Origin of the sequence: Jeotgalibacillus sp. ET6, from assembly GCF_029667115.1 — a bacterium.
GTDB lineage: Bacteria > Bacillota > Bacilli > Bacillales > Jeotgalibacillaceae > Jeotgalibacillus.
This window is the reverse complement of the sequence record NZ_JARUIU010000001.1, coordinates 634,387-692,057: the sequence shown is the minus strand read 5'-3', so window position 1 is coordinate 692,057 and position 57,671 is coordinate 634,387. Positions and strand designations below refer to the sequence as shown.

General features: G+C 41.0%; 62 protein-coding genes and 2 riboswitches (2 of these 64 only partly in view). Of the genes, 54 read left to right on the top strand and 8 right to left on the bottom strand.

Going from position 1 to position 57,671, the window contains the following annotated elements; translation table 11 throughout:
- The 5 genes from P6709_RS03520 to P6709_RS03500 form a co-directional block, all read left to right on the top strand.
- Positions 1–849, top strand: partial view of an ROK family glucokinase gene (locus P6709_RS03520; protein ID WP_278239496.1) — the 3' portion only. 117 nt of this gene lie to the left of the window's left edge; 849 of the gene's 966 nt are visible here — the last part of the coding sequence; the start codon falls outside the window, past its left edge; the stop codon is at positions 847–849.
- Positions 850–1,223: 374 nt separating this feature from the next.
- Positions 1,224–3,128: an LTA synthase family protein gene (locus P6709_RS03515; RefSeq protein WP_278239495.1), complete on the top strand. Its 1,905-nt coding sequence runs from the start codon at positions 1,224–1,226 to the stop codon at positions 3,126–3,128.
- Between the two features lie 106 nt (positions 3,129–3,234).
- The gene (locus tag P6709_RS03510; protein ID WP_278239494.1) at positions 3,235–4,428 is read left to right on the top strand and encodes a M14 family metallopeptidase; all 1,194 of its coding nucleotides are present in this window, start codon (positions 3,235–3,237) and stop codon (positions 4,426–4,428) included.
- A gap of 106 nt (positions 4,429–4,534) precedes the next feature.
- The gene (locus tag P6709_RS03505) at positions 4,535–5,635 is read left to right on the top strand and encodes a hypothetical protein (protein ID WP_278239493.1); all 1,101 of its coding nucleotides are present in this window, start codon (positions 4,535–4,537) and stop codon (positions 5,633–5,635) included.
- Entirely contained in the window at positions 5,636–5,953 is a 318-nt protein-coding gene (locus P6709_RS03500) for an MTH1187 family thiamine-binding protein (protein WP_278239492.1), read from the top strand.
- Between the two features lie 69 nt (positions 5,954–6,022).
- Here P6709_RS03500 and P6709_RS03495 read toward each other — a convergent pair whose 3' ends face one another.
- The gene (locus tag P6709_RS03495) at positions 6,023–6,193 is read right to left on the bottom strand and encodes a DUF2759 domain-containing protein (protein ID WP_041059290.1); all 171 of its coding nucleotides are present in this window, start codon (positions 6,191–6,193) and stop codon (positions 6,023–6,025) included.
- Between the two features lie 196 nt (positions 6,194–6,389).
- Here P6709_RS03495 and P6709_RS03490 point away from each other — a divergent pair, with 196 nt between their 5' ends.
- A complete protein-coding gene (locus tag P6709_RS03490) occupies positions 6,390–7,025 on the top strand; it encodes an MBL fold metallo-hydrolase (RefSeq protein ID WP_278239491.1) in 636 nt (211 codons plus the stop codon).
- Between the two features lie 59 nt (positions 7,026–7,084).
- Here the strand turns inward: P6709_RS03490 and P6709_RS03485 are convergent, their stop codons facing one another.
- Positions 7,085–7,327, bottom strand: a complete 243-nt coding sequence (locus P6709_RS03485; protein ID WP_278239490.1) for a DUF2626 domain-containing protein — start codon at positions 7,325–7,327, stop codon at positions 7,085–7,087.
- Positions 7,328–7,685: 358 nt separating this feature from the next.
- Between P6709_RS03485 and P6709_RS03480 the strand changes: the two genes are divergently transcribed.
- From P6709_RS03480 to P6709_RS03440, 9 genes are all read left to right on the top strand, one after another.
- Positions 7,686–8,066 (top strand): Spx/MgsR family RNA polymerase-binding regulatory protein, encoded by a 381-nt coding sequence (locus P6709_RS03480; protein WP_278239489.1) that lies wholly within the window; start codon positions 7,686–7,688, stop codon positions 8,064–8,066.
- 164 nt (positions 8,067–8,230) lie between these two features.
- Positions 8,231–9,289 carry a competence type IV pilus ATPase ComGA gene (gene comGA / locus P6709_RS03475; RefSeq protein WP_278239488.1) on the top strand — a complete coding sequence of 353 codons (1,059 nt, stop codon included), beginning with the start codon at positions 8,231–8,233 and terminating at the stop codon, positions 9,287–9,289.
- Positions 9,261–10,274, top strand: coding sequence for a competence type IV pilus assembly protein ComGB (gene comGB, locus P6709_RS03470; RefSeq protein WP_278239487.1), 1,014 nt, complete (start codon positions 9,261–9,263; stop codon positions 10,272–10,274). The genes comGA and comGB overlap by 29 nt, the downstream gene beginning before the upstream one ends.
- 9 nt (positions 10,275–10,283) lie before the next feature.
- Complete coding sequence (gene comGC / locus P6709_RS03465) at positions 10,284–10,622, top strand: competence type IV pilus major pilin ComGC (RefSeq protein ID WP_278239486.1); 339 nt, start codon at positions 10,284–10,286, stop codon at positions 10,620–10,622.
- Positions 10,606–11,055 carry a competence type IV pilus minor pilin ComGD gene (comGD, locus tag P6709_RS03460; RefSeq protein ID WP_278239485.1) on the top strand — a complete coding sequence of 150 codons (450 nt, stop codon included), beginning with the start codon at positions 10,606–10,608 and terminating at the stop codon, positions 11,053–11,055. The genes comGC and comGD overlap by 17 nt, the downstream gene beginning before the upstream one ends.
- Positions 11,039–11,347, top strand: coding sequence for a hypothetical protein (locus P6709_RS03455; RefSeq protein WP_278239484.1), 309 nt, complete (start codon positions 11,039–11,041; stop codon positions 11,345–11,347). The genes comGD and P6709_RS03455 overlap by 17 nt, the downstream gene beginning before the upstream one ends.
- The gene (gene comGF, locus P6709_RS03450; protein WP_278239483.1) at positions 11,304–11,762 is read left to right on the top strand and encodes a competence type IV pilus minor pilin ComGF; all 459 of its coding nucleotides are present in this window, start codon (positions 11,304–11,306) and stop codon (positions 11,760–11,762) included. The genes P6709_RS03455 and comGF overlap by 44 nt, the downstream gene beginning before the upstream one ends.
- The gene (locus tag P6709_RS03445; RefSeq protein ID WP_278239482.1) at positions 11,722–11,970 is read left to right on the top strand and encodes a hypothetical protein; all 249 of its coding nucleotides are present in this window, start codon (positions 11,722–11,724) and stop codon (positions 11,968–11,970) included. The genes comGF and P6709_RS03445 overlap by 41 nt, the downstream gene beginning before the upstream one ends.
- A 34-nt stretch (positions 11,971–12,004) precedes the next feature.
- Positions 12,005–12,514, top strand: coding sequence for a shikimate kinase (locus tag P6709_RS03440; RefSeq protein WP_278239481.1), 510 nt, complete (start codon positions 12,005–12,007; stop codon positions 12,512–12,514).
- Here the strand turns inward: P6709_RS03440 and P6709_RS03435 are convergent.
- Together P6709_RS03435 and P6709_RS03430 are read right to left on the bottom strand one after the other, a co-directional pair.
- The gene (locus P6709_RS03435; RefSeq protein WP_278239480.1) at positions 12,511–13,272 is read right to left on the bottom strand and encodes a YqhG family protein; all 762 of its coding nucleotides are present in this window, start codon (positions 13,270–13,272) and stop codon (positions 12,511–12,513) included. The two genes, P6709_RS03440 and P6709_RS03435, sit on opposite strands and share 4 nt — an antisense overlap.
- Positions 13,272–14,906, bottom strand: coding sequence for a DEAD/DEAH box helicase (locus tag P6709_RS03430; RefSeq protein ID WP_278239479.1), 1,635 nt, complete (start codon positions 14,904–14,906; stop codon positions 13,272–13,274). The genes P6709_RS03435 and P6709_RS03430 overlap by 1 nt, the downstream gene beginning before the upstream one ends.
- A 210-nt stretch (positions 14,907–15,116) precedes the next feature.
- Positions 15,117–15,208: riboswitch (glycine riboswitch) on the top strand.
- A gap of 3 nt (positions 15,209–15,211) precedes the next feature.
- Positions 15,212–15,288, top strand: a riboswitch (glycine riboswitch).
- A gap of 75 nt (positions 15,289–15,363) precedes the next feature.
- Here P6709_RS03430 and gcvT point away from each other — a divergent pair.
- Genes gcvT through gcvPB form a run of 3 tightly spaced genes read left to right on the top strand, consistent with a single transcriptional unit; the run spans position 15,364 to position 19,297 of the window.
- The gene (gcvT, locus tag P6709_RS03425; RefSeq protein ID WP_278239478.1) at positions 15,364–16,464 is read left to right on the top strand and encodes a glycine cleavage system aminomethyltransferase GcvT; all 1,101 of its coding nucleotides are present in this window, start codon (positions 15,364–15,366) and stop codon (positions 16,462–16,464) included.
- Between the two features lie 21 nt (positions 16,465–16,485).
- A complete protein-coding gene (gcvPA, locus tag P6709_RS03420) occupies positions 16,486–17,829 on the top strand; it encodes an aminomethyl-transferring glycine dehydrogenase subunit GcvPA (RefSeq protein WP_278239477.1) in 1,344 nt (447 codons plus the stop codon).
- Positions 17,822–19,297, top strand: a complete 1,476-nt coding sequence (gene gcvPB / locus P6709_RS03415) for an aminomethyl-transferring glycine dehydrogenase subunit GcvPB (protein ID WP_278239476.1) — start codon at positions 17,822–17,824, stop codon at positions 19,295–19,297. The genes gcvPA and gcvPB overlap by 8 nt, the downstream gene beginning before the upstream one ends.
- Before the next feature lie 125 nt (positions 19,298–19,422).
- Here gcvPB and P6709_RS03410 read toward each other — a convergent pair whose 3' ends face one another.
- The gene (locus P6709_RS03410) at positions 19,423–19,803 is read right to left on the bottom strand and encodes a rhodanese-like domain-containing protein (RefSeq protein WP_278239475.1); all 381 of its coding nucleotides are present in this window, start codon (positions 19,801–19,803) and stop codon (positions 19,423–19,425) included.
- A gap of 156 nt (positions 19,804–19,959) precedes the next feature.
- Here P6709_RS03410 and P6709_RS03405 point away from each other — a divergent pair, with 156 nt between their 5' ends.
- The 3 genes from P6709_RS03405 (at position 19,960) to P6709_RS03395 (ending at position 24,845) form a co-directional block, all read left to right on the top strand.
- On the top strand, positions 19,960–20,790 hold the full coding sequence (locus P6709_RS03405; RefSeq protein WP_278239474.1) for a lipoate--protein ligase family protein: 831 nt from the start codon (positions 19,960–19,962) through the stop codon (positions 20,788–20,790).
- 333 nt (positions 20,791–21,123) lie between these two features.
- Positions 21,124–23,673, top strand: coding sequence for a vitamin B12-dependent ribonucleotide reductase (locus P6709_RS03400; RefSeq protein WP_278239473.1), 2,550 nt, complete (start codon positions 21,124–21,126; stop codon positions 23,671–23,673).
- A 284-nt stretch (positions 23,674–23,957) separates the two neighbouring features.
- Complete coding sequence (locus P6709_RS03395) at positions 23,958–24,845, top strand: patatin-like phospholipase family protein (protein WP_278239472.1); 888 nt, start codon at positions 23,958–23,960, stop codon at positions 24,843–24,845.
- Here the strand turns inward: P6709_RS03395 and P6709_RS03390 are convergent.
- Together P6709_RS03390 and P6709_RS03385 are read right to left on the bottom strand one after the other, a co-directional pair.
- Positions 24,837–25,223: an SA1362 family protein gene (locus tag P6709_RS03390; RefSeq protein ID WP_278239471.1), complete on the bottom strand. Its 387-nt coding sequence runs from the start codon at positions 25,221–25,223 to the stop codon at positions 24,837–24,839. The genes P6709_RS03395 and P6709_RS03390 overlap by 9 nt on opposite strands.
- Positions 25,224–25,262: 39 nt before the next feature.
- Complete coding sequence (locus P6709_RS03385; protein ID WP_278239470.1) at positions 25,263–26,210, bottom strand: DUF1385 domain-containing protein; 948 nt, start codon at positions 26,208–26,210, stop codon at positions 25,263–25,265.
- A 164-nt stretch (positions 26,211–26,374) separates the two neighbouring features.
- Here P6709_RS03385 and P6709_RS03380 point away from each other — a divergent pair, with 164 nt between their 5' ends.
- The 29 genes from P6709_RS03380 to P6709_RS03240 all read left to right on the top strand — a co-directional run bounded on the left by P6709_RS03380 (position 26,375) and on the right by P6709_RS03240 (position 52,967).
- Positions 26,375–26,851, top strand: a complete 477-nt coding sequence (locus P6709_RS03380; protein ID WP_278239469.1) for a YqhR family membrane protein — start codon at positions 26,375–26,377, stop codon at positions 26,849–26,851.
- 64 nt (positions 26,852–26,915) lie between these two features.
- Complete coding sequence (gene aroQ / locus P6709_RS03375; RefSeq protein WP_278239468.1) at positions 26,916–27,365, top strand: type II 3-dehydroquinate dehydratase; 450 nt, start codon at positions 26,916–26,918, stop codon at positions 27,363–27,365.
- Entirely contained in the window at positions 27,362–28,423 is a 1,062-nt protein-coding gene (locus P6709_RS03370) for a M24 family metallopeptidase (RefSeq protein ID WP_278239467.1), read from the top strand. The genes aroQ and P6709_RS03370 overlap by 4 nt, the downstream gene beginning before the upstream one ends.
- A 23-nt stretch (positions 28,424–28,446) precedes the next feature.
- Positions 28,447–29,007 (top strand): elongation factor P, encoded by a 561-nt coding sequence (gene efp / locus P6709_RS03365; protein WP_278239466.1) that lies wholly within the window; start codon positions 28,447–28,449, stop codon positions 29,005–29,007.
- 119 nt (positions 29,008–29,126) lie between these two features.
- Positions 29,127–30,065, top strand: coding sequence for a stage III sporulation protein AA (gene spoIIIAA / locus P6709_RS03360; protein WP_278239465.1), 939 nt, complete (start codon positions 29,127–29,129; stop codon positions 30,063–30,065).
- On the top strand, positions 30,062–30,577 hold the full coding sequence (locus P6709_RS03355; protein ID WP_278239464.1) for a stage III sporulation protein AB: 516 nt from the start codon (positions 30,062–30,064) through the stop codon (positions 30,575–30,577). Before spoIIIAA ends, P6709_RS03355 begins: the two co-directional genes overlap by 4 nt.
- 17 nt (positions 30,578–30,594) lie before the next feature.
- A complete protein-coding gene (gene spoIIIAC / locus P6709_RS03350; protein WP_041059197.1) occupies positions 30,595–30,801 on the top strand; it encodes a stage III sporulation protein AC in 207 nt (68 codons plus the stop codon).
- Between the two features lie 9 nt (positions 30,802–30,810).
- Positions 30,811–31,209, top strand: coding sequence for a stage III sporulation AC/AD family protein (locus P6709_RS03345; protein WP_278239463.1), 399 nt, complete (start codon positions 30,811–30,813; stop codon positions 31,207–31,209).
- Positions 31,210–31,225: 16 nt separating this feature from the next.
- Positions 31,226–32,383 carry a stage III sporulation protein AE gene (gene spoIIIAE, locus P6709_RS03340; protein ID WP_278239462.1) on the top strand — a complete coding sequence of 386 codons (1,158 nt, stop codon included), beginning with the start codon at positions 31,226–31,228 and terminating at the stop codon, positions 32,381–32,383.
- 13 nt (positions 32,384–32,396) lie between these two features.
- On the top strand, positions 32,397–32,930 hold the full coding sequence (locus P6709_RS03335; protein ID WP_278239461.1) for a stage III sporulation protein AF: 534 nt from the start codon (positions 32,397–32,399) through the stop codon (positions 32,928–32,930).
- 4 nt (positions 32,931–32,934) lie between these two features.
- Positions 32,935–33,552, top strand: a complete 618-nt coding sequence (locus P6709_RS03330; protein WP_278239460.1) for a hypothetical protein — start codon at positions 32,935–32,937, stop codon at positions 33,550–33,552.
- A 6-nt stretch (positions 33,553–33,558) separates the two neighbouring features.
- The gene (locus P6709_RS03325; RefSeq protein WP_278239459.1) at positions 33,559–34,110 is read left to right on the top strand and encodes a SpoIIIAH-like family protein; all 552 of its coding nucleotides are present in this window, start codon (positions 33,559–33,561) and stop codon (positions 34,108–34,110) included.
- 1,142 nt (positions 34,111–35,252) lie between these two features.
- The gene (accB, locus tag P6709_RS03320; protein ID WP_278239458.1) at positions 35,253–35,747 is read left to right on the top strand and encodes an acetyl-CoA carboxylase biotin carboxyl carrier protein; all 495 of its coding nucleotides are present in this window, start codon (positions 35,253–35,255) and stop codon (positions 35,745–35,747) included.
- A 16-nt stretch (positions 35,748–35,763) separates the two neighbouring features.
- Positions 35,764–37,122, top strand: coding sequence for an acetyl-CoA carboxylase biotin carboxylase subunit (gene accC / locus P6709_RS03315; protein ID WP_278239457.1), 1,359 nt, complete (start codon positions 35,764–35,766; stop codon positions 37,120–37,122).
- A gap of 17 nt (positions 37,123–37,139) precedes the next feature.
- Positions 37,140–37,556: an Asp23/Gls24 family envelope stress response protein gene (locus tag P6709_RS03310; protein WP_278239456.1), complete on the top strand. Its 417-nt coding sequence runs from the start codon at positions 37,140–37,142 to the stop codon at positions 37,554–37,556.
- A 154-nt stretch (positions 37,557–37,710) separates the two neighbouring features.
- Positions 37,711–38,112: a transcription antitermination factor NusB gene (nusB, locus tag P6709_RS03305; protein WP_278239455.1), complete on the top strand. Its 402-nt coding sequence runs from the start codon at positions 37,711–37,713 to the stop codon at positions 38,110–38,112.
- Between the two features lie 21 nt (positions 38,113–38,133).
- Complete coding sequence (gene folD, locus P6709_RS03300) at positions 38,134–38,985, top strand: bifunctional methylenetetrahydrofolate dehydrogenase/methenyltetrahydrofolate cyclohydrolase FolD (RefSeq protein WP_278239454.1); 852 nt, start codon at positions 38,134–38,136, stop codon at positions 38,983–38,985.
- Between the two features lie 236 nt (positions 38,986–39,221).
- A complete protein-coding gene (gene xseA, locus P6709_RS03295; protein WP_278239453.1) occupies positions 39,222–40,574 on the top strand; it encodes an exodeoxyribonuclease VII large subunit in 1,353 nt (450 codons plus the stop codon).
- Positions 40,571–40,810 (top strand): exodeoxyribonuclease VII small subunit, encoded by a 240-nt coding sequence (locus P6709_RS03290; protein ID WP_278239452.1) that lies wholly within the window; start codon positions 40,571–40,573, stop codon positions 40,808–40,810. The genes xseA and P6709_RS03290 overlap by 4 nt, the downstream gene beginning before the upstream one ends.
- A complete protein-coding gene (locus tag P6709_RS03285; protein ID WP_278239451.1) occupies positions 40,807–41,685 on the top strand; it encodes a polyprenyl synthetase family protein in 879 nt (292 codons plus the stop codon). Before P6709_RS03290 ends, P6709_RS03285 begins: the two co-directional genes overlap by 4 nt.
- Before the next feature lie 668 nt (positions 41,686–42,353).
- Entirely contained in the window at positions 42,354–42,962 is a 609-nt protein-coding gene (locus P6709_RS03280) for a hypothetical protein (RefSeq protein WP_278239450.1), read from the top strand.
- 24 nt (positions 42,963–42,986) lie between these two features.
- On the top strand, positions 42,987–44,879 hold the full coding sequence (dxs, locus tag P6709_RS03275; protein WP_278239449.1) for a 1-deoxy-D-xylulose-5-phosphate synthase: 1,893 nt from the start codon (positions 42,987–42,989) through the stop codon (positions 44,877–44,879).
- A 2-nt stretch (positions 44,880–44,881) separates the two neighbouring features.
- Positions 44,882–45,709: a TlyA family RNA methyltransferase gene (locus P6709_RS03270; RefSeq protein ID WP_278239448.1), complete on the top strand. Its 828-nt coding sequence runs from the start codon at positions 44,882–44,884 to the stop codon at positions 45,707–45,709.
- Between the two features lie 174 nt (positions 45,710–45,883).
- A complete protein-coding gene (gene ahrC / locus P6709_RS03265) occupies positions 45,884–46,333 on the top strand; it encodes a transcriptional regulator AhrC/ArgR (RefSeq protein WP_278239794.1) in 450 nt (149 codons plus the stop codon).
- 19 nt (positions 46,334–46,352) lie between these two features.
- Positions 46,353–48,065 (top strand): DNA repair protein RecN, encoded by a 1,713-nt coding sequence (recN, locus tag P6709_RS03260; protein WP_278239447.1) that lies wholly within the window; start codon positions 46,353–46,355, stop codon positions 48,063–48,065.
- Between the two features lie 172 nt (positions 48,066–48,237).
- Positions 48,238–49,290, top strand: a complete 1,053-nt coding sequence (spoIVB, locus tag P6709_RS03255) for a SpoIVB peptidase (RefSeq protein ID WP_278239446.1) — start codon at positions 48,238–48,240, stop codon at positions 49,288–49,290.
- A 352-nt stretch (positions 49,291–49,642) separates the two neighbouring features.
- The gene (gene spo0A, locus P6709_RS03250; protein ID WP_278239445.1) at positions 49,643–50,431 is read left to right on the top strand and encodes a sporulation transcription factor Spo0A; all 789 of its coding nucleotides are present in this window, start codon (positions 49,643–49,645) and stop codon (positions 50,429–50,431) included.
- A 171-nt stretch (positions 50,432–50,602) separates the two neighbouring features.
- Entirely contained in the window at positions 50,603–52,126 is a 1,524-nt protein-coding gene (locus P6709_RS03245; RefSeq protein WP_278239444.1) for a hypothetical protein, read from the top strand.
- A 100-nt stretch (positions 52,127–52,226) separates the two neighbouring features.
- Entirely contained in the window at positions 52,227–52,967 is a 741-nt protein-coding gene (locus P6709_RS03240; protein WP_278239443.1) for a glycerophosphodiester phosphodiesterase, read from the top strand.
- Positions 52,968–53,133: 166 nt separating this feature from the next.
- Here the strand turns inward: P6709_RS03240 and P6709_RS03235 are convergent, their stop codons facing one another.
- A complete protein-coding gene (locus P6709_RS03235; protein ID WP_278239442.1) occupies positions 53,134–53,370 on the bottom strand; it encodes a DUF2627 domain-containing protein in 237 nt (78 codons plus the stop codon).
- A gap of 130 nt (positions 53,371–53,500) precedes the next feature.
- Here P6709_RS03235 and P6709_RS03230 point away from each other — a divergent pair, with 130 nt between their 5' ends.
- The 4 genes from P6709_RS03230 to buk all read left to right on the top strand — a co-directional run.
- Positions 53,501–55,555 carry a sigma 54-interacting transcriptional regulator gene (locus P6709_RS03230; RefSeq protein WP_278239441.1) on the top strand — a complete coding sequence of 685 codons (2,055 nt, stop codon included), beginning with the start codon at positions 53,501–53,503 and terminating at the stop codon, positions 55,553–55,555.
- A gap of 1 nt (position 55,556) precedes the next feature.
- Entirely contained in the window at positions 55,557–56,462 is a 906-nt protein-coding gene (yqiS, locus tag P6709_RS03225; protein ID WP_278239440.1) for a phosphate butyryltransferase, read from the top strand.
- A 28-nt stretch (positions 56,463–56,490) separates the two neighbouring features.
- Positions 56,491–57,585 carry a branched-chain amino acid dehydrogenase gene (gene bcd, locus P6709_RS03220; protein WP_278239439.1) on the top strand — a complete coding sequence of 365 codons (1,095 nt, stop codon included), beginning with the start codon at positions 56,491–56,493 and terminating at the stop codon, positions 57,583–57,585.
- 64 nt (positions 57,586–57,649) lie between these two features.
- Positions 57,650–57,671, top strand: the 5' portion of a protein-coding gene (gene buk / locus P6709_RS03215; RefSeq protein ID WP_278239438.1) for a butyrate kinase. 1,082 nt of this gene lie beyond the right edge of the window; only the first 22 of its 1,104 coding nucleotides appear in the window; the start codon lies at positions 57,650–57,652; its stop codon lies off the right edge, out of view.

Genomic DNA, 57,671 nt, shown 5'->3' with positions numbered 1-57,671 from the left:
GGAATTCAAATTATTCCTGATATTGCTGCTGCGATAAAAAGCAAGTTAACGGAAAGGGCCATTGACCCTGCAAGCATTCTGGGAATCGGAGTAGGAGCTCCAGGACCTGTCAATATGCAGACTGGAATTTTATATACAGCAGTTAATATTGGCTGGGAAAAACCGGTTGCTTTACGTGATGAGCTTCAAGCCCTGACAGATCTGCCGGTTGTAATTGAAAATGATGCAAATGTGGCAGCGCTTGGAGAAATGTGGAAAGGTGCAGGAGATGGTGCAAGAGACGTGATTTGCGTTACATTAGGGACCGGTGTTGGCGGCGGTGTCATCGTCAATGGCGATATTGCCCATGGAATCAAAGGAGCGGCGGGAGAGATTGGCCATATTACGGCAGTGCCTGTGGATGGCTATTATTGTAACTGCGGTAAATATGGCTGTCTGGAAACGGTAGCATCTGCAACGGGGGTTATTCGTTTAGCAACTGACGAACTTAACCGGAATGATGAGCCATCTGTTTTACGAGATATCCTCCATGAAAATGGACGTCTGACGGCAAAATCAATTTTTGAAGCTGCTCAAAAAGAAGACCGAATTGCATTGAGAATTGTAGAAAAGTTGACTTTTTATCTGGGATTATCTTTAGCAAACCTTGGAAGCGCACTGAATCCTGAAAAAATTGTGATCGGCGGAGGCGTATCTCATGCAGGTGATACCCTGTTAAAGCCTTTAAGAGCCAAGTTTAAAGAATATGCATTTCCCACTGTTGCGGAATCAACGACGATTGAAGTAGCCACATTAGGCAATGATGCAGGCGTTATTGGTGCTGCCTGGCTGATTAAATATAAACACTAAGGCTGATGGTCTTTAAACTTATTCCCAATACTTTCTATAAGAAAACTATATTATAAGTACACGATACGGTATTGATCCAAGCTGCCATTCTTGAAATGGCAGCTTTTTTATGTATAATAAATACTTGTCGCGATGTGCCTGAGATGTGTCCTTTATTAAGGAAATATTAACGATTTTCTTTATAAGTGAAACTTTTAGAGGTTTAGGACGTCTATAAAGGTGGAAATGTAAATATGATCTTAAGGTTGTGTAAAGATTGATTTGCAATTATGAAGAAATAGAGGTATTATAATGACTTACCTGAAGTTATCATCCACATATTTGAAATTAATTGAAGAAAATACTAATTATGTACCGTTTGAGGAGGAAAGAGAATGAACAAAAAATGGTCAATGCCAAAGCTTTCTCTTGTCATTATAGCCATTGCGTTCTTATGGATTAAGACCTATGTGTCTTATTATGCAGCTTTTAGCATTCAAATCGATAACATGATGCAGGCAATAATACTATTTATTAACCCGTTAAGCTTTTTGCTTTTAATTTTTGGTGTAGCTTTATTTATTAAAAAAGAGAAAAATAGAAACATATACGTTATAGCGACTTCAACTATCTTAACACTTATTCTTTTTGCGAATATGGTGTTTTACCGTTTCTTTAACGACTTCATCACACTTCCTGTATTGTTCCAAACAAGCAACTTTGGTGACTTAGGCGGAAGTGCGCTTGAAAATGTTTACTGGACAGATGCCCTGTACTTTGTGGACATTCTGCTGCTTATTGCAATTGTAAAAATGAAGCCCGCTTTTATTGGTTTCAGAGAAACAACCAAGATTAACAGACGAGCTTATTTTCTTGTCGCAATCGCTACATTCTTCTTTAATTTGGGACTTGCTGAAACGGAACGCCCGCAATTGCTTACAAGAACATTTGACAGGGAAATGCTGGTAAAAAATATCGGAACATATAATTATCATTTATATGATATTTATCTGCAGTCCAAGCAGTCCGCACAGAGGGCTCTGGCAGACAGCAGCGAGCTCGTAGATGTGAATAATTATGTTGAAACGAAACAAACCAACTCTGATGATCAATTTCATGGGATTGCAGAAGGAAAGAATTTAATTGTTGTAAAACTGGAGTCTACCCAGAATTTTGTGATCAATAATGAAATGAATGGTGAGACCATTACACCATTTCTGAATTCTTTAACAGAGGATCAGGATACGATTTATATGGACAACTTTTACCACCAGACTGAACAAGGTAAAACGTCAGACTCTGAATTTCTATTGGATAATTCATTATATCCGCTCGGACGGGGAGCTGTTTTCTTTACTCATAGTGGAAATGAATTCCACACGTTGACAGACAGCTTAAATAATGAAGGGTATTTCACTTCAGCGATGCATGCTAATAACAAAAGTTTTTGGAACCGCGATATAGTTTATGAAAATTTTGGTTATGACCGTTATTATTCTCTTCCAGACTATACTGTGGGAGAAGGTCAGGCTGTAAACTGGGGTATGAAGGACATTCCTTTCTTTCAGCAGTCAGTCGAGCATATGAAAGAAATCGAACAGCCATTTTACGCAAAAATGCTGACCTTGACTAACCACCATCCATTTTATTTGGATGAAGAAGATAAGTTTATTGAAGAATATGATTCAAATTCAGGCACGTTAAACCGTTATTTCCAAACGGTTCGTTATACCGATGAAGCGATTAAAGAATTTTTTACTTCTTTAAAAGAATCGGGGCTGTATGAAGATTCCATCATTGTAATGTATGGAGATCATTATGGTATTTCAGAAAATCATAATGCCGCGATGAGTCAATATCTGGATAAGGAGATTACTCCATTTGAATCTACTCAGCTTCAAAGGGTGCCAATGTTTATTCATGTGCCAGGTTCAGATATCGGTTCGACAGACCATTCTCTTGCAGGGCAAATTGATTTGAAGCCAACGATTCAAAACCTGATGGGTATTGAATCAAATAATTCCATTCAATTTGGTCAAAATATTTTTTCTGAAGAAAATGATGACTTTGTTATCTTAAGAGATGGCAGGTTTATTACCGAAGACCTTGTGTATGCCGGCGAAACATGCTGGGATAAAGAAACGGGTGAAGAAACAGATATGGAAGCCTGTGCACCTTTCAAAGAACGAGCTGACGAAGAACTTGCCTACAATGATGAAATTATTTACGGTGACCTTCTTCGTTTCTACGATGCTGAAAACGGACGTTTAATTGAAGACGATACGTTAATTGAAGAATAACTTATCTGCTAAGATTTCGGGCTTCTCATTGTGAGAAGCCCGTTTTTTTGTTCTTCCAAGTGCTTAATTTCTATACATAGAATAAAGTTTAATAAGGGGGGAGATTATGGAGATCATTGTGCGTGCGGGGGATACCTTCAATTTGTATTCTCAGCTATTTTCAGTTCCGCTTGATTTAATCGTAGATTCGAATGCGGATACAGACCCTAATCTTTTAGCAATTGGCCAAACGGTGAAAATTCCGGGCTATAGCATTTGGCAATATACTGTACAGCCAGGAGATACTTTCTGGACCATTCATAATCGCTTTTCCATACCTTTACAAAGGCTCTTATTTGTCAATCCGTTGGTGCAGCCCCAAAACCTTAAGATTGGAAGCATCATACGTGTCCCGGTGCGCCTTGAAAATCAGCCGCTAATCCGTTCGAAAGAATATGCATTTGAAGAATTGGAACAGGATATAAACCAGTTAGAATCTGCCTATCCATTTATAACGGTGACGGAAATAGGAACTTCTGTAGAAGGCAAGTCCATATATATGATCAAGGTAGGAAAAGGATCGCGGCGGGTTCAATGGAATGCCTCCTTCCATGCAAATGAATGGATTACGTCACCTATTTTAATGTCACTTCTAAATGAGCATTTATGGCATTTAACAAATACAGAGTCCCCCACCCACAGCGAGAGAATTAAAACCTATAGTGAGTGTTCGCTTTATGTAATTGGCATGGTCAACCCTGATGGTGTGGATTTAGTTGTAAAAGGACCAACGGAAGCGAATGAAGAGTCTGTATTGGCTATAAATAACGGATCGGAAGATTTCTCAGGCTGGAAAGCAAATATAAATGGTGTAGATTTAAATGATCAATTTCCTGCAGGATGGGAACTGGAAAAAGAACGAACGAACGTTACTTCGCCTTCGCCCAGAGACTTCCCGGGGAACGCTCCTCTTGACCAGCCGGAATCTCAAGCAATGGCAGAATTAGCGAATCAGATTCCCTTCGATATGATGATTGCACTGCACACCCAGGGAGCTGAGTTTTATTGGGGATATGAAGGTCTTGAACCGGCGATATCCCAGCTTTATGCCTCCGTATTCAGTGAAATAAGCGGGTACAGGTCAGTTCGTTACGTAGATAGCCACGCAGGGTATAAAGACTGGTTTATTTTGGAGTTTAGAAAACCGGGATTTACCTTTGAACTGGGCAAGGGGGTCAATCCACTTCCGTTGGATCAGTTTTCTGACATTTACAGTGCAATGAATCCTGTCTTTATTCGAAGTATAAAAGGAATTACGTAAAATAAAAATCTAATGCGGGAAACTTTCACCTTTCGCATTCGTCCAGATAAGTATATGCTTATTAGAAAGACGAATGGATACGGATGCGAATAGGAGGAAGGATTGTGTGCAAAGAATAATATTAATTATAGGATTTGTCCTTTTAATCGTGTCTGGCTGCAGGGGTGAACCTGCAGAATCCCAGCTGTCTATAAAAAATAATTCTGATAATATAGGCAAGCAGGCGGCGCCGATTATTCTTCCAGCTAAAACCTTTTATAAGGTAGTGGACTGGGTTACTGACCAATCCTTTCTTTATGTTCAGCAGGAAGGATCACATGCAAGCATTAAATCCTACGATATTGATACAGGAAAAGTAAATACACTATCCTCAGTCGATGGAATCATCGTTAATGCTTCATTCAGTCCTGCAAAAAGATTTTTGCTCCTACATCTGGCAGTAGATAGTGAGACAGCAAAAGTTATTATTATGGATATGGAAAGCAGAGAACAACTATGGGAAAAGCAAATTCACTCCTATGACCTCACTTACGAATGGAATCCATTTAATGAATCACAGATTTTGTTCACTGTTTTTCAGGAAAATTGGGAATACAAAGTGTGGCTTGCTGATATCAGGAACAGCAGCTGGAAAGAAATAGAGAATCTTCCTCCTTTTTATAAATGGAAATCCAAAGATTCACTACTGTATCAAGAATGGGAAGAAAACCGCTCTGAATCTGCTTCTGCTTTAATGGAGCTCTTTATTGAAAATAGGGAAGAAAAACGTATAGATTCTGATGTTTTAGCATTTGATTTTCAGGATCCCTATTTGCTCACTGTTTATTTAAATAACGACAAGAATACGTATGATTATAGAATCAGTCAGTCGGAAGAAGAAATTGTACAATTTACCATGCCTGGATTTAAAGTATTTTCTGACTGGGTAATTCCCCAGCATGAGTTTATCCTTCATACCAACGAACTGGTTATGTTTAAACCCAATTCAAAAGGGGTATCAGAATTTGGAGAAAAAACATTTTCAATGGTTCGGATGAATCTCTCTACGGGCGAGGAAAATGTTATAAAGGAACTAGCTGATCACGCACCGCTAACCTGTTCACCTGAAGGTACATATTGCCTTACAGGGCACAAGCTCTCTTATGCAGTAAACTTGGAAAATGGAGAAACGAAACAGCTGATTATATATGAGGAGGAAATAGAATAAATGGCTATTATAGATATTACGGTAATACCAATCGGAACAGTCACTCCAAGTGTTAGCAGCTACGTAGCAAACATACAGAAAGTTTTAGCTAAATGGGCAGCAGAAGGTGAAATTACGTATGAGCTGACACCAATGAGCACGTTAATCGAAGGTGAATTATCCCTTTTATTTGAAGTAGTAAAAGAAATTCACGAATCTCCTTTTAATGAAGGAATTGAACGGGTTGCCACTAATATACGTATTGATGATAGAAGAGATCATAATGATCACTCCATGCAAAATAAGATGGCGTCGGTTCAACATCGAATGGAACAATAAGAAAAGAGTTGACTTTAAAAAGTCAACTCTTTTCTTATTGGCCCCAAACTCAGCCGTCATTCTCTTCAATTAAACTGGATAGCCATCATAAACAATTGTCATGATCGTGAACCATCCAAAAACGCCGAGTGTTGCCAGACCAAAAGCAATACCCATGATGTTTTTGCCTTTGAACGAAGAAAGCGTTCCAATTACAGCTAATATCGTGACTAACGCTAAAATGATTGTTAAGCCGTTCATTTCAATGCACTCCTTTCATTCAATTCACTCATTATAAGTATGATCGTTAATAGTGCTGCTTATATGCAAACTCTACTTATATTTTATATTTTTTTCTGAGCAATGTCGAGAACTAATCGTGACACTTTGATGATGATGTGTAAAATCAAGTCAATCTTTCATACATACATGATAAACTAACAGGGAGGTGATGAAAATGGAATGGATACAAATGCCTTTAGGCCCTCTTCAAACAAATGCTTATATTTTATATGGTAAAAATAACAGCTGTTTAATAGTAGATCCTGGAGAAGAGCCCGGCAAAGTTAAATCATTTATTGAGAAAAAGAAATTAAAACCTGCTGCCATCGTGCTGACTCACGCTCATTTCGATCATATAGGTGCAGTAGATGCTTTGCGAAACGAATACAAAATTCCTGTATATTTACATGAAAATGAACGTAAGTGGCTTGCAGACCCGCAGAAAAATGGATCTGCGCGTTTTGAAGAGATTCCATTAATTAAGGCTGAAGACCCTGATCGAACTTTTTCTGAAGAGGGTACTGTCACGATCGAACAATGGACGTTCCAGCTTTTGTTCACACCTGGCCATTCACCAGGAAGTGTAAGCCTGTACTTTAAAGAAGAGGAACTAGTCATTTCGGGTGATGCCCTATTTCAGGGAAGCATAGGCCGAACAGATTTAAGAGGCGGAGATCACCATCTTCTGCTAAAAAGCATTTATGAAAAACTCTTGATTCTTCCTGAAGATACATATGTGCTGTCCGGTCATGGTCCAGTGACCACGATCGGGAATGAGATGAACGCAAACCCATTTCTGCACGGTTTCTAAATAGAGCCAGAGATCTACAAAATAAGCCTCCAGCGAATATGCTGGAGGCTTATTTTGTATTAAAGCGGCCCGTTTAGCGGCATTTTGAAGGTTGTATAATAAGTAAAACCAGCAAAGAAAAGCGTTAAGTATACGAAGAAAACATAAACATACATACGTTCAGATAATTTCAAATACCCTAGTAGGATGAAAAATCCCGTCTGGGCAAGGAAAAGCAATGATGTCTTAGGCATATGTCCAACATAAAATAGTACAGAAAAAATTCCAGTCCAGAAGCCCATGACACGATACATCTTATCCATCCAAATCCCTCCTTTATACGAACAATCCATCGATCTTATTATATAGGATACCATATTGAAATGTAAATAACACATCACTTTGGATTGTGACAATCACGTGATTTTTAACAGGTATCCTATTACTGATCAGCTTTAAACCGGATGCTGCTAGTTTACCACGTTTATACAAGGATATTCAGGTTCCGCCATTTATTGCGTTATATGAAGCTTTGACATCCCAAAATAAGATAATAAATATTTTTATTATTTTTATGTAAAACAGGTGTACATCCTTTGTATAGGTGGTATACAATAATATCTATACAAATACGATACAAAAGTTATACTAAGGTTATACAAAAAAGAGGAGGAAACAACAATGAACCCAATTACATTTTATACGTACCCCAGTTGTACATCTTGCAGGAAAACAAAAAAGTGGCTTAAAGAAAATGGTGTCGAATTTAACGAGCGCCACCTATTTAGAGAAACTCCTTCCTACAATGAACTTCTTCAACTTCTTTCTCTTACTACAGAAGGCCTGGATGAAATATTGGCTACAAGAAGCCAATCGTTTAAGAATTTAACACAGGATGTTGAAGACCTTCCTTTATCTGATGTTGTAAAATTGATCATTGAAGATCCGAAATTACTTAAGAGACCGATTCTGACAGATGGCAGCAACATGATCGTAGGCTATAATCCGGAGGGTTTAAGAAGTTTGTCAAATAAGAAACAGGTACTTATGATGACTAGTTAGCGAAGGAGGGCTAAAGCCTTTCTTTTTTTTATGGGCTCTTTTTTCAATTTTACTGGTTAAAAACTCTCGGATTCTTTACCTTAAGATATTTTGAAAAAAATTATAGAATTATCTGAAAGGATCATGTATAGTGAAATGGAATCAAAATGAAAGGATGTGAAAAGATGACTTTTGGTACAGAGCGCTTTGCCGCTCATCTGCTAAAAGAAGCGTACACCAGAAATTGCTCCGATATTCATATAATTCCCAGAGGGGAGGAAACTGTCATTCACTTCAGGATTTTAGGAGAATTAGTCCTGTTTAAATCGCTATCTGCTTCAATGGGTGACCGGTTGATTTCTCATTTTAAATTTAAATCCTCTTTAGACATCGGGGACAAGCGAAGACCTCAAAGCGGATCTTTTACAGTACTGGTGAATGAAGAATTAATCGCACTCAGAATTTCAACCCTTCCAGCTTCCTCCTTCAAAGAAAGCCTTGTACTTCGGCTTCTTCCACAAACTTTCTCACTCCCAATTGAACGACTATCCCTTTTTTCAAAACCCGCCAAGCAGCTTTTATCTCTTGTAAGTTATTCCCACGGTTTAATTTTATTTACCGGACCAACCGGCAGCGGAAAAACCACTACTTTATACTCCCTCATCCAATATTGTGCAACCCATTTAAACCGCAACATCATCACCCTTGAAGACCCAATTGAAAGAGTACAGGACCATGTTTTACAAGTACAGATTAATGAACGGGCAGGTATCACGTATGCAACAGGCTTAAAAGCAGTATTGCGGCATGATCCTGATATTATCATTGTCGGTGAGATCAGAGATGCCGAAACTGCTCAAATAGCGGTTCGTGCAGCTTTAAGCGGGCATTTAGTTCTTTCCACCCTGCATGCGAAAAATGCACAAGGAGCCATTTATCGTATGCTTGACCTGGGAGCTAGTCTTGAGGAATTAAAGCAAACGCTTTTAGGAGTAACAGGCCAGCGGCTCGTAAAGCTTACTAAAACGATGCAGCCTCATAGACGGGCATCCATCCTCGAAATTATTACAGGAGCAGAACTTGCAGGCGTCATCAATCATTCAGCGCCTCTAAAAGAAAGAAGTACGATTAATAAATTGCTATTAAAAGGAGTGGCATTAGGATATGTCTCTGAGGAGGAGTATTTTCGGTGGAGGGAAGAAGAACCCGCTCATCATGTCCAAGCATCAAGGGCCGTTCCTTAAAAAATTGGCTGAACTCAAAGGAAACGGTTATCCGTTAGATCGTGCCATCGAATTTTTACTGTTGAATCAGCAAGTTAATTTATCAGCCGTTCATCACGAAGTTTTAAAGGATTTCTTAAACGGGCATTCTTTGAGTGATACGTTAAGAAAGCTGGGGTTTCCATCATTTGTATGTTTGCATTTATACTTTGCTGAGAGGTTTGGAAATGTTGAAGCCACTTTATCGGATACAGCCGTTCTTATGGAACATAAAAGAAAAGAAGCCAGGCGGCTGGCAAAGCTTTTACACTATCCTTTATTTTTATTTTGTTTGTTTCTGGTGATTTTAACTGTCCTAAACCTTTATTTACTCCCTCGATTTACCACACTTTATTCCTCTCTTGGACAGGCTTCAAATGGTCTGGTATCCGTCATATCTTCCTTGTTTAGTCAGCTTCCATATATCGTTGCAGGAGTGGCAGTACTGTGTCTGCTTTTTGGGGGATGGTGTTTTTATTATTTCAACACGAAAGATTCTCATGAAAAATGGACGGCATTGGCTGGTATTCCCTTGATTGGCTACTATGTTCAGCATTATCACAGCTATGTATTTTCAAGAGAAGCCTCCTACCTCTTGAAAGGAGGGATGTCATTTCAGGAAATGCTCAATGTGTTTATATCTCAGCCATACCGCAAACTTTATCATTATATGGGAGAATTTATTTCAGATGAGCTAAGCAGGGGTCAGTCTATGCACCAGACGCTTCTTCAGCTCCCTTATCTAACTGATGAATTAAAGAGTATAACAGAACATGGTGAGGAAAACGGCCAGCTGGAAGAAGAATGGCTTTTTTACAGCCGTTACTGTTTACATTCATTGGAAGAACGGACTGAAAAAATATTTTCTTTTATACAACCGTGCCTTTTTGGACTGCTAGGTTTGGCTATTATTGGGACTTATCTTGTCATTCTGCTGCCGCTCTTTCAAATTATGCAAACAATCTAGGAGGAAAAGATGAAAAAGATCATACTGAATGCACTGCAAAATAACCGGGGTTTTACTTTGATTGAAATGGTCATTGTTTTATTAGTTATTTCTGTATTACTTGTAGTGAGTTTACCTAATATTTCTTCTCAAAGCAGTTCCATAAACCGGAAAGGGTGTCAGGCTTTTCAGCAGATGGTCCAAGCGCAGGTAGAGTCTTATCGGTTAACGAATAATACGCTGCCTGCATCAATTGAAGCGCTGCAAGGGGATGGGTACTTAAGAGAAGATGAAACGACCTGCCCGGACGGGAGAACACTTGAAATTAAAAGTACAGGGGAAGTGACGATCGTTGAAGCTGCACAATAGAGGCTTCACGATGGTTGAACTGATGGTCGTATTGCTGCTGATGACTGTGCTCATTTCAGTGTGTGGATCTTTAGCATACAAATCGATCCAGGTAAAAGAAGAAAAACTGTTTAAAGAGCAGCTGTCTGAGGATTTGCATGATGCTCAGCTGACTGCATTAACAAGCGGAGAATATGTAAGCCTCTATTTTTATCCTCATTCCTCTTATTACTTTATTTTAAAAGGCTCAGGTGCTCAGGCAAAGTATCTTGCCAAAAGAGACTTGCCAGACTCTATTAAAATATTGGATACCACAACTCTCCCTGCATTTAAATTTTTACCCTCCGGCAGTACGGATACATTCGGTGCAATTCGTTTCTCTATTAACGGCGATCCTTACAGTGTTCACTATTTTCTCGGCAAAGGGAGGTTTTATATTGCTCAAGGGAGATAGAGGTTTTGCAGTATATGAAGCCATTGTTTCTTTGGGATGCATTGTCTTTCTTTGTACTGCCATCATCCCTGTATTATCACATTCTGTAATGAAAGTGGATGAGTCAAAAAGAATAGCTGCTTCCTGGGTTATCCTGACAGAACAATTACAAAGTATTCAGTTCACTGGGGGCTTCAAGGAAAGCATACAAAGAGACGGGATCGTTTATACAACGTTCTGGACAGACAATGAAAGGATTTGTGTAAGGTATGAAAATCGATCGTCTTCGTTATCTGAAACGTGTCTTCAATAAAGATAACGCGGGCTTTACTTTAGTGGAGGCTGTACTTTGCCTGGCCGTTCTTACCATTATTGCAGCGCTTATGCCTTTATTATATGTGAATCTTTATTCTGTAAATCATCAATTAGAAGAATCTGTTCATAAAGAATGGGACTTGTTCTCCATCCAATTTCGGAAGGAAGTCATGCTGCACGATGTTGAAAAGGTTGAAACAAGAAAACTGACGTTAAAAAGTAAGGAGGGGGACACGATTGTGTTCTCTTTCTATGGTTCTTTACTGAGGCGTCAGGTAAATGGAACCGGACACGAGGTATATTTAACGGCCATTAAAGATTTGTCGTTCTCGTCCTCAGACGGAATGATCGGACTGGAGGTAAAATTTATAAATGAAAAGCAAAGAGAAGGCAGGTTTATGGGCCATTATTGACGGTCAATCCGGCAGTCTCATGCTGCCTGCGATTCTTCTGTTCAGCACTGTTTTGTTTATAGGAGGAGGAATTTCAGCTACCTGCATTTCGCAAATAAGTCATTATGAAAAGATCAGCGGCTACTACAAGAAGGAAGCAATGCTTGAATTAAATAAGGTAAAAAGGATAAGATCAGTAGAAAGCAGGACGACTGCTCAAATTCGTTAAAGTGGGAATTGCATGCTTGCATGGAGGTTAAGGAATGAAAAAAAATCAGCATTTATTTTTAATTGGTTTTATGGGAGCTGGCAAATCAACAATCGGTGCTAAACTGGCTCAGAAAATGACAAGGGAATTCCTGGATCTGGACAAAAGAATTGAGATTGCTGAAGAAATGACGATTCCTGAACTATTTTCCTCAAAAGGTGAACGGTATTTTCGGGAAAAAGAATCTGAATATCTTAAAGAAATAAATGGGGATAAGGTTATTGCAACGGGAGGTGGAATTCTTTACTTTGAAGACACACTATCCTGGATGAAAGAAAATGGCACGATCGTCTATCTGCACGCACCATTTTCAGTTTTGCATGAACGCATAGCTCAGGATATAAACAGACCGGTTGCGGTTCGCAGTACGAAAGATCAGCTCGAAAAAATCTTTAATGAACGCCATACAAAATTCCAGCGTGCGGCTGAGATCAGTGTTTCGACTCATTGTGAAGTGGAAGAAACGATTTCGGACATTATGAAAAAGATAAAGCAGGAGTCTTAATTATTTCTTGCGTAAACGAGACCGCCAATTGGGTAGTCAAATCTGATTTTGGGTTCATAGAGAGCTGAAAGATGTTCATACTCTCTCAAATCTTTTTTTTCTTTAAGTTGATTTAAAAAAGGAATCATTTTATCCTTCAGCCCTTTTGCTTCAGCGATTTCGTTTGTAAACAATGTCTTCCCTGTACTGTCAAGCTCTGTCAGGCATTTTTGAATGGCTCTTTCAAATTGTACAATTGGGGACATTGTCACATGTCCGTCCGGAAGTGTGCCTTTTAATGACTTGTAGTCAAAAAGATTTTCCCCGGTTTTAATACTTCCTGTCGTTAAGGAGACCGCTGCTTCTCTCCAGTAAGAGGGAGCTCCTGGAGGATCCATTGTAAATAAACCCTGAATGATAATCCAAGGATAAAGCGGTGCGTAATGAGAGGACGCAGACTCTGCCGTTTCATATCCTTTAAACATTCGTGTTTCAAGGTGAGCGGCCTCTACCAGCTGCTTGAAAATCGGATTAAGCGGTGTCGCAATAATAGAATTTGGAGGAGTAGGGCTTCCGTCGTTTTTTAATATGGAAATGGTCATGGGTTCCCCGGCCTGATTAGTGGCGTCACGATAGTGCCAGTAAAAAGGCCGGTTCATAAACTTCCGGTCCAATTCTTCATTTAAATGAACCATAGATTGTGAAGGACCTTTTGTAACCTGAACGCCTTTGTAATCTAAAAACTCATGTACAAGCTCCCAATGAAGTGCATTAGACATTATGACTGCTCCTTTGCGGATGATAATTCATAAAAATGTTCCAGCTGGTTTAATTTCAATCTCATTTCTTTTTCAGAACGAGAGTGAAGTAAAGCGTCTTCAAGATATCGGTTAATTTCTTTTTTGGTAGTCGAAGACAATAAATCGTCGTGCTCGCCAATTATATATTGGAATAAAGAAACTTTTTCCTGCAATACATGCCAGATCCGTTCTTCAATCGTGTCCTTGTTTAGAAGATAGTATATTTCTACGTCGTCTTTTTGCCCAATTCTGTGAATACGTCCAATTCTTTGTTCCAGCTTCATCGGATTCCATGGAATATCTGCATGGATCATATATTTGCAAAATTGCAGATTTAATCCTTCAGAACCAGCTTCAGTCGCAATTAATACCTGCGCTTTTTCCCGGAATAAATCGGTCATCCACTGTTTTTTCCCCTTTTTAAAGCCCCCTCTGAAAGGGACTGAAGTAATATTGTGCTGCTTAAGAAACCAGCTTAAGTAGAGCTGGGTTGCTCTATATTGAGTGAAAACAATCACTTTTTCATCTGTATTTTGAATAAAGGCCAGAATTCGCTGAGCTTTTGCTGTAATCAGCTGATCTGGAGTAACGTCTAAATTAATTCCCAGCTGGCTGCTGATTTCTTTATTCTGTTCTCTGTTTAATGCTTTTAAAAGGGCAATGATTGAACTGCATCCTTGTTTAAGCAGGGTGATGTGAGAGAATGCATGCATATTCATTTCTTTTTGACTTCGATAGAATTGCTCAATAGAATTATACAATTCTTTTTCATAGGGAAGCTGTTCGATCCACTCTATATGAATAGAACGCTTTGTCCATGAAATATCGGTTTCTTTCCGCCGGGTTCGTATCATAAAATCATCCAGCTTCTTTTTAATGACTATTTTTTCTTTTTCATCTTTACAGCCTTCTCTATACTCCTGCAAGGATCCTAAAAGACCCGGCCTGAGGAGGGAAGATAAATGATAGAGGTCCTCTGATTTATTTTGAATTGGAGTTGCAGTTAAAAACAAACAGTAGCTCTTTGATAAAGAATGAATAAATTGATAGTTCAGCGTTTTTGGATTCGTTAATTTATGTGCTTCGTCCACAATGACCATATCATAGTGATGCTCTTCAATTTGTTCACGCAGCGGCGGGCGTTTCAACAAATCGATGGTTGCGATGGTTACAGGAGATGATCTCCATTCTTTTTTGCCTTTATGCACAATGCTGTTAATTCCAAAGTGAACAAATAATTCACTTTGCCATTGTCCTCCAAGTGAAGCGGGTACTAATATCAAAACAGACTTTACATGTCCGCGATACATATACTCCTTTAAAATTAATCCTGCTTCGATCGTTTTTCCTAATCCCACTTCATCTGCTAAAAGTGCTCTTCCACCCATTTCAAAAACAACCTTTTTAGCCGCATTCAGCTGATGAGGATGCAAAGTTAAATGATCAAGTTCTTTTAAGCAGCCAAGTGTTTTTTCCGGATAAAGGTATTCTTCTTTTCTTGTAGCCATAGAATGCATCAGTAAAGAAGAATGGAATGAATGCTGTGAAGAGTCGAGCCACGATAAAAAAGCCGTTGGCCAATTTGAATCCTGAAAATGAAGTGAGTGATTCATATTTATCAAACCTTTCAAGTGTGGTAATGAGGTAAAATCGCTTAAAAGCGAATCTTTTAAATTCTGAATAAAAAAACATTGCCTAAAAAACAAAATAAATGATAGGATAAAGGGGATTCATTAGAAAAAATAAAATAAAAACCGAACATTTCATTACAAAACTTTGTTTGTTGTTCATAGTATGCCCATAAGTTAAGAAAATATGAGCGAATGAAAGCAGGGGGAGAGATCCTTTTTATAAAGGACGCCGAAGGAGCAAGCATGTATGTGAATCTCTCAGGCAAAAAGACTCCTGCTGGACGCAACTCTGGAGAGTGTTTCGTAATGAAACCACCAAAGAGGACAGCCGAATTTTGGTAAACTTTCAGGTGAAAGGACAGGGATCCCTAAGATAAATGGGGATGCCCTGTCTTTTTTTGCATACACAACAGCAAACAATAACGGAGGGAGTAATTAAGTGACTGCATCACTGAAGAAAACACCTTTATTTGACCTTTATAAAGAGTCAGGCGGCAAAACCATTGATTTTGGAGGGTGGGCTTTGCCGGTTCAGTTCTCGAGTATCAAAAAAGAACATGAAGCGGTCAGAACGAAAGCTGGTTTATTTGATGTTTCTCATATGGGCGAAGTCGATGTGAGAGGGAAAGACAGTCTTCTGTACTTGCAAAAAATGATGACAAATGATTTATCAAAACTTAAAAACAATGAAGCGCTTTATACCGCAATGTGCTATGAAAATGGCGGAACTGTAGACGATTTACTGGTATACAAATTAAAGGATGAGCATTATCTTCTTGTCATAAATGCATCCAATATTGATAAAGATGTTGCCTGGCTCCAAAAACATGTAAATGAAGATGTTCAGGTTACTGATATTTCGCCAAAAATTGCCCAGCTCGCTATTCAAGGGCCAAAGGCTGAAGCCATATTGCAGCGTATGACAGAAACGAATTTGTCTCAAATCCCGTTCTTTCATTTTCAAAATGATGTTCACATTAAAGGGATTTCTGCCCTGGTTTCTCGAACAGGCTACACGGGTGAAGACGGCTTTGAACTCTATTGCCAGGCAGACCATGCTCCTGTTCTATGGAATGAAATTCTTGAAGAAGGCAAAAAAGAAGGACTTATTCCATGCGGGCTGGGAGCGAGGGATACACTTCGTTTTGAAGCCAAGCTCGCATTGTACGGTCAGGAGCTGACAGCTGAAATTACTCCTGTTGAAGCAGGCATTGGTTTTGCCGTGCGCCCTGAAAAGGAAACACCATTTATTGGCCAAAAAGTTTTAAGAGATCAAAAAGTAAATGGGGCACCTAGAAAATTAGTGGGCGTTGAAATGGTTGAACGAGGCATTCCCCGTCATGGCTATCCTGTGTTTTCCGGAGAAGAAGAAATTGGGTTTGTCACAACCGGAACGCAGTCACCTACTTTAAAAAAGAATATTGGCCATGTATTAATCAAAAAAGAACACGCTTCTATTGGAAATGAAGTGCTGGTTGAAATTAGAGGAAAAAAAGTAAAAGCTGAAATTGTAAAAACACCTTTTTACAAAAGAAAATAGGATTTTTAAAGGAGGCCAACTATGAATCACCGCTATTTGCCCATGACGGATCAGGACCAAAAAGAAATGCTTCAAGCAGTCGGCGTTGAAAATATAAACGATCTTTTTTCCGATATACCTGAAAAGGTTCGTTTTCAGGGAGATTTAAAGATAAAGCCAGCTAAATCTGAAACTGCCCTGACAAGAGAACTTTTAAATATGGCGGCAAAAAATGCCGATACAAAACAGTATATTTCATTTCTGGGTGCAGGCGTGTACGACCATTATTCTCCTGCGATTGTGGATCATGTAATTTCACGTTCGGAATTTTACACGGCCTATACCCCTTATCAGCCCGAAATATCACAAGGCGAACTGCAGGCGATTTTTGAATATCAGACCATGATCTGTGAGCTGACTGGTATGGAAGTGGCGAATTCTTCAATGTACGATGGTGGAACTTCTTTTGCAGAAGCGGCAATGCTGTCTGCAGGTCAGACAAGAAGGAAGAAAGTTCTCGTTTCTGAAGCCGTAAATCCAGAATCAAGAGCGGTACTGAAAACTTATGCAGCGGGACAGCATATTGAAGTGGTCACGGTCCCTCAGAAAAATGGTGTAACAGACCTCGAAAAATTAAAAGAAATGCTGACAGATGAAGTGGCAGCTGTAATGGTTCAGTATCCAAACTTTTTTGGTCAGATCGAACGTCTGGATGAAATTGAGGCCATTACCCATACTGAAAAAGCGATGTTTGTCGTGTCTTCCAATCCACTGTCCCTGGGTGCTTTGACGCCGCCAGGACAATTCGGAGCAGATATTGTTGTTGGTGATGCTCAGCCATTCGGCCTGCCTCAAGCATTTGGCGGACCTCATTGCGGCTATTTTGCCGTCACTAAAAAGCTAATGCGAAAAGTGCCAGGCCGCTTAGTAGGAGAAACGACAGACGATGGAGGACAAAGAGGATACGTTTTGACGCTGCAGGCAAGAGAGCAGCACATCAGACGGGATAAAGCAACGTCTAACATTTGCTCCAACCAGGCTCTTAATGCACTTGCAGCATCTGTTGCCATGACTGCACTTGGCAAAAGAGGAATTGAAGAAATTGCCCGGCAGAATTTTAAAAAAGCTCATTATGCAAAACAGCAGCTTACATCAGCCGGTATTCAGCTTGCTGAGGAAGGTTATACATTCAATGAGTTTGTCATTAAATTAAGCCGGCCGGTAAAAGAAATAAATGAAGCGCTTTTGCAAAAAGGAATTATTGCAGGATATGATTTAGGCAGAGACTATGAAAACCGTGAAAATCAGATGCTCGTTGCGGTAACAGAACAGCGCACGAAAGAAGATATTGATACTTTTGTAAAGGAGCTGATTCAGTATGCATAAAAAAGATCAGCCGCTTATTTTTGAATTATCAAAAGAAGGCAGAACCGGCTACAGCTTAACACCGCTTGATGTACCGGATGTAGACATTCAATCGCTGGCGCCACAGGGGTTTATCCGGGAAACCGCTCCGGAGCTGCCTGAAGTGGCAGAACTGGATATTATGCGGCACTATACCGCATTATCGAAGAGAAATCATGGAGTGGATTCCGGCTTTTATCCGCTAGGGTCCTGTACGATGAAATACAATCCGAAGGTAAATGAATCTGTAGCGAGGTACGCAGGATTTGCTCATATTCATCCATTGCAGGAAGCCTCCTCTGTTCAGGGGGCAATGGAATTAATGTATGACTTGCAGCAGCACCTGATTGAAATTACGGGAATGGATGAGGTAACTCTTCAACCGGCAGCAGGCGCTCACGGAGAATGGACCGGTTTGATGATGATCCGGGCTTTTCATGAAGCAAACGGCGACTTTAAACGAACAAAAGTCATTGTACCGGATTCAGCCCACGGAACCAATCCTGCTTCAGCAACAGTTGCAGGCTTTGATACTATTACAGTGAAGTCCGATGATCAAGGTCTGGTGGATCTTGAGGATTTAAAGCGGGTTGTTGGAGAGGACACGGCGGCACTTATGCTGACGAATCCGAATACGCTCGGATTGTTCGAAGAAAATATCCTGGAGATGGCTTCAATTATTCATGAAGCAGGCGGGAAGCTGTATTATGACGGTGCTAATCTAAATGCTGTGCTGTCCAAGGCGCGTCCTGGGGACATGGGCTTTGATGTAGTCCATTTAAACCTTCATAAAACGTTTACCGGTCCGCATGGCGGAGGCGGCCCCGGTTCAGGTCCAGTCGGAGTTAAGAAGGATTTAGTCCCTTACCTTCCTAAGCCGATCTTAGTTAAAAATGGAGATCGCTATGACTTTGACTATAACCGTCCTGATTCAATTGGCAGAGTGAAACCTTTTTACGGCAACTTTGGTATAAATGTTCGTGCCTACACATACATCCGTACTATGGGGCCGGATGGACTGAAGGCAGTAAGTGAGTATGCAGTCCTAAACGCTAATTACATGATGAGAAGACTTGCTCCACATTTTGATCTGCCATTTGATCGTCATTGCAAGCATGAGTTTGTATTGAGCGGGAAACGCCAGAAAAAGCTGGGTGTGCGAACGCTTGATATTGCAAAGCGCCTGCTTGATTTCGGATACCACCCTCCGACCATTTATTTTCCGTTAAATGTCGAAGAGTGTATGATGATCGAGCCGACCGAAACGGAATCTAAGGAAACACTTGACGCATTCATAGACGCAATGATTCAAATCGCCAAGGAAGTAGAAGATTCACCGGAAGTCGTTCAAAATGCTCCACATACAACGATTATCGGACGTCTGGATGAAACAAAAGCAGCACGTCAGCCTGTTCTTCGCTATATTAAAAAAGAAGCAGTCGAAGTGTAAGACCTTCTCACTAAAAAAAGATCCAAAGAGTAATCTTTGGATCTTTTTGCTGTCATTTTATAAAATAGTAGTGAGATAATCCTATTTAAGCGATCCTTATTTATAAACAGGAAATGATAAAGGAATTATTTCCGTTTAATTTTGCCTGTCCATTTTTTAAAACCGCCTTTAAGCTGATAAAGGTCCTTTACTCCTTTTTTGTGAAGAAGCTGTGCGGCGCGTCCGCTTCTCATGCCGTTTTGACAATAGAGGTAGACCGGCTTATCAGGACGTATTTCACCGATTCTCATTTTAAGCTGGGAGAGAGGGATGTTTCGTGCCCCCAATATATGGCCGCCATCGTATTCCCGCTGTTCCCGAATATCAATCAGCTGAGCCTTGCGATAGCCGCTCTTAAACTCTTCCTCTGTTAAGGGTTTTAAAATGCGTTTCTGACGAAAATATGTGTAAGTTGAGTATAGTATGATCGCAACTAATACACCAATTAAGACATAAAGTGATTCCAACTCTTTTGACCCCTTTCTATTTATAACACTCCTTTTATTATAGGGGGCATTTGCCAGAAGTTCAAAGAAAATTATCGTAAAACCGGGCTCTTTGAAAAAGTTTCTACTTCTGTTAGACTAAAATCGACATAATTTAAAAGAATTGAGAGATGTGTGATGGAAACTTGGAGATTTATCGATTCAGGAAACGCTTCGCCGGGCTTTAATATGGCGTTGGATGAAGCGCTGCTGGATTGGCACAGTGAAGGGAAGATCCCGCCAACTATTCGATTTTACGGATGGAATCCTGCAACTCTGTCAATTGGTTATTTTCAAAATGTAGAAAAAGAAATTAATCTGGATGAGGTTGCCAGACATGGCCTCGGATTTGTCAGACGGCCAACGGGTGGCAGAGGAGTCCTGCATGAGCATGAGCTGACCTATAGTGTAATTGTCAGCGAAGAGCATCCTGCTATGCCCCAAACAGTTACTGAAGCTTATCGGGTGATCTCCGAGGGGATTTTACATGGTTTTCGCGATCTGGGTCTGGATGCTTATTTTTCAGTACCTAAAACAGCGGATGAAAAAAATCAGCTTAAAAATCCTCGCAGCTCAGTTTGTTTTGATGCACCTTCCTGGTATGAATTAGTGGTTGAAGGAAAAAAAGTTGCGGGAAGTGCGCAAACGAGACAAAAGGGTGTAATTCTTCAGCATGGTTCAATCCTTCTCGATATTGATGAAGAAAAATTGTTCAGCCTGTTTCATTACTCAAATGAGCGCGTAAAAGAACGAATGCAGCAGGCATTTAAGAAAAAAGCCGTTGCGATTAACCAGATGGCGGACCGTCCAGTATCCCTTAAACAGGCGAAAAAAGCATTCCGTCAAGGATTTGAAAAAGGTCTATCGATAAAACTGGAAGAGTATTCATTAAACAAAGAAGAGCATGAATACGTCAATGAGATCATGACAAGACGGTATAACAATGACGAATGGAATTTTAAAAGATGATTTGATAAAAAATGCACGGCAGTCTTAAATAATAAAAAACGGGCAAGTTCGCTCGTTTTTTTTGTTTTTTTAAGAAGAATTTCAGCAAGAAAACTTTGTCGTAAAATGCAAGCCTTGAATTAGACCGAAATAAGGTGATTTACCCTAATTTACCTGCCAGACCTGCTGTTTTCTTTTAAATTCAGGTATTTTCCGATTTGACACTTATTTTTTAATTGACTGAAAAAACTATATATAGTATGAATGCAATTTTCTGGAGTACTATATGTTGTGTTTTCTTTCGAAAAAGAGTACACTACAATCAATCAATAACTTATGGAAGGGGATAGAAAGATGACCTCACTATCTACACAGCATACAGCACTAAATATAGAACAATTAAATCAGGATATTGCAAAATTCGACCCGGTTCACCCAATTACTCCGTATATGAAAATAACTCATAAAGGGGTTTCGCGTCTGGTTATGCTCGACCGTTATGCCTTTAAGGATACAGAAAAAAAATCACTTCGCACAGGTGATTTTGTTGTGCTCACAATTCGAGAAGATCCAAAATTTCCTGCCAGAGGATTAGGATACATACAAAGTATTAACTCCGAAAAAAGAGAAGCACATGTTTTAATTGAAGAAGAATTCAGAAACTCTCTGGATACACCAAAAGAAATCGAAACCGGCATCGTTGTCCGATCGCTGGATGTAATTGAAAAACCGCTTGAAATCTTTTATGAACAAATTGCCTTGCGAAATGCAACAGGACTTGCTTCAGTTGAAAAAACAGAAGAGGACCGCATAAAGTGGACAAAAGAGTTTTACAAAGAATTATCCAGTCTTCACTTTGTTCCAGCGGGAAGAGTTTTGTACGGGGCAGGGGCAAAAACGGATGTCACTTTCTTTAACTGCTATGTGATGCCATTTGTGAAAGATTCCAGAGAAGGCATCTCAGATCACCGGAAGCAGGTAATGGAAATCATGAGCCGCGGCGGCGGAGTTGGTACAAATGGCTCCACTCTCCGGCCAAGAAATACATTGGCGCGCGGGGTTAACGGAAAATCTTCCGGCTCAGTATCTTGGCTGGATGACATCGCTAAATTAACTCATTTAGTAGAGCAGGGAGGCTCCAGAAGAGGAGCTCAAATGATCATGCTGTCAGATTGGCATCCGGATATTGTTGAATTTATTATTTCTAAAATGCAAAATCCCCGCATCCTTCGCTTTCTTCTGGAGACAACTGAGGATGAGTTTATAAAAAAAATCGCCCAGGAAAAATTAAAGTTTACTCCTTTGACTGAACAGGAAGTTGGAATGTATCAGAGCATTGTAAACTATAAGGATATTCCTGGATTCGGCGGTTTTAATGAAAAAATTATCGAAGATGCGGAAGAAAAGCTCGCAACAGGCGGTACTTATTCTGTTCATAACCCTGAATTTCTGACAGGTGCGAATATTTCCATCTGTTTAACAGACGACTTTATGCAGGCAGTAGATAAGGATGAAGAGTATGCACTCAGATTTCCTGACGTGGAATCCTATTCAAAAGAACAAATGACTGCCTACAACGATTCCTGGCATGAGGTTGGAGATGTACGCAAATGGGAGGAAGCAGGAAATGCGGTCAGAACGTACCGCACAATTAAAGCGAAAGAGCTGTGGAATCTCATTAATATCTGTGCCACGTATTCTGCAGAGCCTGGTATTTTCTTCATTGACAACGCCAACGACATGACAAATGCCAAAAGCTACGGTCAGCAGGTCGTTGCAACAAACCCTTGCGGTGAACAGCCGCTTGCACCTTATTCAGTCTGCAACCTGGCAGCTGTGAACCTTGCTGAGTTTGCTGATAAAAAAGCCAGGAAGGTGCAATTTGACAAACTGAAGAAAACAGTCGAGATCGGCGTTCGAATGCAGGATAATGTTATTGATGCCACTCCTTATTTTCTTGAGGAAAATCAAACGCAGGCACTTGGGGAACGAAGAGTAGGTCTTGGTGTGATGGGATTAGCCGACCTGCTGATTTATTGCGAAAAAGAATATGGCTCAGAAGAAGGCAATAAGCTGGTAGATGAAATTTTTGAAACAATTGCTGTGACAGCTTACCGCACCTCTATTGAACTCGCTAAAGAGCGTGGGGCATTCCCATTTCTTGAAGGAGCATCATCAGAGGAGACAGCACGGTTAAGAAATGCATTCACAGAAACTGGCTTTATGAAGAAAATGCCTGAGAATATTAAAGAGGGAATACGCGAGTATGGCATACGAAACTCTCATCTGCTAACTGTTGCGCCAACAGGAAGCACGGGTACCATGGTTGGAGTTTCTACCGGGCTTGAGCCATATTTCTCATTTACCTATTACAGAAGCGGACGACTTGGCAAGTTCATTGAAGTAAAAGCAGATATTGTGCGTGAATACCTGGATCTTAATCCTTCTGCTTCTGAAAATAATCTGCCTGATTTCTTTGTTACAGCTATGGAGCTTGCTCCTGAAGCGCATGCCGATACGCAATGTGTGATTCAAAGATGGATCGACAGTTCTATTTCCAAAACGGTGAACGCTCCAAAGGGGTATGCCGTAGAGCAGGTAGAAAGTGTATATGAAAGATTGTACAAGGGCGGAGCAAAAGGCGGTACGGTTTATGTAGATGGAAGCCGTGATTCGCAGGTGCTCACGTTAAAAGCAGAAGAAAACAATATGAATGAATCAACTCAAAATACTAAGCAGAACGTTGTGCTTGTTGATACAATTCAGGACTTGCGGTCCACGAATGTCACGATCGGATCTGAACTGGGCAATACCTGTCCTGTCTGCCGCAAAGGAACGGTTAAAGAAATTGGCGGCTGCAACACTTGTACAAACTGTAATGCTCAATTAAAATGCGGTTTATAAAATAAACATGAAGTAGGGAAAATCTCAATAAAGGTTTAGATAATGAGGCAGTATGTTTAATTCATATAAGTAGAGCGGAGCGGAAGATGGCGACTCCCAGCAGGAAATGACGGATGCTTGAGACTTTACAGGGCAAGATCCTGAATAGGTTCAAGCTCCGTTCCTGCTGAAAGCGCCTGCCTAAAGCGCAGTAAACAGATCAATGAGCCTGAGACACTTTGTCTCAGGCTTCTTTTCATTGTTTCCTAAATCACTCATATAAATGAGGGTATGGAGGTGACGGGATGATCATTGATCTGGTTTTTTCCGGAGGAGGAGTCAAAGCGATTGCGTTTATAGGGGTCATTGAAGCGCTGGAGCAAAAAGGGGTTAGAGTGAGAAGGGTTGCCGGTACAAGTGCAGGTGCGGTAATCGGTTCTCTGGTAGCCGCCGGGTATACCTCAGCCGAAATAAAAAATATGCTGCCAGCCTTGTCACATCTATTTTTTAAAGAAAATAAACGAAATAAATGGCTGCCTTCGTGGGTAAAGTGGATCGAGCTTTATTGGAAGAAAGGGTTGTACTCAGGAGACGGACTTTTGGAATGGCTGGAACTAAAGCTTAACGATAAGGGCATTCAATCCTTCAATGACCTTCCTATGGGCTCATTCAAAATGGTTGCGTCAGATCTGACTTCCGGAAAAATGATAGTTTTACCGGATGATGCAGTTTATTATGACCGGGATCCTCTATCCCTTAAAATCGCAAAAGCAGTCAGAATGAGTGCTTCCCTTCCTTTCTTTTATCAGCCTGTAAAATGGACAAAGGGTAAGAATGTTCATTTAATTGTAGATGGAGGGGTATTGAGCAACTTTCCGATCTGGCTGCTTGAGGAAAAAGGTGCGGTCGCATCGATTCCGATCATCGGCTTTCAATTACAGGCTGCGAGTCAAAAGGAGCCTGCAAGAAAAATTAAAAATGTAATTGAATTATACTCTGCTTTATTTATTACGATGAAGGAAGCACATGATGCGAGACACCTGGAGCAGATTGACAGAAAAAATGTCTTAATTATCCCGGTGCCGGATTTATCTCCAGCGGATGCTTTTCTGACAACAAACGAAATGCACGCCCTGATAAAATCAGGACGTGCACATACACTTGATTATTTAAAAACACTTAATTTAAAGTGATATCTTTTTCTTTTTCTTTCCTTTTTTCCCTTCAATTACAGTCAGCTTAGGACCATCTAATCGGGATACAGAAGATTTTTTTAAAGGAATTGCTTTTTTAGAAGAAGGGTGTTTGCCGGTACTTTTAAGTTTCGATGCTGATACGGGGTTGCCGTAACGCTTTTTTGATTGCCGCGCCGCTTTTTTAAACGCCTGCTGATCTCCACGTCCAGGCTTACGGGCGGTCCACAAGCGGTAAAGTAGATAGATCACACCAATGATCACTGCGTAGGTTAATATTCTTGCGAATAAACTTGCCGGATCGGTAATAAGGGTATAAGCCAATCCGAAAATCGCTAAAGCAATTACACTGTAAAAAACGGCCATCCTAGCATTCACACTAGCCACCTCCCATAAAACAAACCTTTACTTTTTAGTTTAGACAAGTGCCGCTTTTTTTAAACCTGATTCTGACTCTTTCTCCAGTTCCATCATCCGGTTAAACGAGGCAATGGCCACTTCAACCTGATCATCTTTCGGTTCCTTTGTTGTCAGCAGCTGGAGCCACAGTCCCGGGTAGCCTAAAAACCTCAGTACTGGAATGGAGCGGACTTTATTCGTTAACTGAAGAACTTCAAAAGAAATTCCCAGTACGACCGGAATTAAGGCAATTCGATTGAGAATTCTTACAATCAGCGGATCATGCGGTACAAGCAAGTAAACAAACATACCTACGATAACAGTGAACAAAATGAAGCTTGAACCGCATCTGTAGTGAAGTCTGGATTGTGATTGAACATTTTCTACTGTCAGGGGAAGACCATTTTCAAAAGTATTAATTACTTTATGCTCTGCACCATGGTACTGAAACACTCTTTTAATCAAGGGGGTCATCGAAATAAAGTAAATATACAATAGAAGAAGGATCACTTTAAAAACACTTTCCAATATAACCTGGCCTGTTCGGCCTGAAATAACAAAGTCGAGTGAAGCGGCCAAAAACAGAGGAACTAATGTAAAAATAAATTTTCCAAAAAGGAAGGACAAAACACCAATTGCAGCAATGCCAAATATCATTTCAAGTTTGGAGGATTTCTGTTCTTTTTGCACCTTTTCGTCTTCTTCAGGCAAAACATCGAAACGCTCGCTTGAAAAATTCAGATGCTGCGTGCCATTGGCACTCGATTCAATTAAGGCAATGATTCCTCTTAAGAACGGAATTTTCTTCATTTTTTGAAAAGATGGTTTGGTTTTGCGTGGAAGATGAAAGTATTCAATCGTTTCGTCTTTTCGGCGTATTGCGGTAACCGTGTGATGACGGCCGCCAAACATGACACCCTCAACTACTGCCTGACCGCCATATGCCGGTTTTTTCTGATTACTCATTTACATGCACCAACCTACTGTTTTACATTCCTTCGTAAATAAAGGTATCTTTAGTTTACTAAAAAAAAGGCATTCCTACTAGATGAAAGAATTTTTATTCCATTCTGTCGGTTAAAAATGGACCTTCAATGGACATACTGAAAAGAAAAAAGGGTGAACGATGTATGTCCAATGTTGAATTGCCTACTATAAAACGAACTCCGCTCACAATTGCGATCGGTTTGACAGGCGGATTATTTTTCAGCTTATTTTATGAAGGATTCCTTTTCTTTCATTTTATTCCCAAAAATTCATTGATGCCTACATGGGAATTTTTGGCTCCGGCTTGGCAAGAAGGAATTGTACCCCACATATTATGGTGGGTGATGATCTGCATTCTCTCTATTATATGGGCATTGCTTTATCAATGGACCATCAAAAAATCGGATACCATGTGGCCGGGAATTTTTATAAATGTCATACTCTTTGCTGTTATTTTTCTCTTTTTCGGATGGTGGATGGATATGGGTCCTGATGTCACTGATCTAAAACACCATTCCATTATTTCATTTTGCTGCCTATTTATTTTACACGGTGCATTTGTCGGTTTTTCCATCTCCTACGATGAGCCTTATACAGAGGAAGAGGACAGCACCAAGTAGTGGGACAATTTGGATCATTATGATACACTTAGCTAGATGACATTGCAAAAAAGGTGGCTTCATAATGGCGTATTTATTGTTGAATGGACCCAATCTTAACCGGCTGGGTGTAAGGGAGCCGGATATTTATGGTTCTGCTGCTTTACATGATATCGAGAAAAAGCTGCAGCAAATCGCAGGAGAGAACCATACAGAACTGCAGGCGAAACAGTCCAATCATGAAGGGGAGCTGATTGATGCCATACATCTTGCAGCGGATGACGGGCTTGAGGGGATCATCTTTAATCCAGGGGCTTACTCCCATACCAGTTACGCACTTCGGGATGCAATCTCATCAGTAGATATACCCGTAATAGAAGTACATATATCCAACATTCACGAACGGGAAGCGTTTCGGCATACATCTGTTTTGTCTGCCGTTACCATCGGACAGATTGTAGGCTTGGGAGTCCTGGGTTATGAACTTGCATTCAGCGCCTTATTGAAACTAAACAAGGGGGAAGTAAAAGAATGAGTAAAGTAGAACAACTAAGAAAACAAATGCTTAAGCACGATCTTGATGGTTTAATGATCACAAGCTCATACAATCGAAAGTACATATCCAATTTTACCGGTTCAGCAGGAATCGCTGTTATTTCTCAGGAAGAAGCGGTGTTTATCACTGATTTCAGATACACTGAGCAGGCAGCGGATCAGGCAAAGGAATTTACAATCGTCCAGCATAAGGGCCCCATCCATCAGGAAGTAGCTTCTCAGGTGGAAAAGCTTGGTATAAAGCGTCTCGGATTTGAGCAGGATCACGTGGTATTCGGTACATTTAAGCAATATGAAGAAGCCGTACAGACCCAATTGGTGCCTGTATCCGGGGTCATTGAAAAGTTGCGCTTGATTAAGACAGATTCAGAGATTAAGATATTAAAGGAAGCAGCCGACATCGCGGATGCTGCATTCAAACATATCCTTGACTTTATACAGCCTGGAAAAACAGAACTTGAAGTATCGAATGAACTTGAGTTTTTTATGAGGAATGCTGGTGCGCAATCCTCTTCTTTTGATATTATTGTTGCTTCGGGTGAACGCTCTGCACTTCCACACGGGGTTGCAAGCGACAAGGTTATTCAAAGCGGGGAATTCATTACGATGGATTTCGGCGCTCTTCATAAAGGGTATGTTTCTGATATCACACGGACAGTTGCATTAGGACAGCCAAGTGACCAGCTGAAAGAAATTTATCAGGTAACACTTGATGCGCAGCTGCTTGCGATGGAGAAAATAAGACCCGGTTTAACTGGAAAAGAAGCGGATGCTATTGCCAGGGATTATATTTCCTCCAAGGGCTATGGTGAATATTTCGGTCATTCTCTCGGACATGGCATTGGATTGGAAGTACATGAAGGGCCGGGACTTTCCTCAAGATCAGACATAGAACTTCTTGAGAATATGGTTGTCACAGTGGAACCGGGTATCTACATCGCCGATCTAGGCGGTGTTCGAATAGAAGATGATACAGTTATTACAAAAAACGGAAATGAAACCTTGACTCACTCAACAAAGGATTTAATTATTTTATAGGGTCAAGTAATAGGAGGATTATGATGATTTCAGTTAATGATTTTAAAACAGGCTTGACGGTGGAAGTAGACAATTCAATTTGGAGAGTTATTGACTTTCAACATGTGAAACCGGGAAAAGGAGCGGCATTTGTCCGTTCTAAACTTCGCAATCTCCGGACGGGAGCTATTCAGGAAAAAACCTTCAGAGCGGGAGAAAAAGTAGCAAAAGCGCAAATAGATAATCGTAAAATGCAGTATCTGTATGCAAATGGCGATATGCATGTATTCATGGATAACGAAACCTATGATCAAATTGAAATCCCTGCCAGCCAAATTGAGTATGAACTGAAGTTTTTAAAAGAGAATATGGAAGTACAAATCATGATGTATCAAACGGAAACATTAGGTGTTGAACTGCCTAACACGGTTGAGTTAAAAGTAATAGCAACCGAGCCGGGGATCAAAGGGGACACATCGAGCGGAGGCTCCAAGCCTGCAACAGTCGAAACAGGACTGACTGTCAACGTGCCATTTTTTATTAATGAAGATGACGTGTTAATCATTAATACCACTGATTCCACATATGTATCTAGAGCTCAATAACAAATGATTTAAAGCTGCAGGGATTATTCCCTGCAGCTTTTTTATGAGGCTGAGACACTTTTGTCCCAGCGTTTTTTTTATGTCATAAAACATGAACTCAGCCAATAGGATAAACCACAATGATAAATTGCAAGGGTGTTGATGGAATGCATACGATTCTTTTTTTATTTCCGGAAAGACTGCAGCATTTACTGATTGAAAGCTTTACAGTTTCGCTAGCCGGAGTAGAAGAAATCAGAATCCGGATTGGACGGCCTGTGCAAATTGAAAGCCATCATGGAACGGTGGATTTAGACTACGTTCCATCACAAAACGACCGTCAGCATATTGCAGAAAAGATTTCTCAGCACTCCTTTTATTCTCTGGAAGAAGAAATGAAAAAGGGATATGTGACGATTGAAGGCGGCCATCGGGTTGGAATTGCCGGAAAAGTAACTCTTGAGGAGGGAAGAGTCAAAGCAATTCAATCGATTTCATCTTTTGCTATCCGGATTGCGTCTGAGCAGATCGGCTGTGCAGATCCTTTTATGGACGAGCTATGGGATCCTATTGCCAGGCGGTGGCAGCACTGCTTGCTTATCGGCCCTCCAAAAAGCGGGAAAACGACGCTGTTAAGGGATTTTGCAAGATATATTTCGCTCCATCATCAAGGGTGTGAAGATCGTTCAAAAAAAATTTCGATTGTCGATGAGAGATCTGAAATTGCTGCTTGTCACCATGGAGTTCCTCAGCTTACGTTCGGCACAAAAATAGATGTTTTAGATCGGTGCCCTAAATTAGAAGGGATGACCATGATGATCCGGTCAATGAGTCCTGAAGTTATGATTGTGGATGAAATAGGTCATGAACGTGATATTTATGCCATCATGGATGCGATGTATACAGGTGTATCGATGATTATGACCGCCCACGCCAATTCAATTGAAGAATTACAAAAACGGGCAATCATGGACAAGCTGTTAAAATCTGAAATTCATCATTATATTCACTGCAATCAAACAGGATATACCTTATTTAAAAACGGCAGAAAAATCATTTTTTCAGAAAGAAAACCATGACGATTCACTGGATAGGAGCACTTCTGATTGTTGCAGGATCCAGTCTTGAGGGTTTCAGAAGGTCCAATCAACTTCACAAAAGACAGCTTGCATTAGTCGAATTTGCCCAAGCCCTTACCTGGATGCAAAACGAAATTGTTAAAAGACAAACACCCATTTTGGAGATTATTCGTACACAAATGCAGCGCAAGGGTGAAGTTGCAGTGCTTTTTGGCTTATTCCAAGAGCAATTAACTAAAAATCAATCTCTTTTAAATGACGCTTGGACAAAAGCGGTGGATGCTTATAAGCCTGTATCAAATTTATTGCCTGAAGATCTGGAATGGCTGATGCGCATTGGAGAAGCGATCAAGCCATATGACCGTCAATCAATCGATAAGGAATTAAGCTTCATCATTGATATGCTAAGAAGCTGCCATCAGGAAGCGAGAAGCAGGGCTGTTCAAATGGGAAAAGTCTACAAAGCTTTAGGGGTAATGGGAGGCATTTTAATTGTTTTGCTTCTTAGTTAAAGATAGGAGCGATATCTATGGCAATAGACATTGATACGTTATTTAAAATCGCAGGAGTAGGACTAGTAGTTGCGCTTCTATACACAGTGTTAGACCAGGTTGGAAAAAAGGACTTTGCACAGTGGCTGGCTTTTGCGGGGTTTTTATATGTTCTCTTTATTGTACTTCAGGCGTTGGATTCTTTCTTTACCACTATTCGTTCCGTTTTTATGTTTTATGAATAGGAGAATCCGATGGATGAGCTGCTGAGAACAATCGGAATTTGTTTTTTAGCTGGTTTTATGTCGCTTATGTTAAAAGAGAAATCCCCAGCCATCTCGATGCTTTTATCCTTGTGCGCTGCTACCATGCTGTTGACCCAGTTATTTTTTTCCATTCAGCTGGTGCTTGGAATGGTGCAGCGCTTTTCAGCTTACTTGCCTCAAATGGATTTATATATATCGACACTCATTAAAGTTTTAATGATCGCCTTTATTTCAGAAACAAGTGCTCATCTTTTAAAGGGTGCCGGTCAGCAGCTGCTCGCAACCATCGTGGAGTGGACCGGGAAAATATTTATTCTAATGATTGCGCTGCCCATCTTTTATGAATTGCTTCAAAGAATGCTGACATTATTGCCCGGAGCACAATGAGAGGATGAACAGCTTCATGAGCGCTCAGCCTGGTATCAACCAACAAACAAATCCATCTCCAGATCTAAATGAACAAGTAAATGAACAAGTTAACGAGCAGGTAAATGAGCAGCTTGAAGGTCAGGATCATGAAGCATGGCTCGGGTTTTGGGATCAGCTGACCGGTGTTTACGGTGAATATTTACCCTCGCTTACAAAGCATGACCTGCTTGCCATTGTTTTTCAGCCGAAAAGCACCATCATGGAATGGTTTTCAGGTATTATGCGTTTTATTTTTCACGAGGTGGCAGAGCAGGCGCATATTATCTTTTGGCTTCTGTTGCTATTAGTGATTGGATCGATCCTGCAGACACTTCAGCAATCTTTTTCATCCAGTGGTGTAGCATCTGTCAGTTCAGTAGCAATGACAGGCCTGCTGCTCATGATTGTGATTGAAAGCGTCCAGATTTGTGTCACCTATGTAAATGAGACAATCGATCTGATGGCTGATTTTATGTATGCTCTATTACCCTTGTATATGGCCATGCTGACTTTGTCGGGCAGCATCACGACAGCGGCTGCTTCCCACCCGATTCTTCTTTTCATCGTTCAATTCAGCCATTACCTTATGCAATACTTTCTTGTTCCCTTGTTTGTATTGTCCATTCTTCTTGATATTGTAGACACCATTTCAATTTCTTTTAAGACGTCAAAAATGGCCGGCTTATGCAGGCAGGTGGGAATTTGGCTTTTAGGAGTCATTATCATGATCTATATGTCGATTTTTTCTGTTCAGGGAGTGACGACGTCTGTAGCAGATGGCGTGGGAGCCAAAACCGTTAAAACCATTGCAGGTCAGTTTATTCCATTCATTGGAAAGGTGGTAGCAGACACAACGGATCTCCTGCTTGCTTCATCTGTTCTGGCTAAAAACGCGGTTGGTCTGGCTGGTGCATTAGTTTTAGGGATCATGGTGCTTTTTCCAGCATTGAAAATACTTGTTATCGCATTTATGTACAGAATATGTGCGGTCGTTATGGAGCCTTTGGGCCACCCTGGAATGGTACAAGCTGTTGATGCTGTCAGCAAAGGACTCTTCCATCTCTGTGGAGCACTGGTGCTAGTATCCATTATGTTTTTGCTGGGAATTGTCGTGCTGATGATTGTCAGCAATATTCCCCTGATGATTCGATAAGGAGTGAAAAGTTATGGATGCCGTTTATCAATGGGTCATTAATCTATTGGTACTAGTGGTGCTGATGGCGTTATCAGATTTACTGATTCCTTCAAACTCCTGGAGGCCGTTTGTTCGACTGGCATTAGGGGGGCTCCTGCTCATTTTACTTTTAGAGCCGCTGTTTTATTTTTTTCGAAATGAGCAATCAATTGTCACAGTTCCCTTTTCACAAATTGAAGACAGCATCGCTGCTGAACAAGAAGAAGGTCAGGCAATGATTCATGACATGAATAACAAACATCAATCATACATATGGAGTGAGGTATCAGACAAGCTGGCAAAACAGGTCAATCCAATTGTTTTGGAGCAGTTTAATATCGAGCTTTCAAATGTGACTGTCTGGCCGAATGATTCGTCAATAGAAGAATTCAAGGGGGAGGTAGAGGTAGAGTTGAACAGTTTGTCACAAATTACTTCTGATAATGAACAGGAATTGCTGTTGCTGCTGGCCCAGGAATGGGGAGTGCCGGTGGAATCCATTACATTAACGCATATAGGGGAGTGAAACTGTGGCAGATAAAAAGGGATGGGACAAGCTGAGGGATTGGATTGCTTCCTCCAGAGATCCGACGTCAAATAGAAAATTCCAGCTGGTCATGATCTTAATCGTAGCAGGCGCATTAATGATGCTGCTTCAGGGGACGAAACCTCCTGAACAGGAGCTTCCTTCCAACCCGGCTGACATTGTCAGTGAAAATGCAGCTTCAAGTGACGAATCCATAAGAAACATGGAAAAGGACCTTGAAAAACAACTTGGAGATATTTTGAAAAAAGCACTTGGAACAAACGAAGTAAATGTGATGGTCAATTTGGCCACAAGTGAACGAAAAATATATGAAAAAAACGAAACGCTTCAGCAGGATCAATCTACTGACCAGAGGGAGAATGAACAATCTTCCATGGATCGGCGCTCATCCACACGAGAACTTGTTCTCGGGAATCAAGGGCAAAATGGAGATCCAATTTTAAGTTATGTAGAAAAGCCAACTGTTCTGGGTGTCATGATCGTGGCAGAAGGAGCAGATCACATAAAGGTGAAAAAATGGATAATTGAATCAGTTGCCCGTGTGCTGGATATCTCCACACACCGTGTGGCAGTTGTTTCAACCCAACAGAAGGAGTCGTGACGAATAATGCTGAAAAAACAAACGGTATGGCTGTTAACAATGGTTAGTTTAGTCGTAGTCCTGTCTGTATACTATGTGACTTCCCCAAGAGACCAGGCTTCTCCGGTTATGCCGGATGATACAGCGGATATGGTCCTTGGAGAAGATGGAGAAGAATGGGTAATTGAAGATGATGTAGATGTATCAGCCCAAGAAGTGGAGGATGAGATGTTTGAGGTGCTTCGCATGGAAGTGCAGGATCAGCGAAATGCTCTTAAAGATCAATTGAGAACGAAAGTCGCATCAAATGAATTTTCCGCTGACGAGAAAAACGAAGCTTTTACAGAAATGGCTGATTTGACAAATCTTGAAACAAAAGAAGCGATGATTGAAACGATGATCAAAGGCCTCGGCTATGAGGATGCGCTTGTCCGGTCTGAAGAGGACCGAGTCATTATTTCCGTAAAATCACCTGACAATAGTCACTCAAAAGAAGCTGCCAATGAATTAATTCAATTAGGCAGAAAAGAACTTGGAGAGTCAAAAATGGTTTATGTAGAGTTTCAGCCAGGAGAATAAAAAAGGTTCTGAAACTAGCGCAAGTTGGCTAGTTTCTTTTTTATTTTTTGTTCTGTAAATTTTATTGTTGATCTTAACTAAAAAAATGAGCCTGGAACAAAACGTGTCTCAGGCTCGCTGACCGGTTCACTTCACTTCAGGTGGACGCTTTCCGCAGGGACGGCGCTGAGCCTTTTCAGGGCGAAGCCCAGTAAAGTCTCAGCTTGCCGTCATATCCTGCCGGAGTCGCCACCTTCCGTTCCGTTCACCTCTTGCTATTTATAAATACTACTTCGTTTTTAAACTTTTTTAACATTTGTCCCCATCTCAGAAATTATTCAACGTTTTCCCGGCTCTTTTGGTTGTAATTAAATTGTTTAATGTAAGACTTAATTATGTAGTATACAGACCCTAAAATTAACACTACAAAAGCTAAAAAACGTAATGTCATCAAAAATCCCCCGATGGCAGTTTGCAGAACATTATTCAAGATAACGGTCGCAAACGTAAAAAAAACAGCAAAAATCAAAAAAGTTTATTGTTCATCTTTTACAGCCTAATTTTCTTACTAATACAAAACCTATATAAAGGCTGATAATTGTTTACTGTGGCATTTTAAAAGTTATGCTACTTAACTGAGCGTACACCTTATTTTGTGTGCTCAGTTGAATAATAAAATAATGATTATCTTGAACTTAGCTAACCTAAGATTATTATAGGTAAGGGTAGCGTATTTGCCAAATCTGAAAATTTGTTTGGATTGGCAGCGAGGGCATGTGTATCCTTGCTTATTCTTACATTAAGGAATACTTGTAGCCTTTGCTTCTTCGTCAGATTTAATTGTTGGATCTCTCTAAGCATATCTATCGCTCTCACTATCCTCACCAGCCTTTAGGTGATACCTAAAATTTAAAATAAATGTTGGTTTAAATCAACTATCAACATTTACTTTTACCACAGCCTTAATTTTAGAAGAAAGTTCCTTTCACGCGAATGATCCATCCTGACCTAAGAGCATCTTTGTATGATACAATGGCAACAGTGTAAGCCATTTCACCTGTATGTGACTTTTTTTCAGGTGGCTGTTGAATTTAAACAATAAATTAACGTATGATATTAGCAGCTGCTACTAATTTATTATTAAAGGCCAAGGAGTGTCCACTATGTTAAAAGTACAAGAAATCAGAGAACTTATTAAATTAATTGATCAATCTACAATTGATGAATTTACGTATGAAAATGATGGAGAAAAAATTAAATTAAGAAAACAGGTGCAGTCTGCTAAGCAGCAGCCGGCAGCTGAAACAGCAACAGAGCAAGTGAAGACTGCGCCAGTTGAATCTGCTCCCTCTGCACCTGCAGAAAAGGCAGTCTCTGAAACTGAAACCAAGCAGACCACAGAAGCTCCTTCTTCAGAAGGCGCTATCGAAATCAAATCCCCAATGGTAGGCACCTTTTATCAATCATCTTCGCCTGATGCAGAGCCATTTGTAAAAGTCGGCACAAAAGTGAACGAAGATTCTACGGTTTGCATTGTAGAAGCGATGAAACTATTTAATGAAATCGAAGCAGAAGTTAAAGGGGAAATTGTTGAGATCTTAGTTAAAGACGGCCAGCTTGTTGAATATGGCCAACCACTTTTTCTTGTGAAGGAATAGTTAGGAGCGAATACGAATGATCAAAAAAATATTAATTGCTAACCGAGGAGAAATTGCTGTACGGATTATTCGTGCCTGTCATGAAATGAATATTGAAACAGTGGCGATTTATTCTGAAGCAGATAAAGAAGCCCTGCATGTTCAAATGGCAGATGAAGCAATCTGTATAGGACCTAAAACCTCCAAAGAAAGTTACCTTAATTTCACCAATGTCATTAGCGCTGCAAAGCTTACCGGCACTGACGCTATTCACCCGGGATATGGGTTTCTCGCAGAAAATAGTGATTTTGCAGAGCTTTGCCGTGAATGCAATATTATTTTTATCGGACCGAGTCCTGAAGCCATTTCTAAAATGGGAACGAAGGATGTAGCCAGAGAAACGATGCGCAAAGCAGGAGTACCAATCGTTCCGGGTTCAAAAGGAATTATAAAAAGCGAGGAGGAAGCAATTGATCTCGCTAATGACATGGGATATCCGGTCATTATTAAAGCAACTGCAGGCGGCGGAGGGAAAGGCATCCGTGTAGCGCGCAGTGAATCCGATCTTCTAAAAGGAATTAAAGTCACCCAGCAGGAGGCTGAAACAGCTTTCGGCAATCCGGGAGTCTACATAGAAAAGTTTATAGAGGACTTCAGACATGTTGAGATTCAGGTAATGGCTGATAACCATGGCTCGGTTATTCATTTGGGAGAAAGAGACTGCACGATTCAGCGCAGACTGCAAAAACTGCTCGAGGAAACCCCGTCTCCTGCTCTTGATCAGGGAATCAGATCACAAATGGGAGAAGCTGCGGTAAAAGCAGCGCAGGCTGTAAAGTATACAGGAGCAGGTACAGTAGAGTTTATTTATTCTCCTAAAGAACAATCCTTTTACTTTATGGAAATGAACACACGCATCCAGGTTGAGCATCCGGTTACTGAAATGGTTACAGGTGTGGATCTTATAAAAGAACAAATCCGCGTAGCATCGGGAGAAGCGTTAAGTTTAACCCAGGAAGATGTAACGTTCTCAGGGTGGTCAATCGAATGCAGAATAAACGCTGAAAATCCCGAAAAGAACTTTATGCCATCAGCAGGTAAAATAGAAATGTATCTGCCGCCGGGAGGTCTGGGTGTACGAATTGATTCTGCTGCATATCCTGGTTATATAATCCCTCCTTATTACGATTCGATGATTGCAAAAGTGATTACACATGGGGCAACAAGAGAAGAAGCAATCGCGAAGATGAAACGGGCGCTTGATGAATTTGTTATCGAAGGTGTTCATACAACCATCCCGTTCCATATGCGTTTGCTTGATCACGAAACGTTTGCAGGTGGAGATTTCAACACGAAATTTTTAGAAACCTATGATATTATGGCAAAAAAGGACTAAAATAGGAGGTCGATTACATGGCTGAGAATCAACCGCAGCTTTTACAAATGAACAGCTTAGAGCATAACCAGCTTGGGAAAATTGAGATCGCTCCTGAAGTGATTGAAGTCATTGCCGGCATTGCCGCATCAGAAGTTGAAGGCATTGCGCAAATGAGAGGGAATTTTGCGTCAGGTGTTGTAGAAAGGCTTGGCAAAAAAAATCATGGCAAAGGTGTCAAGGTTGAACTGGGAGAAGAAGGCATTGTGGTAGATGTTTACTGCACCATTAAATTTGGTGTGTCTATTCCATCGGTTGCTCAAAAAATCCAGGACAATATACGGCAGACACTTAAAAACATGACTGCCCTTTTAGCGGAGGAAGTAAATATTCACGTTGTGGGCATTCAATTCGAGTCTCAAAAGATTGATCAGGATGAAAACGAAGAAGAATAACGGATAAACAGGTGCATAGTGAATATGCGCCTGTTTTTTCATTTTTACGAAAATAAAAAATCAGGAAAGTTCCGTTATGCGGTGCGGTTATTTTATGCTATGATCTTTTTATGACATGGAATCATACGTAATTAGTGAAGGAGTTTATGAAGCAATGAAAAGAAGAACGGCTCGGGAAAAAGCACTACAGGCCCTCTTTCAAATGGACATGAATGAGATGGAGCCACTTGAGGCTATTGAAAATGTATTAGAAAATGAAAAACAGGATGACTATCTTGAATCATTAGTGGTTGGAGTCAATGAACATAAAGAAAAAATTGACAGCATGATTCAGGACCATCTTCAGCACTGGAAGTTAGAGCGCTTGGCACGGGTAGACCGGAATATTCTTCGTGTAGCACTTTATGAATTACTATATAAAAATGAAGATGTGCCTCATAATGTTGTTTTAAATGAAGCGGTAGAAATATCCAAGCGTTTCGGCGATGACAAATCAAGTAAATTCGTGAATGGGGTTCTATCTAAGATCTTAGGTACATTGCATTCACGGGATTAATCTCACGGGGAGGCAATTTCAATGTCTGCATCAATCATTGATGGTAAAAAAATATCTCAGCATATGCGTGAAAAAATCGAGAATAAAGTGATGACCCTAAAAAATTCCGGTGTTACTCCAGGACTGGCTGTCGTCTTGGTAGGAGATAATCAAGCGTCTAAAACGTATGTCTCCATGAAACAAAAAGCATGCGAAAAACACAGCATTTATTCTACTTTAATCAGGCTGGATGAAGAGATTTCAGAGCAGGGACTTTTAGATAAAGTAATCGAATTAAATAACGATTCTGCCATACATGGCATATTGGTTCAGCTGCCTCTCCCTTCTCATATCGACGAAACGAAAGTCATCGAGACTATTGATCCTTCGAAAGATGTTGACGGGTTTCATCCCATTAATGCCGGGCGATTAATGACAGGGGGAGATGGCTTTGTACCCTGCACGCCTTATGGAATTATAGAAATGCTTAAATATGAAAACATCGAACTGGCAGGAGCGCACGCTGTAATCGTGGGAAGAAGCAATATCGTAGGAAAACCGATGGGACAATTGCTGTTAAAGGAACATGCTACAGTTACATACTGTCATTCCAAAACCAAAGATCTTGCCTGCCATACTAAACAGGCCGATATTATCATTGCTGCAGTTGGAATTAGAGAACTGATTACAAAAGAGCATATAAAAGAGGGAGCGGTCGTCATTGATGTTGGAATGAACCGTGATGACGAAGGTAAACTTTGCGGAGATGTTGACTTTCAAGGCTGTTCTTCAAAGGCTCAGGCAATTACACCTGTACCAGGCGGTGTAGGTCCTATGACCATAACTATGCTGCTCGCAAATACCGTTAAGTCAGCGGAAAAGCATTCACTTTAACTCAGTCATGCAACTTCCTTTAGGAGCCGGCCATCTGCTGCCGGCTCCTTTGCTGTGGTGAGATGATTAGAATAGCGGTAAAAAATAGATCAGGAATGCAGGGTGCGCGGCAAATGGAACATCTAAAATATTTAGCACACTGCCTTGAGCTAAGTCTGGTGGAGAGCCTGGTTTAAATTGTTGAAATAACAGTCCTCGTTTAGGTAAGCTAAAATAAGAAGGGAAGTGAAAATCGAATGACCGAAAGAAAATATCTCACTGTGAATGCATTAACGAAGTACATAAAAAGAAAATTTGATGCAGACCCTCACCTGACTAATCTGCATATACAGGGAGAAATCTCCAATTTTAAGCGTCATTCAAGCGGGCATTGTTATTTTACCTTGAAGGATGATAAAGCGAGAATTCTTTCTGTGATGTTTTCTGCTAACAGCAGCAAATTGAAATTCACCCCTGAAAATGGCATGATGGTGCTTATTACAGCGGACGCCTCCGTTTATGAAGCATCCGGTCAATATCAGTTATATGTAAAATCCATGCAGCCTGAAGGCGTTGGAGCTCTTTTTTTAGCGTATGAGCAATTAAAGGAAAAGCTCGCAAAAGAAGGTTTATTTGATCTTTCACATAAAAGGCCTCTGCCGTTATACCCGAAGATAATCGGCGTCGTCACTTCTCCAACAGGTGCTGTCATTCGGGATATCATCACCACTATACAGCGTAGATACCCCATAGCAAAGCTAAAGTTATTTCCAGCTTCTGTTCAAGGCGATAAAGCATCAGGCAGTATAGTAAAAGCAATGGATTTAGCCCAAAAAGATCCCTCTCTCGAATTGCTTATTGTTGGGAGAGGGGGCGGGTCCATTGAAGAACTATGGCCCTTTAATGAAGAAGCAGTCGCAAGGAAAATCGCGAATTTCCCGATCCCGGTGATTTCGGCTGTGGGGCATGAAACCGATACGACGATCGCTGACTTTGCAGCTGATTACCGTGCTCCAACCCCAACAGCAGCAGCAGAGATGGCAGTGCCTCATATTGAAGAGGTGCGTGAACGGCTGATGACAAAGCAAATGAGGAATATGAGAGCGATGAATGAACTGGTGAAACACAAAAAACATCAGCTAAGCATCCTTACAGGGTCCATAATTTTCAAAAAACCGGAAAGACTTTACCAGCAGCAGATGGAACGGCTCGACAGGCTCATGCTTCAAATGAAAAGAGAAGTATACAAGCTTTCAGAATCCCGCTTTGAAACACTTAAAGGGTTAAATCACCGACTTGAACGCATGCACCCAAATCAAATGATTTCGGTTCAAAAAGAACGTCTAAAGTCACATGATCGCTTAATATCCTATCGCATGAATGAAATCCTTAAACAAAAATCATCTCAGTTTAATGGTGCTCTAGGAACTTTGCAGGCGCTTAGTCCTCTGGGAGTTATGAAACGCGGATACAGTTTGGTATATGATAAAGAAGATAAATTAATTAAAGATGATTCAGCTATTGCAAGCGGGCAGGAAATCCGTGTTTCGCTGGTTTCTAAAGATTTATTATGCACTGTTAAAGAAATCAAGGAGCGTGACGTGAAATGACAGCAAAAAAACAACTGACATTTGAAGAAGCAATGAATGAACTTGAAACGATTGTATCAAAGCTGGAAGAAGGAGATGTGCCTCTAGAAGAAGCTTTAACCATTTATCAAAAAGGCATGGACCTATCTAAACTATGCCATGATAAGCTTCAGCACGCAGAAAAACAAATGGCAACCGTTATGACAGAAGATGGTGAAAAGCCTCTTGACCTGGAGACAGGAGAAGACCCGGTATGACGACTTTTGAATCCTTTGTGGAACAGTACAAAAAAGAGATCGAGCGTGAACTGGCTGCAGCAATGCATCAGTCAGGTGCTCCTGATTCGTTAAAAAAAGCAATGGCCTATTCACTTGATGCAGGGGGCAAACGCATCCGCCCGATTCTTGTTCTAGCCACCATCCATGCATTTGGTGAAGAATGTGAAAAAGGACTGCAAACAGCTGCTGCGTTAGAAATGGTTCATACGTATTCTCTCATCCATGATGATCTTCCAAGCATGGATGATGATGATTTAAGAAGGGGTAAGCCCACTAACCATATTGTGTTTGGTGAAGCACTTGCGATTCTTGCCGGTGATGCCTTATTGACACAAAGTTTTTCTCTCATTACTGCAAGCAGAATTTCTTCCGAACAAAAAGTAAGGCTGATTAGCGAACTTTCAAGATGTTCAGGTCCAGAAGGGATGGTTGGAGGACAGGTAGCAGACATTGAAGGGGAAAATAAAAAACTTTCAATCAGCGAGCTTGAATCTATCCATTTCAGAAAAACAGGCAGGCTGCTGCAATTTGCAGTGCTCGCTGGAGGTATAATCAGCGGTGCGACAGAATCTCAGCTTCGCCATCTTGAACAATTTGCCATGCATATAGGTCTTGCGTTTCAGATCCGCGATGATATCCTCGACGTTGAAGGAACGGAAGAAGAGATTGGAAAGCCGGTAGGAAGCGATGAATCGAGAAATAAAAGCACATATCCCGCGTTGCTTGGAATGGATGGAGCAAAGGAAAAGCTGGACTATCACATAGAAGAGGCAAAAAACAGATTAGAACTGCTTCAGTTTGAAAAGAGTCTTCTGCTCTCTATTACAGACATGATCGCTGCACGCAGCTCATAAGCTTCCCGCTAAAAAAAATCTATAATTTATGTTACACTAATGGTTAATTGGGTGGTGCAGTATTCTAGTCGGTCTTCCGATTCCGAAGGTGGGCCTAAAAATCCACTAAAGGGCACATCGATGAAGTTCCTGGTCTTGGCTTGAGGCGCCCAGCTTTGGGCTTTTTCTGGGAGTAAGGTCTGCGGGCGATCCACAATGGCATGTGGGCGATGACCCGCAGACCGCGGAGGCTTTCGTTTTTTCAGCTGGCATTAGCGTATGCAAAAAAACGATTGTGTGAACCTGCGGGAGTGATGACAATCAACCGCAGTGTAGCCTGCCATGAGTGGAGAGTGAGGGGATTGCGGTTATAAGGAACACATTAGTTGGCCATTAATATGTTCTTTTCCGTCCGCATGAAATCATCTCTGCAAAAGAGGATAAGGGATCAGGTGAAAGGCTGCCGAGGAAATCTCCTAGACTGTCCGAAAAGCATGATTGAAGGATTACAGTGCGGACTAAGTGGCAATCCAGTCCGGCATATGGTGACATAGCTGATATCAATTTAAAGGGAAACCGCCAGTATGGCGACAGCTGGTATTGATTTGGGAAAACCTACTGGACCTAAGCCGTAATTTTAACTTCAATCATGACCCCCATTTTTTACTTAGATTAGTGAGGTACCTTAAATGAAAAATTTTTTACATAAAACACTAAAATGGAGTATAAGTATAGCCGTTATCACAGCTGTGTTAGCGGCTATTTTTTCGCTTGCATCCACAAGTGTTCTAAATCAGGTAAACTGGACCATTGGATTGGTTGTTGTTCTCGCCATTGTCATTATCGGAGTGTTTTTTGATATGCTGGGCATTGCCGCAGCTGCAGCGGATGAGAAGCCTTTCCATGCAATGGCTGCCAATAAAGTATATGGTGCTCGCCATTCGATACGTATTGTTCGCAATGCGGACCGGTTTGCGAGCTTTTGTAATGATGTAATCGGAGACATCGCGGGTATAATAAGCGGAGCAGCTGCGACAATCGTTATTATTCAGCTTGCAACTGAATTCCAAATGAATTCCGGGTCTTTACTTGAAAACAGTTTAAATATTGGTCTGACCTCTGTAATCGCTGCACTGACTGTAGGCGGCAAAGCAATCGGCAAGTCAGTTGCCATCGAATTTTCGCGAAATATTATATTTCAGGTCGGCAAAACCCTACAATTTGTTGAGGAAAAGCTACATATTGTTATAATAAAAGATACAAAGAAAATCAAATCGAAAAATCAGCAGGATAATTAACCTGGATGAAAGTGAGTGATCCCGATGGATGTTACAAAAATTAAGGATCCGTCCCTGTTAAAAAATATGGGGAAAGAAGAACTTGAAAAACTGAGTGAAGACATTCGGCATTTTTTAATCGAGAATTTATCACTAACTGGAGGTCATATAGGACCGAATCTTGGTGTGGTGGAACTCACGCTGGCCCTTCACAAGCACTTTGACTCTCCTACCGATAAATTGCTGTGGGATGTCGGTCATCAGTCGTATGTTCATAAGATATTAACAGGAAGAGGAAGCCAATTTGGCTCCCTTCGACAATTCAAAGGACTTTGCGGCTTTCCCAAAATGGTTGAAAGCGAGCATGACGTCTGGGAAACAGGACACAGCTCCACTTCTTTATCAGCTGCAATGGGGATGGCGATTGCGCGGGATATTAAAGGAGATTCAAATTACGTCGTTCCAATCATCGGTGATGGCGCATTAACGGGCGGTATGGCCTTAGAAGCGCTAAATCATATTGGACATGAAAAAAAGGACCTTACCGTTATTTTAAACGATAACGAAATGTCTATTGCTCCAAATGTAGGAGCGCTGCATAGTGTACTTGGAAGGCTGCGTACAGCTGGAAAATATAATTGGGCAAAAGATGAATTGGAATATCTCCTTAAAAAGATACCGGCAGTCGGCGGAAAGCTTGCTACAACAGCTGAGCGCGTTAAAGACAGTTTAAAATATCTACTTGTATCAGGAGTGTTTTTCGAAGAGCTGGGCTTTACTTACCTTGGACCGGTAGACGGTCATAATTTTGAAGAATTGGAAGAGAATATTCAATATGCTAAGAAAACAAAAGGGCCCGTTCTTCTTCACGTTATAACCAAAAAAGGTAAAGGGTTTAATCCGGCAGAAACGGATACCGTTGGGACCTGGCATGGGACAGGCCCTTACAAAATTGATACAGGCGATTTAATTAAATCGAAGAATCTTGCTCCTGCCTGGAGTTCTTTAGTGAGTGAAACAGTGAGAAGGTTGGCTAGAGAGGACGAACGGATTGTGGCAGTAACGCCAGCCATGCCGGTTGGATCAAAACTAGAAGGTTTTGCCAGTGAATTTCCTGACAGAATGTTTGATGTAGGAATTGCTGAACAGCATGCAACTACACTATCTGCTGGACTTGCCACTCAGAATATGAAGCCGTTTCTGGCAATTTATTCAACATTCCTTCAGCGGGCCTATGATCAGGTAGTGCATGATATCTGCAGACAAAACCTGAATGTCTTTATTGGCATTGACCGTTCAGGATTAGTCGGCGCAGATGGTGAAACACATCAGGGTGTTTTTGATATCGCTTTTCTAAGACATCTCCCAAATATGGTTGTGATGATGCCGAAGGATGAAAATGAAGGGCAGCATATGGTGAACACCGCAATCGATTATAATGGCGGCCCTATTGCCATGAGATATCCAAGAGGCAATGGACTTGGAGTGAAAATGGATAAAGAGCTTAAAACCATTCCAATTGGCAGCTGGGAAGTCCTGAGCCCTGGTACTGATGCTGTCATCCTTACGTTTGGCACAACCATTCCTCTAGCTAAGAGTGCAGCAGAAAAACTTGCAAAAAAAGGCATATCAGCAAGAGTTGTAAATGCACGGTTTATTAAGCCTCTTGATGAAGCCATGCTGAAAGACTTATTTGCTGAAGGCCTGCCCATCCTGACTATAGAGGAAGCAGTTCTGCAAGGCGGATTTGGCAGTGCAGTCATAGAATTTGCTCACGATCATGGCGCAGAACATGTACGAATCGAACGAATGGGAATTCCCGATCAGTTTATTGAACACGGCAGTGTAGATAAATTATTAGAAGAAATTAATCTTACGGATGACAGAGCGGTAGAAGTTATTCAAACGCTTGCTCCAGTTAAACAGCAAAGGGCGTAATCATGAAAGTACAAAAGCAGCGAATCGATATTATGCTGGTTGATCAGGGACTGGCAGAAACACGTGAAAAAGCAAAAAGATCCATTATGGCCGGGATTGTCTATGCAAATGAAGTACGGCTGGACAAACCAGGAGAGAAAATTCCTGAAGATACGGTCCTAACGATCAAAGGCAACGTCCTTCCCTATGTCAGCAGGGGGGGACTTAAGCTTGAAAAAGCGCTTCAGTACTTTTCTATCGATGTAAAAGATAAGAAGATGATTGATGTAGGCTCATCTACAGGCGGTTTTACAGACTGCGCTCTCCAAAATGGGGCAGCCATGTCTTATGCTGTTGATGTAGGGAGCAATCAGCTTGCCTGGAAACTTCGTCAGGATGAACGTGTCGTGGTGATGGAAAAAACTAATTTTCGTTATCTAACTCCGGAGGCATTAATAAAAGGGGCACCTGATTTTGCATCCATTGACGTCTCCTTTATTTCTTTAAGGATCATATTACCGGTTCTTAAAACCTTGCTTATGAACGAAAGTGATATTATTGCCCTTGTTAAACCGCAATTTGAAGCAGGACGGGAGCAAGTAGGCAAAAAGGGAATCGTTAGAGAGTCAGGCATCCATGTAGAAGTCTTAAGCCGTATTATTGATTTTGCCGTTGCAGAAGGATATGAAATTGCCGGTGCAACGCATTCGCCAATTACCGGTGGTGATGGAAATATTGAATTTCTGCTTCATTTAAAATGGACGGGACACTCCGGGCTCAGCCAACTGCCTGAAGTTAATGTAAAGGGCATTGTAAAAGAGGCGCATAATGAATTTAAAGCAGTAAAATAAAGAGCCGTCTGAAACCGAATCCTTAACAGCTAGTTAAGGAATGGTTTCAGCCGGCTTTTTTTAAAAAAGTACAGTGGCTTTCCTGCTTTTAATGTACAAATTTCCTTATATACGTTAGGATAAACGTATATAGAAGTATAAATATTCATTATGAAACCTGGAGTGAAAAAAATGATTAATAAAGGCCAGCGTCACATTAAAATAAGAGAAATCATTGTCAACAATGATATTGAAACACAAGATGAGTTAGTAGACCAGCTTAAAAACGCAGGGTTTCCAGTCACCCAGGCAACTATTTCCAGAGACATCAAAGAGCTTCATCTGGTAAAAGTCCCATTAATTGACGGCCGTTACAAATACAGCCTTCCGGCAGATCAGCGATTTAACCCCCTGCAAAAATTGAAGCGCACACTAACAGATGCCTTTGTACGCATAGATGGAGCAGGGCATCTTCTTGTAATGAAAACACTGCCCGGGAATGCAAACGCTATCGGCGCGTTAATTGATAACCTGGACTGGGATGAAATAATGGGCACAATCTGCGGAGATGATACGTGTTTAATTATCTGTAAACGGGAAGAGGATACTTCCATCATTTCTCAGCGATTTATCGATATGCTTTAGTAGATTGAGGTGAAGAGACATGCTACAGGAACTATCTATACGTAATTTTGCCATTATTGACGAACTTTCTTTATCTCTTGAAGAAGGATTGACCGTCCTAACCGGAGAGACTGGGGCAGGAAAATCCATTATTATTGATGCGGTTCAATTGCTCGTCGGGGGTAGAGGATCATCAGAGTTTGTTCGTCACGGTGAGAAGAAAGCGGAAATTGAAGGGATTTTTATTATCCATGATGATCATCCCTGCTACGGGAAATGTGAGGAGCTTGGAATAGACATTGAAGACGGAATGGTCCTGTTAAAGAGGGATATATCGCAGTCCGGAAAAAGCGCGTGCAGAGTAAATGGAAAGCTTGTCACGATTGCGCTGTTAAGAGAAGTAGGATCAACCCTCATTGATGTACATGGTCAGCATGAAAGTCAGGAGCTTATGGATGAAACGAAGCATTTGCTTCTTCTTGATCAGTTCGGAAGTCAGGATATTACACCTGCTAAATCTGCTTATTTTGAACTGTTTGAGGAATATGAACAAGTGCAGAGACAAATCCGTGCTTTGACTGAGGATGAACAGCAAATGGCCCATCGTCTTGACTTGATCCAATTTCAATTTAATGAAATTGAGGAAGCAGAACTTCAGCTGGGGGAAGATGAGCAGTTAACGGAAGAGAAAATCCGTCTGGCAAATTTTGAGCGTTTATTCAGCTCTCTGCAAACCGCATACAATGCGCTGCAGGGAGACCAGAAAGGTCTTGACTGGATTGGACTTTCCATGTCTAATCTTGAACAATCAGCTGAAATAGATTCTGCACTTGGTAAAACAAGTGAAAGTGTGGCCAACAGCTTTTATTTGCTCGAAGAAGCAGCTCAATCTATACGCCAGCAGCTTGATTCGCTTGAATTTGATCCGGACAGACTGCAGGTTATTGAAGATCGATTAAATGAAATTAATCAGCTGAAGCGAAAGTACGGCTCATCGATTGAGGAGATTGTTCATTTCGCTGCAGCAATTGAGGAAGAAATTGAATCCATTACAAATCGCGATTCCACCATTAAAGAACTTGAATTAAAAAGGGCTTCAATTATAGAAGACCTTCAATTAGAAGCGGATCATTTAACAGCTGTCAGACAGCAATGGGCAAACAATCTTACAGATGAAATTCACGATCAGCTCCAGGCATTGCATATGAACAAAGCGATCTTTGAAGTGCGGTTTCACCAATCATCGGTTCGTAACGCTAAAAAATTCCATTTTAAAAAAGATGGAGTGGATACAGTTGAATTTTTTATTTCCACAAACCCCGGTGAGCCTTTAAAGCCGTTGACAAAAGTAGCTTCCGGCGGTGAAATTTCCAGAATCATGCTGGCGCTGAAGACCATTTTTTCCAAGCACCAGGGGATTACTTCTATCATATTTGATGAAGTGGATACCGGTGTCAGCGGCAGGGTTGCTCAGGCAATTGCAGAAAAAATTTATGCAGTATCGGTTCATTCACAGGTGCTGTGCATTTCGCATCTTCCCCAAGTCGCTGCAATTAGCGACAGACATCTGTTTATATCAAAAGAAGTTAAAAATGACAGGACCATCACTCATGTAGAGCCACTCGAGAAACAGGACCGGGTTTTGGAAATCAGCAGAATGATTTCAGGAGTTGAAATTACAGATCTTACGCTCAGTCATGCAAAAGAATTGCTGGACCTTGCACACTCCATAAAGAAAACTGCGGTATCTTGATGCCAGTTTATCCAGTCATTTTCAGACATAATGAAGGAATCATGCAAGAGCCTATTTCATTATGCAAAGTCATCCATTTACGGATGGCTTTTTATTTTTTTGTATGTGATAATTCCCCTCGATTTCGCTCACATTAAGAAAGTACTCGGCAGTCTAGAAGGGGGGAAAAGATTTGAGAATTAATAAAGTATTGATGATATTGAGCATAAATATGTTTTTGTTGTTCCCTTCAATGGACGAATCGATACACGCTTCTTCTGTAAAATTAATTCCTGGCGGACAATCGATTGGGATTTCCCTGGAAACAAACGGGGTTATGATCGTCGGGTTTCATTCAGTAAATGATTCATCGATTGAAGACACGCCAGCGACAAAAGCAGGACTTGAAGTAGGGGACACGTTAAGGAAGATAAATGGAGTATCGGTATCCACAGCAGCCGATCTGTCACAGGTTCTTTCCCAGCAAACAAAAACAAAGAAAAATATTCAGCTTGAAATTGAACGGGACGGAAAAGTAAAAAAAATATCAGTAGAGCCTACTTTTAATGAGGATGGTATTCCTCAATTGGGATTGTATGTCCGGCATCACACTCAAGGCATCGGGACCGTATCGTATATTGACCCTCAAACCGGACAATTTGGCGCTTTAGGTCACGTTGTAGCCGATGCAGAAACGAAACGGGCAGTTGATATGAGAAAAGGGACCGTTATGCAAACTCATATTGACGGCATCCAAAAAGGAATCTCCGGAAAGCCTGGAGGTAAAATTGCAATATTTTCCACCAATGACCCGATATTGGGATCAGTTTCACGAAATTCTCAGTATGGAATATTTGGTAACCTCCAGGATGTCCCTGCACATGAACTTTTTAAAAGCCCGCTTTCTGTAGCCAAACAGTCCGAAATTAAAGAAGGAAAGGCTGAAATGCTGACTGTTCTCAGGGATAACACAATCGAACGTTTTTCCATTGAAATAGTTCGAGCTAAAACGCAGGCACCTGGTGGAATTACAGGTATGCTGGTTAGGATCACAGATGAGAAGCTTATTGAAAAAACGGGAGGCATTATTCAAGGAATGAGCGGAAGTCCGATTATTCAAAATGGCAAACTCGTCGGAGCTGTTACCCATGTGCTAGTTCATGATCCTACATCCGGATATGCCCTTACCATTGAAGAAATGATTAAACAAAGCGGCCAATCCTCTTTGCAAAAAAAGGCATCCTAGTTCCCGGTTCTAGGACAGTCCGAATTTGATATTAACCAACAACAGGCGAACTACGCCTGTTTTTTATTTTTTTAAAAAGTAAAACTATTTCAAAAGCACTAAATTAAATGCGTTTTCATTTTATGCCCAAAATGATCTGGTGATTTTTTTATTCCCGTGGTACACTACTTTACATAGATTGATTCGACAGAATGTCTAAAATTGTTGAAATATATCAAAAAAGAGAGTATTTGTGAGGAAAGATAAGATATACAATGATTTTTTAAAAAAAATTTTCAACTGAGAGGGTTTCTGATCTGGGATGTCGAATGGTTTGTAGGGAAGATTAATTCGAATGAGGAGGATTTACAAAGTGGATAAAATCAGAGTGTGCATTGTAGATGATAATAGAGAACTGGTGGCGACATTAGAGCAATATATATCGAATCAGACTGATATGGAAGTAGTGGCAACTGCTTATAATGGACAGGATTGTTTAGAGGTTTTAAACGAGACCGAGGTCGACGTCTGCCTGTTAGATATTATCATGCCTCACATTGATGGTCTGAATGTCCTTGAGCGTATGCGTCAGATGGAGCTTCCGAAACACCCTCATGTCATCATGCTGACTGCTTTCGGACAAGAAGATGTGACGACAAAAGCGGTTGAGCTTGGTGCAGCTTATTTTATCCTTAAACCTTTTGATATGGAAAACCTTGTTCAGAATATTCGTCAGGTGCGCGGCAAAAATGTACAATCACATGCCAGCAGCACGCGCAGAGTTCCAAGGGAAACAGCCTCCAAACCGAAAAATTTAGATGCGAGCATTACAGGTATCATCCATGAAATTGGCGTTCCTGCCCACATTAAGGGATATATGTACCTGCGTGAGGCGATTTCTATGGTATATCACGACATTGAGCTGCTGGGCTCCATTACAAAAGTTCTTTACCCGGATATCGGAAAGAAATTTAATACAACTGCTTCACGTGTAGAACGCGCTATTCGGCATGCCATTGAGGTGGCATGGAACAGAGGCAATGTGGATGCAATTTCTAATCTGTTTGGCTACACCGTCTCCGTCGCTAAATCCAAGCCAACGAATTCAGAATTCATCGCCATGGTGGCAGATAAGCTGAGACTTGAGCATAAAGCGAGTTAATGCCCGAGGATGAAAAAAACTGCATAGCAATACGATGCGCCTTTAGTAACTGACGATATGTCCGTTCAGAGGCGTTTTTTTTATTCCTAAATCTTTTGCAGAGGAAGTGGGAGTAAGATCAGGAACCTCAAAATATATTGAATGGACGAAGAGTATATGGAGGAGGCTGACATGAAGATCATTAGCTCAAAACGAACAGGTATTCCCAGGCTGGCATGGTGTTTAATAAAAGAGATTAATGAACCGATAATTAAATTGCTGCACGGCTCAGATGTAGAAGCAGAGGATGAATTCTTTATTGAAGGAGTGTGGGATGGGGAGTATGTAAAAAAAGAAATACATACTGCCCACGCGCTTATGGGAAGCGGTGGATGCATTCATGACAATAAATTGATCGTCTGCTGCCCCTCTCATACTTCTGAGGGGCTCTATTCCTTAAAAGCAGATAACGGTTCATTGTATATATCCAATTCCATTCCGTTTATTCTGACTCAGTCTAATCATTTTCTCGATCCCGATTATCCTGATTATGAAAGTGATATGTTAAGCATTTCGGATGGACTTGATTCCTATAAAAAATCCATACCTTTAATCGGAAATCAATTATCGATTCATTACTTCTGCAATTTATTGATCAATCAGCAGGGAGATATCGAGGTCCGGAAAAAAATTCGGACGAAAGATTTTATGAATTATGAGGATTATTACACCACGCTGCTCGACACATTAAAAAAAATATCAGACAATGCAAGTGATGGTGAAAGAACTTCAATAAAGTATAAGCCTATTGTATTTTGTTCTACGGGGTACGACTCCACTGCTTGTGCAGCGCTTGGCAGGAAGATAGGCTGCAGTGAGGCAGTTGTATATGAAAGTAAAAGATCGTACAAAAAAGACAGTGGAAAAGCAATTGTTGAAAGATTAGGGTACGAAAAAGTTGTGGAAAAACATGAACTGGACTATTTGCACTACAGCACTGCACATGAATTTGTTTCATCGGGTGAGCTGGGTACATCTATATTTTTTGCTTCCTCAGAAGCCGAATTAGCAGGTAAATTTCTTTTAAGCGGATCTCATGGAGACGTGATTTGGAATAAAAAACTTCCTGCTTCTGATGATATAAAGCGGTCATTTTATCCGGACACCGCAAAAAAAGAATTCAGACTGCGAGTTGGATTTATAAATGTACTAGTTCCTTTTTTTAACGTGCAAAGCTTTGCCAGCATTAACTGTATTTCTAATTCAGAAGAAATGCAGCCATGGTCTCTGTCAAATAGTTATGATCGTCCAATTCCCAGAAGAATTGCAGAAAATGCAGGAGTTCCAAGAGAATGGTTTGGAACTAAGAAACATGGCGGAGCTGGCAGTAATTTAAGGTTTGCGAATCTTTGGCATTTAAAGAAGGTAATGTCTTATGAAAGCTTTAGCTCATTCTACGCATTTTACCTCAAAACTAAGCGGTTGAGATTGAAATGCTTTAAAAGACATATTCCATATTTATTGTACTGTGCAAATATAGTTTTGGAGGCAAAAGGCATCGGAGTACTTGAAAGAATGCTTAAAATCAGCAACTGGGACCGAAAGCTGAAATGCAGTCCGTGGGCACCTTCCTATTTATTTTTGTGGGGAACAGATGAGCTGAGAAAAATGTATAAAGCAAATCAGTTAAGGGACAATTCAGCTCTTTTGGTCTAACGGCCGGTTTCAAATAGAGGGAATTGATGATCGGAATGAGAGTTTTTTTGTCGTATGAGGGTAATGACATAGAATAAGGATTTAAATGGAGTGTGGTAGAATGAGTCAGATCTTTGCTCATCGCGGAGCTTCCGGACTTTACCCGGAAAACACGATGAAAGCATTTAAAGAAGCCGAAAAATCAGGCTGCGATGGTATTGAGCTTGATGTACAGCGTACAAAAGACGGTCATTTGGTGGTCATCCATGATGAAACCGTAAATCGTACTACTAACGGAAAAGGCATTGTAGAATCTTTAACATTGAAGCAGATACGTGCACTGGATGCCTCGTATAATAAAAAGAAATGGTATTCAAATAATAAAGTTCCTACCCTCGACGAAGTCTTGGAATGGCTAGGTGGGAATTCGCTCCTATGCAACATTGAATTGAAAAATGATAAAGTGGATTATAAGGGAATGGAAGAAGAAGTCTTGCAAAAAATTGCAGATTATAATCTTGACAGCAGAATCATTTACTCTTCATTTAATATACAATCTATTATCAGACTCAGAGAGCTGGATGCTTCGGCCTCTATTGCGCCCATTTATTCAAAAAAAGGAGTTAATCCTTCTCTGCTCGCTTCATCCCTTACAGCAAATGCAATACATGCCAACCACCGTGTCATGACACCTGCGCTGATGAACGCCTGCCAGCGAATGAATATACCTGTGCGATTATATACCTTAAATGACCCTGCAAAGCTTAAAATATGGATGAATGCAGGTCTTGGAGGTGTGATAACGGATTTTCCTGACCGGGCAGTAAAAGTAAGGGATTCCCTGCATAGAAAAGACAAGTAACAATATTTCCATACAGTGAATCGGCGGGGGATAAGTAAGTTTTTCAATCCTCCAGATATGCATCAAGCAGTAAATTCAAAAACGCCAGGAGAGTAGTCTCCTGGCGTTTTTTTCATTCAAGTACTAAAGATTTACATCATGTACTTTCTCACTGTAAGATCAGCCGTTATTTTCTCTTAAACCGTTCCTGTACCTTATTATTTCTTCGGTCACGGTGCAGCAAAAAACCGCCAATAAAGCTCAATCCGGCAGCAAACATGACAAACCCCACTGTAAATTGGAGCCATAGTGCGGGCAGCCAGGAAGCCTGAACGCCAAAAAACATATCCCTCATTAACTTAATCCCGTAAGCAGCAATTACTCCTGGAATTAACAGTATAATTAGTGCGATTATTCGTGACATCTCTCATACTCCTTGCAAGTTTCTACATAAAACTATGGCGCCTTGAAAAATGATTGTCAAGGAAAAGGCTTTCATGTACAATAAAGTAGTTGCAAGAAGTTGCGTTACATATTAGAGGGGATGAAGAAAATTGCAAAACGTGCTGATAGTAGGAGCAGGGCGAGGTGGAACGGCTTTATTACGGGTGATGGCAGAGTCAGATGCTTTTCAGGTGTACGCAGTGGTAGATCCCAACCCCCATGCGCCTGGACTTGCATTAGCACAGTCACTGCATATAAAAACTGGTAAAGAATGGAAGGAGCATTTGTCCCACGAGACGGATATTATTATAGACGTTACAGGCGATGCACAAACATTCATTGATCTTAGAAATGCACGTTCTACTCACACGGTGCTGGTCCCCGGAAGTGTAGCATCTCTAATTTACCAGCTCCTCACTGAAAAAGAATCTCTCATAGAACGAATGGAAAATGACTCATTTATCAGAGACCTGATTGTGAATTCAACCCATGATGGAATGATTGGCATCGACTTCAGCCATCGAATTATTCTCTTTAACGACCAGGCTTCTGCCATGGTCGGGGTTCCAAAAGAAAAAGCTATGGGAGAAGTGATCTATCAGGTCATTCCTATGAGCGGGCTGCCAAGGATTATAGAAACCGGCAGGACAGAAAATAATCAGGAGCTCATTCTTGATAATGGCCTGAAAGTGGTTACGACAAGAATTCCAATGATCAATGACAGCGGAGAGATTATAGGTGCCTTTGCTGTGTTTAAAGACATTACGGAAGTGGTCAATCTTGCAGAAGAGATGACGAATTTAAGAGAAATTCAAACGATGCTTGAAGCCATTATTCAATCGAGTGATGAAGCCATTTCCGTTGTGGACGAGCACGGGCGGGGGCTGCTGATCAATCCGGCTTATACCCGTTTAACAGGGCTTAGCGAATCTGAAGTCATTAACCAGCCTGCTACAACAGACATTTCAGAAGGCGAAAGCATGCATATGCAGGTCTTGAAAACAAGAAGACCTGTCCGCGGGGCAAACATGAGAGTGGGTCCAAACAAAAAAGAAGTAGTGGTAAACGTTGCACCTGTCATCGTGAATGGCCAGCTTAAAGGAAGTGTTGGCGTCATTCACGATATGTCTGAAATACAGTCTCTGACTTCTGAGCTTGACAGAGCAAGACGTATTATTCGGACACTGGAAGCAAAATATACCTTTGATGACATAGTTGGAAAATCAGATGATATACAGTTAGTAATTGAACAGGCAAGGGTAGCGTCGAATACATCTACTACTGTACTTGTCAGAGGCGAAGCGGGTACAGGAAAAGAGCTTTTTGCTCATGCGATTCACAACGCCAGCAAGAGAAGGTATTATTCTTTTTTGAAAGTCAATTGTGCATCTATGCCTACAGCTTTTCTAAAAGAAGCGCTGTTCGGCAGTGAAGAAAAAGATCCATCAAGCGGCGATCTTATTGTGAAAACGGGACTACTGGAACAAGCTGGAGAAGGAAGTATTTTTTTAGATGAAATTGGGGAATTGAGCATCGGAACGCAGGAAGCTCTTTTAAAGGCGCTTCAGACAAAAACAATTTCCAGGATGAATAGCGAAAACGCCGTTTCGTTAAAGGCCAGAATTATTGCTGCGACTAACCACAACCTGGAACGGGCGATTGCAGAGGGGAAGTTTCTCGAAGAGCTCTATTACTATTTAACAAAGCTTCCGATTCAGCTTCCTTCTTTGCGAAATCATAAAATGGATATCCCGCAGCTATGCGAACGGCTGGTACAAAATTTAAATCAGGCATTCGGCAGGCATGTAAAAGGGGTATCCGCCGCTGCAATTAAACAACTGATGGACTATACGTGGCCCGGGAATGTCAGGGAGCTTGAAAATGTCTTAAGCAGAGCCATGATTTTTATGCATCATCAGGAGACGATGATTGAAACTAAGCATCTGATCCCTCTGCACACAAGTCATGTTCAGCAGACTAAAACAGACGAGCATAAAGGAACCCTTGCGGAACAGCTCGAACAGCTTGAAAAACAAATAATTGAACAGACTTTAGTCAAGTATAAAGGAAATAAAACGGCTGCCTCAAAAGAATTGGATATATCCATTCGCAACTTGTATTACAAAATTGAAAAATACGAGGTTGAAGTAGAAAAGGGAGGCTAAGATGGAAACCTTTAATAAATTAATAGAAGACGCCGGCAGAAAAACTGAAGTGACTGTTGCCGTTGTTAAAGCGGAAGATCATGAAGTGCTTAAAGCTGTTGAAATGGCAACGGAACTGGAACTTGCTAATTTTATTTTAATTGGCGATGAGAAAAAAATAGATGATCTTATTGCCCAAAACTATCCGTCACTTCTTCAAAACGGACGGGTTGTTACACGTCATGCCGGAGATGCTTTGACCGCAGCTGAAAAAGGAGTTCAAGCTGTGAAAGATGGCGAAGCGGCTGTTTTGATGAAAGGCCATATTGAAACGGCACCTCTGCTAAAAGCGGTTTTGCATAAGGAAAAAGGAATGAGAACTGGAAACGTGCTTTCCCATGTCGCTCTTTTTGAAGTACCTGCAATTGAAAGAAGTATTTTTGTGACGGATGCAGCTATGAATGTAGCACCGGATCTTCAGCAGAAGGTTCAAATTGTTTCCAATGCAGTAAGCGTCGCGCATAAGCTGGGTGTGTCAAAGCCAAAAGTCGCTCCTCTAGCAGCTGTTGAAGTAATTAACCCGTCAATGCAGGCTACATTGGATGCCGCTGCATTAACTCAAATGAATAGAAGAGGTCAAATCACCGGCTGCATCGTGGATGGTCCGCTGGCCCTTGATAATGCTATATCAATGGATGCAGCAAAGCAGAAAAAAATCGGCGGCGAGGTGGCAGGCCAGGCAGATATTCTGCTCGTGTCTTCTATAGAAGCAGGTAATGTTCTTTATAAATCTTTAATGTACTTTGGGAACAGCCAGGTTGGAGCGATCATTGCAGGTGCAAAAGCACCAATTGTTCTTACTTCCCGTTCAGATTCGGCTCAAAGCAAACTGAATTCACTGGCAATGGCAATTTGTTCAGCTACTTAATACCAACACCCCTTAGGAGGAATTACAAATGGAACTATTTACTTATATGGAACAATACGATTATGAGCAACTTGTTTTTTGTCAGGACAAAACATCCGGCTTAAAAGCTATCATTGCAATTCATGATACGACACTTGGGCCTGCATTAGGCGGCACGAGAATGTGGACTTATGATAATGAAGCGGCTGCTATTGAAGATGCACTTCGTCTAGCTAAGGGAATGACGTATAAAAATGCTGCTGCAGGCTTGAATCTTGGCGGCGGAAAAACGGTCATTATAGGTGATCCATTAAAAGATAAAAATGAAGAAATGTTTCGTGCTTTCGGAAGATATATACAGGGTCTTGCAGGACGCTATATTACGGCTGAAGATGTAGGAACGACTGTTACCGATATGGATTTAATTCATGAAGAAACCGATTATGTAACAGGTATTTCCCCTGCATTTGGATCGTCTGGCAACCCTTCACCAGTTACGGCATACGGGGTCTACCGTGGAATTAAAGCTGCAGCAATGGAAGCCTTTGGTGATGACTCTCTTGAAGGGAAAACCATTGCCGTACAAGGTGTGGGGAATGTAGCATTTACTTTATGCCGCCACCTTCATGAAGAAGGGGCAAAGTTAATCGTTACAGATATTAATAAAGCTGCTGTCATGCGGGCTGTAGAAGAGTTTGGAGCTAAAGCAGTTGAGCCGAACGAGATTTACGGGGTAGAATGTGATATTTTCACTCCTTGTGCTCTGGGCGCTGTAATTAACGATGACACGCTTGAGGTATTGAAAGCAAAAGTAGTGGCGGGTGCAGCGAACAATCAATTGAAAGAGACGCGTCATGGCGATATTTTGCATGAGCGTGGAATCGTCTACGCACCGGATTATGTCATTAATGCCGGGGGAGTTATCAATGTGGCAGATGAGTTATATGGCTACAACCGTGAACGTGCAATGAAAAATGTAGAGAAAATTTACGATAATGTAGCAAAAGTGTTTGAAATCGCAAAACGCGATCATGTCCCAAGCTATGTTGCTGCTGACAGAATGGCGGAGGAGCGCATTTCAAGAATGAGCAAATCAAGAAGCCAGTTTTTACAGCAGGGACACCATATTTTAAGCCGCAGATAATAAGAGTTTTAGACTTATGCCTAAATGAACCACCACATAAGTCTGTTAGATTGGAGGAAATATCGTGCAGGAAACTCAATACCGTA

Bases quoted from the DNA above. Each gene is read 5' to 3' on its own strand.
- P6709_RS03405 (WP_278239474.1), top strand. From the start codon at position 19,960: ATGGAAACTTGGAGATTTATCGATTCAGGAAACGCTTCGCCGGGCTTT.
- P6709_RS03380 (WP_278239469.1), top strand. From the start codon at position 26,375: ATGTCCAATGTTGAATTGCCTACTATAAAACGAACTCCGCTCACAATT.
- gcvPB (WP_278239476.1), top strand. From the start codon at position 17,822: ATGCATAAAAAAGATCAGCCGCTTATTTTTGAATTATCAAAAGAAGGC.
- P6709_RS03270 (WP_278239448.1), top strand. From the start codon at position 44,882: ATGAAAGTACAAAAGCAGCGAATCGATATTATGCTGGTTGATCAGGGA.
- P6709_RS03515 (WP_278239495.1), top strand. From the start codon at position 1,224: ATGAACAAAAAATGGTCAATGCCAAAGCTTTCTCTTGTCATTATAGCC.
- accB (WP_278239458.1), top strand. From the start codon at position 35,253: ATGTTAAAAGTACAAGAAATCAGAGAACTTATTAAATTAATTGATCAA.
- P6709_RS03335 (WP_278239461.1), top strand. From the start codon at position 32,397: ATGGATGCCGTTTATCAATGGGTCATTAATCTATTGGTACTAGTGGTG.
- bcd (WP_278239439.1), top strand. From the start codon at position 56,491: ATGGAACTATTTACTTATATGGAACAATACGATTATGAGCAACTTGTT.
- P6709_RS03400 (WP_278239473.1), top strand. From the start codon at position 21,124: ATGACCTCACTATCTACACAGCATACAGCACTAAATATAGAACAATTA.
- spoIIIAE (WP_278239462.1), top strand. From the start codon at position 31,226: ATGAGCGCTCAGCCTGGTATCAACCAACAAACAAATCCATCTCCAGAT.
- P6709_RS03495 (WP_041059290.1), bottom strand. From the start codon at position 6,193: ATGAACGGCTTAACAATCATTTTAGCGTTAGTCACGATATTAGCTGTA.
- P6709_RS03345 (WP_278239463.1), top strand. From the start codon at position 30,811: ATGGATGAGCTGCTGAGAACAATCGGAATTTGTTTTTTAGCTGGTTTT.
- efp (WP_278239466.1), top strand. From the start codon at position 28,447: ATGATTTCAGTTAATGATTTTAAAACAGGCTTGACGGTGGAAGTAGAC.
- yqiS (WP_278239440.1), top strand. From the start codon at position 55,557: ATGGAAACCTTTAATAAATTAATAGAAGACGCCGGCAGAAAAACTGAA.
- spoIIIAA (WP_278239465.1), top strand. From the start codon at position 29,127: ATGATAAATTGCAAGGGTGTTGATGGAATGCATACGATTCTTTTTTTA.
- P6709_RS03310 (WP_278239456.1), top strand. From the start codon at position 37,140: ATGGCTGAGAATCAACCGCAGCTTTTACAAATGAACAGCTTAGAGCAT.
- P6709_RS03510 (WP_278239494.1), top strand. From the start codon at position 3,235: ATGGAGATCATTGTGCGTGCGGGGGATACCTTCAATTTGTATTCTCAG.
- P6709_RS03245 (WP_278239444.1), top strand. From the start codon at position 50,603: ATGAAGATCATTAGCTCAAAACGAACAGGTATTCCCAGGCTGGCATGG.
- P6709_RS03325 (WP_278239459.1), top strand. From the start codon at position 33,559: ATGCTGAAAAAACAAACGGTATGGCTGTTAACAATGGTTAGTTTAGTC.
- P6709_RS03490 (WP_278239491.1), top strand. From the start codon at position 6,390: ATGGAATGGATACAAATGCCTTTAGGCCCTCTTCAAACAAATGCTTAT.
- P6709_RS03235 (WP_278239442.1), bottom strand. From the start codon at position 53,370: ATGTCACGAATAATCGCACTAATTATACTGTTAATTCCAGGAGTAATT.
- P6709_RS03480 (WP_278239489.1), top strand. From the start codon at position 7,686: ATGAACCCAATTACATTTTATACGTACCCCAGTTGTACATCTTGCAGG.
- aroQ (WP_278239468.1), top strand. From the start codon at position 26,916: ATGGCGTATTTATTGTTGAATGGACCCAATCTTAACCGGCTGGGTGTA.
- P6709_RS03430 (WP_278239479.1), bottom strand. From the start codon at position 14,906: ATGAATCACTCACTTCATTTTCAGGATTCAAATTGGCCAACGGCTTTT.
- P6709_RS03355 (WP_278239464.1), top strand. From the start codon at position 30,062: ATGACGATTCACTGGATAGGAGCACTTCTGATTGTTGCAGGATCCAGT.
- P6709_RS03385 (WP_278239470.1), bottom strand. From the start codon at position 26,210: ATGAGTAATCAGAAAAAACCGGCATATGGCGGTCAGGCAGTAGTTGAG.
- P6709_RS03445 (WP_278239482.1), top strand. From the start codon at position 11,722: ATGAAAAGCAAAGAGAAGGCAGGTTTATGGGCCATTATTGACGGTCAA.
- comGC (WP_278239486.1), top strand. From the start codon at position 10,284: ATGAAAAAGATCATACTGAATGCACTGCAAAATAACCGGGGTTTTACT.
- comGF (WP_278239483.1), top strand. From the start codon at position 11,304: ATGAAAATCGATCGTCTTCGTTATCTGAAACGTGTCTTCAATAAAGAT.
- comGA (WP_278239488.1), top strand. From the start codon at position 8,231: ATGACTTTTGGTACAGAGCGCTTTGCCGCTCATCTGCTAAAAGAAGCG.
- gcvPA (WP_278239477.1), top strand. From the start codon at position 16,486: ATGAATCACCGCTATTTGCCCATGACGGATCAGGACCAAAAAGAAATG.
- xseA (WP_278239453.1), top strand. From the start codon at position 39,222: ATGACCGAAAGAAAATATCTCACTGTGAATGCATTAACGAAGTACATA.
- P6709_RS03290 (WP_278239452.1), top strand. From the start codon at position 40,571: ATGACAGCAAAAAAACAACTGACATTTGAAGAAGCAATGAATGAACTT.
- recN (WP_278239447.1), top strand. From the start codon at position 46,353: ATGCTACAGGAACTATCTATACGTAATTTTGCCATTATTGACGAACTT.
- nusB (WP_278239455.1), top strand. From the start codon at position 37,711: ATGAAAAGAAGAACGGCTCGGGAAAAAGCACTACAGGCCCTCTTTCAA.
- P6709_RS03240 (WP_278239443.1), top strand. From the start codon at position 52,227: ATGAGTCAGATCTTTGCTCATCGCGGAGCTTCCGGACTTTACCCGGAA.
- dxs (WP_278239449.1), top strand. From the start codon at position 42,987: ATGGATGTTACAAAAATTAAGGATCCGTCCCTGTTAAAAAATATGGGG.
- comGB (WP_278239487.1), top strand. From the start codon at position 9,261: ATGTCCAAGCATCAAGGGCCGTTCCTTAAAAAATTGGCTGAACTCAAA.
- spoIIIAC (WP_041059197.1), top strand. From the start codon at position 30,595: ATGGCAATAGACATTGATACGTTATTTAAAATCGCAGGAGTAGGACTA.
- P6709_RS03280 (WP_278239450.1), top strand. From the start codon at position 42,354: ATGAAAAATTTTTTACATAAAACACTAAAATGGAGTATAAGTATAGCC.
- P6709_RS03500 (WP_278239492.1), top strand. From the start codon at position 5,636: ATGGCTATTATAGATATTACGGTAATACCAATCGGAACAGTCACTCCA.
- P6709_RS03485 (WP_278239490.1), bottom strand. From the start codon at position 7,327: ATGGATAAGATGTATCGTGTCATGGGCTTCTGGACTGGAATTTTTTCT.
- P6709_RS03285 (WP_278239451.1), top strand. From the start codon at position 40,807: ATGACGACTTTTGAATCCTTTGTGGAACAGTACAAAAAAGAGATCGAG.
- P6709_RS03440 (WP_278239481.1), top strand. From the start codon at position 12,005: ATGAAAAAAAATCAGCATTTATTTTTAATTGGTTTTATGGGAGCTGGC.
- P6709_RS03435 (WP_278239480.1), bottom strand. From the start codon at position 13,272: ATGTCTAATGCACTTCATTGGGAGCTTGTACATGAGTTTTTAGATTAC.
- P6709_RS03370 (WP_278239467.1), top strand. From the start codon at position 27,362: ATGAGTAAAGTAGAACAACTAAGAAAACAAATGCTTAAGCACGATCTT.
- P6709_RS03395 (WP_278239472.1), top strand. From the start codon at position 23,958: ATGATCATTGATCTGGTTTTTTCCGGAGGAGGAGTCAAAGCGATTGCG.
- folD (WP_278239454.1), top strand. From the start codon at position 38,134: ATGTCTGCATCAATCATTGATGGTAAAAAAATATCTCAGCATATGCGT.
- accC (WP_278239457.1), top strand. From the start codon at position 35,764: ATGATCAAAAAAATATTAATTGCTAACCGAGGAGAAATTGCTGTACGG.